At 44.6% G+C, this 48274-nt stretch carries 38 protein-coding genes and 1 other annotated feature; of the genes, 31 read left to right on the plus strand and 7 right to left on the minus strand.

The window, feature by feature from the left end; translation table 11 throughout:
• The coding region (locus AB4Z45_RS30385) for a hypothetical protein (protein WP_441913131.1) at nt 1-194 on the plus strand (194 nt) is incomplete at its 5' end.
• Here the strand turns inward: AB4Z45_RS30385 and dnaN are convergent.
• Complete coding sequence (gene dnaN / locus AB4Z45_RS30390) at nt 160-1290, minus strand: DNA polymerase III subunit beta (RefSeq protein ID WP_441913133.1); 1131 nt, start codon at nt 1288-1290, stop codon at nt 160-162. The genes AB4Z45_RS30385 and dnaN overlap by 35 nt on opposite strands.
• 15 nt (nt 1291-1305) lie before the next feature.
• Nucleotides 1306-1557 (minus strand): CopG family transcriptional regulator, encoded by a 252-nt coding sequence (locus AB4Z45_RS30395; protein WP_441913135.1) that lies wholly within the window; start codon nt 1555-1557, stop codon nt 1306-1308.
• Nucleotides 1558-1864: 307 nt separating this feature from the next.
• Between AB4Z45_RS30395 and miaB the strand changes: the two genes are divergently transcribed.
• The 3 genes from miaB to AB4Z45_RS30410 all read left to right on the plus strand — a co-directional run bounded on the left by miaB (nt 1865) and on the right by AB4Z45_RS30410 (nt 4629).
• Nucleotides 1865-3457, plus strand: coding sequence for a tRNA (N6-isopentenyl adenosine(37)-C2)-methylthiotransferase MiaB (gene miaB / locus AB4Z45_RS30400; RefSeq protein WP_430054880.1), 1593 nt, complete (start codon nt 1865-1867; stop codon nt 3455-3457).
• Nucleotides 3458-3480: 23 nt separating this feature from the next.
• A complete protein-coding gene (locus tag AB4Z45_RS30405) occupies nt 3481-3975 on the plus strand; it encodes a RicAFT regulatory complex protein RicA family protein (protein WP_441913137.1) in 495 nt (164 codons plus the stop codon).
• Nucleotides 3976-4110: 135 nt separating this feature from the next.
• Entirely contained in the window at nt 4111-4629 is a 519-nt protein-coding gene (locus AB4Z45_RS30410) for a hypothetical protein (RefSeq protein WP_441913139.1), read from the plus strand.
• Nucleotides 4630-4734: 105 nt separating this feature from the next.
• Here AB4Z45_RS30410 and AB4Z45_RS30415 read toward each other — a convergent pair whose 3' ends face one another.
• The gene (locus AB4Z45_RS30415) at nt 4735-5349 is read right to left on the minus strand and encodes a biotin transporter BioY (protein WP_441913141.1); all 615 of its coding nucleotides are present in this window, start codon (nt 5347-5349) and stop codon (nt 4735-4737) included.
• A 122-nt stretch (nt 5350-5471) separates the two neighbouring features.
• On the opposite strand from AB4Z45_RS30415, the gene AB4Z45_RS30420 reads away from it, so the two are divergent.
• Together AB4Z45_RS30420 and AB4Z45_RS30425 are read left to right on the plus strand one after the other, a co-directional pair.
• Nucleotides 5472-6323 carry an ATP-binding cassette domain-containing protein gene (locus AB4Z45_RS30420; protein ID WP_441913143.1) on the plus strand — a complete coding sequence of 284 codons (852 nt, stop codon included), beginning with the start codon at nt 5472-5474 and terminating at the stop codon, nt 6321-6323.
• The gene (locus AB4Z45_RS30425; protein ID WP_441913145.1) at nt 6313-8112 is read left to right on the plus strand and encodes an ATP-binding cassette domain-containing protein; all 1800 of its coding nucleotides are present in this window, start codon (nt 6313-6315) and stop codon (nt 8110-8112) included. The genes AB4Z45_RS30420 and AB4Z45_RS30425 overlap by 11 nt, the downstream gene beginning before the upstream one ends.
• Here AB4Z45_RS30425 and AB4Z45_RS30430 read toward each other — a convergent pair.
• Together AB4Z45_RS30430 and AB4Z45_RS30435 are read right to left on the minus strand one after the other, a co-directional pair.
• Nucleotides 8086-8685, minus strand: coding sequence for an HAD family hydrolase (locus AB4Z45_RS30430; protein WP_441913147.1), 600 nt, complete (start codon nt 8683-8685; stop codon nt 8086-8088). The two genes, AB4Z45_RS30425 and AB4Z45_RS30430, sit on opposite strands and share 27 nt — an antisense overlap.
• Nucleotides 8682-9893 carry an MFS transporter gene (locus AB4Z45_RS30435; RefSeq protein ID WP_441913149.1) on the minus strand — a complete coding sequence of 404 codons (1212 nt, stop codon included), beginning with the start codon at nt 9891-9893 and terminating at the stop codon, nt 8682-8684. The genes AB4Z45_RS30430 and AB4Z45_RS30435 overlap by 4 nt, the downstream gene beginning before the upstream one ends.
• Before the next feature lie 165 nt (nt 9894-10058).
• Here AB4Z45_RS30435 and lepB point away from each other — a divergent pair, with 165 nt between their 5' ends.
• From lepB to AB4Z45_RS30475, 8 genes are all read left to right on the plus strand, one after another.
• Entirely contained in the window at nt 10059-10601 is a 543-nt protein-coding gene (lepB, locus tag AB4Z45_RS30440) for a signal peptidase I (RefSeq protein ID WP_339209012.1), read from the plus strand.
• A gap of 173 nt (nt 10602-10774) precedes the next feature.
• Complete coding sequence (locus tag AB4Z45_RS30445; RefSeq protein WP_441913151.1) at nt 10775-12253, plus strand: sensor histidine kinase; 1479 nt, start codon at nt 10775-10777, stop codon at nt 12251-12253.
• Nucleotides 12231-12920 (plus strand): response regulator transcription factor, encoded by a 690-nt coding sequence (locus tag AB4Z45_RS30450; RefSeq protein ID WP_076269246.1) that lies wholly within the window; start codon nt 12231-12233, stop codon nt 12918-12920. The genes AB4Z45_RS30445 and AB4Z45_RS30450 overlap by 23 nt, the downstream gene beginning before the upstream one ends.
• A gap of 24 nt (nt 12921-12944) precedes the next feature.
• A complete protein-coding gene (locus AB4Z45_RS30455; RefSeq protein ID WP_441913153.1) occupies nt 12945-15974 on the plus strand; it encodes an efflux RND transporter permease subunit in 3030 nt (1009 codons plus the stop codon).
• A gap of 244 nt (nt 15975-16218) precedes the next feature.
• Nucleotides 16219-16473 (plus strand): hypothetical protein, encoded by a 255-nt coding sequence (locus AB4Z45_RS30460; protein WP_076269248.1) that lies wholly within the window; start codon nt 16219-16221, stop codon nt 16471-16473.
• Between the two features lie 171 nt (nt 16474-16644).
• Nucleotides 16645-18582: a putative thiazole-containing bacteriocin maturation protein gene (locus AB4Z45_RS30465; RefSeq protein ID WP_441913155.1), complete on the plus strand. Its 1938-nt coding sequence runs from the start codon at nt 16645-16647 to the stop codon at nt 18580-18582.
• The gene (locus tag AB4Z45_RS30470) at nt 18579-20519 is read left to right on the plus strand and encodes a TOMM precursor leader peptide-binding protein (protein ID WP_441913157.1); all 1941 of its coding nucleotides are present in this window, start codon (nt 18579-18581) and stop codon (nt 20517-20519) included. Before AB4Z45_RS30465 ends, AB4Z45_RS30470 begins: the two co-directional genes overlap by 4 nt.
• A gap of 56 nt (nt 20520-20575) precedes the next feature.
• Nucleotides 20576-22156: a SagB family peptide dehydrogenase gene (locus AB4Z45_RS30475; protein ID WP_441913159.1), complete on the plus strand. Its 1581-nt coding sequence runs from the start codon at nt 20576-20578 to the stop codon at nt 22154-22156.
• A gap of 71 nt (nt 22157-22227) precedes the next feature.
• Here AB4Z45_RS30475 and AB4Z45_RS30480 read toward each other — a convergent pair whose 3' ends face one another.
• Nucleotides 22228-22731: a hypothetical protein gene (locus AB4Z45_RS30480; protein ID WP_441913161.1), complete on the minus strand. Its 504-nt coding sequence runs from the start codon at nt 22729-22731 to the stop codon at nt 22228-22230.
• Nucleotides 22732-22889: 158 nt separating this feature from the next.
• Here AB4Z45_RS30480 and AB4Z45_RS30485 point away from each other — a divergent pair, with 158 nt between their 5' ends.
• The 16 genes from AB4Z45_RS30485 to AB4Z45_RS30560 all read left to right on the plus strand — a co-directional run bounded on the left by AB4Z45_RS30485 (nt 22890) and on the right by AB4Z45_RS30560 (nt 46206).
• Nucleotides 22890-23231 carry a DUF3889 domain-containing protein gene (locus AB4Z45_RS30485; protein WP_441913163.1) on the plus strand — a complete coding sequence of 114 codons (342 nt, stop codon included), beginning with the start codon at nt 22890-22892 and terminating at the stop codon, nt 23229-23231.
• A gap of 83 nt (nt 23232-23314) precedes the next feature.
• On the plus strand, nt 23315-23626 hold the full coding sequence (locus tag AB4Z45_RS30490) for a YbjQ family protein (protein WP_076269253.1): 312 nt from the start codon (nt 23315-23317) through the stop codon (nt 23624-23626).
• Between the two features lie 187 nt (nt 23627-23813).
• Nucleotides 23814-26177, plus strand: coding sequence for a hypothetical protein (locus tag AB4Z45_RS30495; RefSeq protein ID WP_441913165.1), 2364 nt, complete (start codon nt 23814-23816; stop codon nt 26175-26177).
• An 89-nt stretch (nt 26178-26266) separates the two neighbouring features.
• A complete protein-coding gene (locus AB4Z45_RS30500) occupies nt 26267-27199 on the plus strand; it encodes an ATP-binding cassette domain-containing protein (RefSeq protein WP_441913191.1) in 933 nt (310 codons plus the stop codon).
• Nucleotides 27196-28101, plus strand: a complete 906-nt coding sequence (locus AB4Z45_RS30505; protein WP_441913167.1) for an ABC transporter permease — start codon at nt 27196-27198, stop codon at nt 28099-28101. Before AB4Z45_RS30500 ends, AB4Z45_RS30505 begins: the two co-directional genes overlap by 4 nt.
• A 165-nt stretch (nt 28102-28266) precedes the next feature.
• Nucleotides 28267-30021 (plus strand): hypothetical protein, encoded by a 1755-nt coding sequence (locus AB4Z45_RS30510; RefSeq protein ID WP_441913169.1) that lies wholly within the window; start codon nt 28267-28269, stop codon nt 30019-30021.
• 15 nt (nt 30022-30036) lie between these two features.
• Nucleotides 30037-31026, plus strand: coding sequence for an AAA family ATPase (locus tag AB4Z45_RS30515; protein ID WP_441913171.1), 990 nt, complete (start codon nt 30037-30039; stop codon nt 31024-31026).
• Nucleotides 31023-32030 carry a DUF58 domain-containing protein gene (locus AB4Z45_RS30520; protein ID WP_441913173.1) on the plus strand — a complete coding sequence of 336 codons (1008 nt, stop codon included), beginning with the start codon at nt 31023-31025 and terminating at the stop codon, nt 32028-32030. The genes AB4Z45_RS30515 and AB4Z45_RS30520 overlap by 4 nt, the downstream gene beginning before the upstream one ends.
• 88 nt (nt 32031-32118) lie before the next feature.
• Entirely contained in the window at nt 32119-34107 is a 1989-nt protein-coding gene (locus AB4Z45_RS30525; protein ID WP_441913175.1) for a vWA domain-containing protein, read from the plus strand.
• A complete protein-coding gene (locus AB4Z45_RS30530) occupies nt 34091-37054 on the plus strand; it encodes a VWA domain-containing protein (protein WP_441913177.1) in 2964 nt (987 codons plus the stop codon). Before AB4Z45_RS30525 ends, AB4Z45_RS30530 begins: the two co-directional genes overlap by 17 nt.
• Nucleotides 37055-37086: 32 nt before the next feature.
• Nucleotides 37087-38163: a CHAP domain-containing protein gene (locus AB4Z45_RS30535; RefSeq protein WP_441913178.1), complete on the plus strand. Its 1077-nt coding sequence runs from the start codon at nt 37087-37089 to the stop codon at nt 38161-38163.
• A 106-nt stretch (nt 38164-38269) separates the two neighbouring features.
• On the plus strand, nt 38270-38581 hold the full coding sequence (locus AB4Z45_RS30540; protein WP_441913180.1) for a rhodanese-like domain-containing protein: 312 nt from the start codon (nt 38270-38272) through the stop codon (nt 38579-38581).
• A 164-nt stretch (nt 38582-38745) separates the two neighbouring features.
• Nucleotides 38746-39672 carry an aminoglycoside phosphotransferase family protein gene (locus AB4Z45_RS30545; protein ID WP_441913182.1) on the plus strand — a complete coding sequence of 309 codons (927 nt, stop codon included), beginning with the start codon at nt 38746-38748 and terminating at the stop codon, nt 39670-39672.
• 196 nt (nt 39673-39868) lie between these two features.
• Entirely contained in the window at nt 39869-40615 is a 747-nt protein-coding gene (gene map, locus AB4Z45_RS30550; RefSeq protein WP_441913184.1) for a type I methionyl aminopeptidase, read from the plus strand.
• A 451-nt stretch (nt 40616-41066) separates the two neighbouring features.
• Entirely contained in the window at nt 41067-41471 is a 405-nt protein-coding gene (locus tag AB4Z45_RS30555; RefSeq protein ID WP_076269263.1) for a hypothetical protein, read from the plus strand.
• Between the two features lie 301 nt (nt 41472-41772).
• Nucleotides 41773-46206 (plus strand): endo-1,4-beta-xylanase, encoded by a 4434-nt coding sequence (locus AB4Z45_RS30560; protein WP_441913186.1) that lies wholly within the window; start codon nt 41773-41775, stop codon nt 46204-46206.
• Between the two features lie 119 nt (nt 46207-46325).
• Here the strand turns inward: AB4Z45_RS30560 and AB4Z45_RS30565 are convergent, their stop codons facing one another.
• Nucleotides 46326-46691 carry a VOC family protein gene (locus tag AB4Z45_RS30565; protein WP_441913188.1) on the minus strand — a complete coding sequence of 122 codons (366 nt, stop codon included), beginning with the start codon at nt 46689-46691 and terminating at the stop codon, nt 46326-46328.
• Between the two features lie 120 nt (nt 46692-46811).
• On the opposite strand from AB4Z45_RS30565, the gene AB4Z45_RS30570 reads away from it, so the two are divergent.
• Complete coding sequence (locus AB4Z45_RS30570; protein WP_441913190.1) at nt 46812-47348, plus strand: hypothetical protein; 537 nt, start codon at nt 46812-46814, stop codon at nt 47346-47348.
• A gap of 76 nt (nt 47349-47424) precedes the next feature.
• Nucleotides 47425-47661 (plus strand) — a binding site (T-box leader).
• The last annotated feature ends 613 nt before the right edge of the window (nt 47662-48274 follow it).

The raw sequence follows: 48274 nt of genomic DNA on the forward strand, positions 1-48274 counted from the left end.
TATTGAATGTACATAGAAACCTTCCTTTCGAAGATGGTTGGGTGGTACCTCCATTTTACCAAAGGTTGGTTTCTTTGTTTTTTACAGATTTCAAAACTTTGAAGAGGGTGCCTCTAAAGCCTATGGCTTTTGGGACACCCTCTTTTATTTGTCTTGAAATTATAGCTGATGCGCAGTCAGCACTGGAGAAATAATGTATAGTGTATCCTCGTTGTTGGTCGGCCTGACTAATATCGGTTTATTTTTTCCTGTAAATCGCAACAACACTTGTGTGCTGTCAATAGCTTGCAAAATATCTCTCATATATTTTCCATTGAAAAAAACAACAATCGGCTCACCAAAAATATGGTTAATGGCGAACTTTTCCGAGACATCACCTATCTCAGCTGCTGCTGCAAATAATTCGACTTCACAAGATGAAATACGCATCCCGATGGCATGTGTATCACTAACGAGCAAGCTGACGCGTTGGACGGCCCGAAGAAAAGGAGCGGTGTTCATCGTTATTTCTGTTGAAAAGGTTTGTGGCACCAATCTTTCAACTACAGGAAATGTTCCTTGAATAAGCAGCGATTGCATACTGAAATTTAATGTGTTGAAGGAAATGACCTGGTCTGAAATCGTAATTTGTGTTTTGCTAGATCCATCTGACAACATTTTGGAATAATCGGACAAATGTTTTGCTGGAATAACAAACGGAACTGAATCTGAGCTGTTTTCACTTAGATTTGAGGTGCTTGTAGCAAGCCGAACGCCATCGGTAGCAGAAAGCCTCAGCTTTCCATTAATGGTTTGACAAGAAATGCCTGTCAATATCGGTTTCGCTTCAGATGTGGAAGCTGCAAACGAAACTTGCTTCACAATCTTTTTAAACGCTATATTATCGATTTGAAATTTAGCTTTATTCTCCAAGCTGCGCATATCTGGAAATTGTGAAACATCCATTGTAGCCAGACTGTATATAGAATGATCTGATTCAATATGTATAAAATTATGTTTTAACTCTGCGAGCTTTACTTTGCTTTCAGTTGAAAAACTGCGGACAATATCGAGCAAAAGACGAGCGGGGATAACTGTACTTCCTTCTTTATCAATTTTAAGCTGGTCACAATGACAAGGGATAATATATTGAAGAGCCATAGATGCATTGCAGGCTGTGAGAGAAAGACCATGGGCTCCGGCTTGAATTTTAATGCCTGAAAGAATAGGGGAAACTGCTCTTAATGCCAAACCAGCAGCAATATGCTGAAGTCCAATATGCAACGATTGCTGTCTCACTTCAACAAGCATGATTGTCACCCGTCTTTACAATAATTTGTCGTGTGTATTTAATGATGACTCTATTATTCCGCGAATTACTTCAGATCGGGAGAGACCAGATGTTTTGCACTGATTTTCGAGCTCGCTCCAGACCTCATTGGTGAGCGTTAAAGAAATTTTTTTAGTCTCCCCAAATCCCTTTCTTCCGGCTCCAGCACGAGGTCCTCCACGGGAAAACATGATGGAAACCTGTCCTTCTTCGTCGGGCACAGCAATTTTTATTTTTTTTCCTGGCATAAAACTACTCCTTTTTCGTTTGAATAAGGTAACTTTAATCAATAATCAATATATTAACTTTAGCATGTAAATTATGACATTGCAATGTGGGTTCTAAAACATTAATCAATGTCCATTGTATGGCTGCCATTTGACGATAGATATCAATAAAAATGATAGTAAAAGAAAGAAACCATTTCTATAAGCTTTTTTTTGATTTGCTTGCGATGGATTAGGCGGGGGCGTTATGATATAATTTCTAATTGATATGTTCAAATGAATAAATATAATTGATTATGGAAATTGCAGATAAAGGAAGTGAATCCCCATGACGAAGGAGACCAAAAGCACACCAGACTTAAAATCTGGCACGGGTGTTAAGGACTACTCCAAGTATTTCGATTTTTCGGATGCAAAGATTTTACGAGAAGAAGATGGCATGACTACCGTTCGAATTAAAGGTCGGAATATACAAATCAACTCTGCTCCCAATCACAAGGATGAGAAGAAGCGGGGCAAAGAGGATATCGAGGTGCATTATGACTTTGCGATTCCTGCTGAGCTTCGATCGATGGGTATAGGCAAGTTTTATTTAATTCAAACGTATGGCTGCCAAATGAACGAGCATGACACCGAAGTCATGAAGGGCATGTTCGAAGAAATGGGATATACAGCTACAGAGGATCGAAATCTTGCGGATGTGATCTTACTTAATACATGTGCCATTCGTGAGAATGCTGAAGATAAAGTGTTTGGCGAGCTTGGCCATTTGAAAGCGCTGAAGACGGAGAAGCCGGATTTGCTGTTAGGTGTTTGCGGCTGTATGTCACAGGAAGAATCGGTTGTAGGACGTATTTTGCAAAAGCATTCTTTTGTAGATATGATCTTTGGTACGCATAACATTCATAGACTTCCGTACTTGCTGCAAAATGCTTATTTCAGTAAAGAGCTGGTCGTTGAGGTATGGTCCAAGGAAGGCGATATTATCGAAAATATGCCTAAGAAACGCGAAGGAATGCGTGCTTGGGTTAATATTATGTACGGATGCGATAAGTTTTGTACGTATTGCATCGTGCCCTATACACGCGGGAAAGAGCGCAGCAGACGTCCAGAAGATGTTATCGCTGAAGTGCGCGACTTAGCTAGACGTGGATTTAAAGAAATTACATTGCTTGGGCAAAATGTTAATGCTTACGGCAAGGACTTTGAGGACATCAACTATCGCTTTGGCGATCTGATGCATGATATGTCCAAAATTGACATTCCGCGTATTCGCTTTATGACGAGCCATCCGCGTGATTTTGACGATCATTTGATTGAGGTGCTTGGAACCGGCGGCAATTTGGTTGAGCATATTCATTTGCCTGTACAGTCCGGCAGCACCGAAATATTGAAACGAATGAGCCGCAAGTATTCTCGCGAGATGTATCTAGAGCTGGTTGCTAAAATTAAAAAGGCAATACCGGGTGCGATGCTCACTTCAGATATAATCGTCGGTTTCCCTGGTGAAACAGACGAGCAGTTTGAGGATACGATGACGCTGGTGAAAGAAGTTGGCTTTGATTCGGCTTATACTTTCCTTTACTCTCCGCGTGAGGGTACACCTGCCGCTAGTATGGAAGATAACGTTCCGCTAGAGGTGAAAAAAGCTCGTTTACAGCGTCTCAATGCGCAGCTTGCTGCAAATGCGAGAGAAAAAAATGAGCAGCTTCGCGGCGAAATTGTCGAGGTTCTCATTGAAGGCGAAAGCAAAAACAACGCTAATGTCCTTTCCGGACGGACGCGTACGAATAAATTAGTGCATTTGGAAGGTCCAAAGGAATGGGTTGGCCAGTTTATTATGGCTAAGGTTACCGAGGCGCAAACTTGGTATATCAAAGCCGAAAGTATAGAACAGGATGCACAAGAAGCCGTTAGCTAACGGTAAAACAGGAGAGATGACAAATGGCAGAGCAGCATACAGCAGAAAATCAAGCAGAGCAATGTGACCATGATCATGAGCATGGCGAAGGCTGTGGAATTCCGAGTTTCCATACTCGCGATCTCATCGTTCGAGAGGATATTTCGAAAAAAGCGAAAGAATTAGCAAATCTCATCTTTACTTCAGAGGAAGTACAGCACTACCGCCGTGCAGAGCTGCAAATTAACGGCAATGAGCGCGTGCAGCAGTTGATTACAAAAATTAAGAAAAAACAAAAGGAAGTTGTTGCTTTCGAGACCACTTTCAAAAATGCAGACATGGTTAAAAAGATCGAAGGCGAAATGGAAGAGCTGCAGGACGAGCTTGATGGCATTCCTATCGTATCCGAGTTCCAACAAAGTCAAAGCGACATCAATTATTTGCTTCAGCTCGTTATTTCGATCATCCGTGATACAGTGTCAGAGAAAATCAACGTTGAGGATGCGTCAGAGCCAGCTCCTGAAGAGTGCAGCGACTAAAATAAGCTAGACCAGAGTTATAAGCCGTATGTTTTGCAGCTCCTTTTTTGGGATGCAGACATGCGGCTTTCATTTTTACATATGAAATGTAACTTTTTTTCAAATTAATATAACTGGCGGAAGGGATTAAGTCATATGAAATATAGACAAATAAACCAAAACACTGAAGAAGATTTTCAAGATTTAGAATTCGATATCGTTGAAAGTCATGTGATAAATCATCAAAATTATTTTCTTGTTCATGGTCAATATGGAAATGAAATTGTTGGCTTTGAAGTGCTAATAAACAAGGATATGATTCCTGGATGGAATCAGGGAGAAATCAATCAAGAGGCATTTTATTTTGAGGGAATAACTCTTAAATCAATTGGTAAAGAATCAGATGCGTTCATTAAGGCTTTGTTGGAGCTTTATGGCTATGAGGGAGAGCTAAAGTGTGATGATGAAATCTCATTTACATGTTTTGCACTAGAGGGTGACCCTAGAAATATTGCAAATGAAGATATTAAGTTTAAGGTCTTTTTCGATGATAATAATGAGCTTGATTTGTATTGCGAAATATATATGAATATATCGGTACAGAATAAGGTTTTTGAATTGAAAGAAAAGGATACTGAATATCGCGGGAACATTTTAAGAACTTTAGGAAAATAACTCACGAGGCATTTCGAAGTAGATGTCTAAAACAAAAACCGCTATATTCCGATTCAAGATTTCTAATCGGATAAAGCGGTTTTTTGCTTTCATAGAACAGCGGTTTTAAACATTAAAAGTTGTTTTCTCTTCGCTATTTCTTACGGTTGACGAGCGAATGTGGACAATGTAAGGTGTTAAAGAGGTTGCTAAAATAGCACCTGCCAATGATTTTAGTGCATCACCGATAATGAACGGATAGAATCCGACCGTCATCGCTTTCTGGAACGAAAGGTCCAGAGAATTCATAAGCCATGGAATGCCTGGAATGTATGAGGTGATGGAGCTGAATAGCTCGAAAATGATGAAAAAAACAATAAAAGCTAAGGCTTTATTTCCCTTTGACATTTTACTGCGTAGAAATCCGCCAATCGCTAGGCTAACCAATAGCGAACAGAATGGGAAGGCGAATATAAAGCCGCCAGTAGGTCCTGTTAGATGAGGGATACCGCCTTGCCCACTAAATAGGGGCAGGCCGATAGCAGCAAGCAAAATGACGATAAATATGCTGAGGAAAGCGTTGCGCGGCGTCAGAAAGAGACCGGCTAATCCAACAGCCAAGGTTTGAAGAGTAATCGGGACAAATGAGCCGCCGAACTTAATTGTCAAAGAGCTCATGACGATAAACAAAGCTGCGAACAAAGAAATAAAGACGAGTGAACGAATGTTGCTGGTTTGCATAATGATGTTAGTCTCCTTTATGTACTTGCGATATTATTGTTAACCATTTATATTTAAAACAGGTTAACAAATCGAATTGTAGCATAGCCTATCGTTTTCGGGAAGAGGTTGGGTGAAATTTTTTGAATCAGAGCAATCAGGTACAATTGAAGCAGGTTACCGTTACGCCTCCGGCAATAGGTGAAGGACAAAAACGGAAACCAATAATAAAAGATATTTCGCTTGTTATAAAAGAGGGAGAATGGATTACTCTGCTTGGCTGCAATGGAAGCGGGAAAAGCACAGTTGCGAAAGTAGCTGCTGGTTTTCGGGTAGCAGGCGTCAGCGGTCAAGTATTAAGGAACATTCATACTGCTGCAAAGGGGAAGCCGATTCCAATTGTTATGCAGCAGCCTGAGGCAGCGATGATCGGAGCAACGCCGCTCGAGGATATTATTGTCATGCTGGAGCAGAATGAGCAGGAAGCGGCTAGTATTCGATCTGAAGCCGAGCACGCGCTGCAAAGAGTAGGCATGGGTGAGAGAATGCATCAACCGATTGAAACCTTATCCGGAGGGCAGAAGCAGCTGGTTGCGATTGCGGGATGTTTGGCATTAAAAGCGCCCATGCTTGTGCTTGATGAGGTAACAGCGATGCTGGACCCAGAAGCAGCAATCTCTGTGCTGGAGCAAACAAGAAGTTTGCAGCAAGCCGGAATTACGGTCATTTGGATTACGCAGAAGCTGGAGGAACTGCAGGCGGGAGATCGAATCGTTGCGATGAATGCCGGTACGATTATGTACGATGGCGGGGTAGAAGCCTGGTTTGCTAGATCGGCTGCGGGAGCAAGGGATAGTTTTTGTGAGCAGCTTGGTTTGGAGCCTCCTTATTGTGCTCAGGTGGCATGGGAGTTAGAGGAGCATGGTGTGAAGCTTTCGCCTTTTCCGTTCACAGCAACTATGCTGGCAGAGGCGGTGAAGCAATATGGGCGCTGACTGGCAGTTAAACGGCGTTAGCGTGGACGCGGAGAATGACAAAGAAAAACAGCTGCTAAAAGAAGTACATACGTCCTTTAAAGCAGGTGAAATCACACTTTTAATCGGGCGAAATGGTGCTGGGAAGTCAACGCTGCTTGAGACATTGGCGGGCATACGATCGATTCAAAGCGGTAATATTGAGCTGGGCACCGATCAGCTATGGATGGAGAATGGCCGCCGCAGCCGTCTAAATCCAGAAGTGGTGCTTAAGCTTGGCATATCGATGCAAAATGCGGAGTCACAGTGGTTTGCGTCATCTGTACGAGAAGAAATGGTTTATTCTCTTAAGCCCTATAAGCTCGATTCATCCATAATCGAGGAGAGAATCGCGGAAGCTCTTGCGAGAGTAGGGCTTCCAGTGGAGGTGTTAGAGCGTGATCCATGGACGCTCAGCGGCGGTCAGCAGCGACGGCTGTCACTCGCCTGCTTATTGGCGTGTGAGCCGGATTGGCTGCTGCTGGATGAGCCGACGGCGGGGTTAGACGCCGTCGGTATTCGCCGCTTGTGCGCGGTGCTGGAAGCGCACAGGGCGGCGGGGCGCGGAGCGGTCGTGGCAACGCACGACCTCGACGCGCTGCTGCCGCTGGCGGACGCGGTCGCCGTTGTTGACGGCGGCACGGTCCGCGCAGCGGCTAAGGCGGCGGCGATCGCGCATGCCGCCTCTGCGCCGCAGGCGCTTCGCGCGCTGGACACGCTGCGCGAGGAAGCGGCTATGCCGCTGGAGCAGTTCATCCAGCGCGCAGACGCGGATGAGGCGCCTTGGCCGGCGCCGCAAGAGCTTGCTGCGGCGATTTCAATTGCACTCGCGAGTCGAGACAGCCAGAAATCAGAAGCAGCAGCCGTAGTTGTAACAAATGGTATAGCAAGCAACGTAAATACTGAGCACAACAAGCCAAACACATTTTCAAAAGAAGAACCAAAAGAAGAACCAAAAGAAGAACCAAAAGGTAAGCTCGCTGAAAAAACGATAACAGAGGGTTCACAATTGGGAGCCGCTAAACCATCGGTTTTGCTGCGTTCAGATTATTTTGATCCTCGTGCGCTTATACTCGTTTATTTATTTCTATCTGCGAGCATTTTTGCGCAAAAAACAGCATTGGAGCTAACGGTCGCAGCTGTTTCAACGATATTGCTTTTAATTCCGTTTCGTACACTCATTTGGCCTTGGAGACGAGTCATTCGCGCGTATGCCATTATGATTATTATTTTTTGCGTAATAGCAGGCATTGGCATTCGTCCGCTTTCCTTTGATTTGGACAAGGTTTGGCCAATAGTTAGCCGATTAGGCAAGCTTTTGTTGATTATGCTTTTAGGCCTGCCTATGCTAAAGCTGATGACGCCTTTACGGCTTCAGCGCTCGCTTGAGCAAACCTTTGGTATCCTAGAGAGGCTGAAGGTGCCCATTCATTCCTTTGCAATCATCGTCACACTTATTTTTCGGTTTATTCCTTTACTAACAGGAGAGTGGGAGCGATTTGCGAAGCTGGCTCATGCGAGAGGAAAGGCGGTTACGCCTCTTAAGACGGTACCGATGAAAAGGCTTCTACCGATTCTTATTCCCTACGTACGTTCAATATTGCGTCTTGCGGAGCAAATGGCGGATGCGCTTGAAGCACGCGGCTTTGGTTATGCGAAGCGAAAGCCGACTTATAGCTTTCGGCTTCGCTTTAGGCGAGCAGATGCTCGTCTAATGAGTATTGCAGCAGCAGCAGGCTCATTGCTATTTCTTATTGCTGTATTGTTTTAAAAGAGGGAGAACCTGCGAAATCCAACGTCCATCTTCATCGGCAAGCAGCGTATGCCATCCGTGCAGCGCTGCTTGCTTTGTGTTTTTAGGATGATCATCAACAAATAAAACAAAGCTCTCAGGCGGCAGCTGTTCATTTACTTTGTCAAAAATAGCTGGATGAGGTTTTTGGAGTGCTGCTTCACTTGAGATCGTAATACTTTTCAAATAAGGCTTGATAGGTGTGATGATGGGTTCAACCCATGCAGGTAAATGATTACTTAACACATGAATATCAGCAACAGCATTCCAATTGCCGATTTCTGCAAGGGCAGGGAGCGGCAGTAGGCATCTATCGATAAAACTTCTGGTTTGCGCACTAGTTAAGTTTGGCGTATATTCAGCAATCCAGCGCCAAAATTGTTTCTCTGTTATTTGGCCTGTCCATAGCCGCTCGCTAATTTGCTGCTTATATTCGGAGTAAAGTTGTTCTTCAGAAACGATCGCTTCCGCAGCCAGCAGCTGCCAGAAGAGCGGCGACAGGTTTGTCGCCAGCACGCCTCCAATATCGAGCACGAGCTGCGGCTTAATCATCCGCTTACCTCCTCTGCATGATTCGTGAGTGCGGCAAACTTAGCTTTGCGATCTGACATCGCCCACTTGATTACAAGTGCAAATGCGACAGCTCCAAGCAGCGAGCCAAATAGGAAACCTCCGTTCAATCCCCAGCTTTCATTGAGCCAACCAGCAAGGAATGGTCCAGAGAACATTCCAATGGCATATAGCGCTTGATATAAGCCCATTGCTGTTGCACGGCCAGGAAGCTCGACATCTCGAATCGCCAGTCCCAGCAGAAGCGGCATATGTAAGCCTTGCGCAAAACCATTAATCGCTTGCGTTGCGACAAGTACACCAAAAGAATCCGCAAACACCATTGCTCCTGTGCAAATGGTACTCAATATAAAGCCAGCGCCAATCGTACCCCAATAGCCGAATTTAGGCGTAAACCACCTCGCTGTAACGAGTGAGGCAAAAGCATGGGGGAGCATAAAAGAAAATACGAGCAAAGTGAGCTTCAGACCGTCTGCACCCATTTCTTGAGCTTTGAGAGGTGTAAATCCGAACATCGTTATAAAAAGAATGCCATGAGCAAGGATGGACAACAAAGAAACCTGCAGCAATGTTTTAGTTTTTACCACATTTTTGATCATGGCAAACGACATTCCTGGCTGTTCTTTCAGCTCCGAGCGAGGCTCTTTCAGCATGAAAGCGAGCACTAGACCAAGGACAGCAATGACAGCGCCTACAATAAATGGAGCACTTGAGCTAAAACCATCCGTTAACCATCCGCTAAAGAGCATGCCGATCATTTGTCCGGATACCGTCATCACGCTAATATTGCCCATTGCACGACCTGTCTGCCCGGCTCCAAAATAGCTGGCATAAAGCACGGTGAACGCGACCCAAGTAGATGCGCAAACGCCTGCCATCAATCTGCCAGCAAGCGGCCATACCCATGAATCAGGGATGAGGAACAGCAAGCAGCTTATCGCAGCGGTTAACATTCCTAATAGGATGAAAGGCTTGCGCTTTCCAAAACGATCTGACAAAATGCCGAGCGGAAATCTTACGAACATTTGAACAAAACCATAGCTTCCAAGCACGATGCCGATAAAAGGCAAGGACAATCCCCGATCACTAAGGTAAGGTGAAAGCGTAGGGACATATACATACATGGAAGTCCAATATAAAATGGTTATAGCAGTAAAAAGCAATCTTTGTGCTCCAGAGATTTGATTCATCGTTGTGGAAGCCCCCTTCGCTTTCACTTTATCGCAAGTCTGGTTCGGTTGTCACTTCCTATTTTGGGCGCTATAATGAAAACTTTGTACAGCAAAGAACGTATTAGGTAGACAATTATTATTATTTTTACAAGAAAAAAACACTAACTGATGAGGAGAATGTTCATGCAAACAGAAAAACGCAAAACAAAAAGCTGGATGAAAGAAGTAAGAGAATGGGTCGTCTCGCTTGGTATTGCCGTCGTTGTAGCGCTGCTGTTCCAAAACTATGTCTATGCTCAATCGGAAGTACATAATGTATCTATGCAAAATACGCTGGTCGCTGGACAACGATTAATCGAAGACAAATGGTCTTACCGGCTTCATGAACCTCGTCACGGCGACATTGTTATTATTAGCGGACCAGAGAGCGATTTGCGTTTAATTAAACGTGTCGTAGGCTTGCCTGGAGACGTGGTTGATATCCAAAACGGGGAAGTATATTTGAATGGAGAAAAAATCGAAGAGCAATATGTTAAGGGTCAGACAGTAGCTGGCAGTGTTTCAGTGCCTTTTACAGTTAAAGAAGGACAACTGTTTGTTATGGGTGACAATCGTGAGCATAGTATGGATAGCCGTGAACTTGGTCCAATTGCTAGATCCAGCATCGAAGGCAAAGCCGTATTCCGGATATGGCCGCTGCCTAAGTTCGGTACACTAAGCGAATAATTATTTTATCGCATTAAATAAAAACGTCGTTAATTAAATAAACAAAATCATCAAACGTAATACTTTTGTAAGAAATGGTTACAAATTCGTTTAGAAATAGCCGTTATGATTAACCATAGAAACAACGACAGAAACACACTTAACAAAAAAGCAGCAGCGAGGCGTGAACAAGATTGTCCATTCGAGTAAAGCTGTATATGTCATACTTGGCGATGATTTTTGTACCGATCATATTAATGAGTGCTTTTATGATATTTATCTTTTATGCTCGCGGAGTTGAGGATGTTCGTCATTATTATGAAAATGAGAACAGAGAGCCTTATCTTCAAGCCTTGGTGTATGGCGAATTATCCTATGTGCTTCGCAATGATTCCGGCGAGCTCGAGAAGAAGGAATACGTAGCCGAAATTCAAGAGCGGTTAGGCAAGCTGTGGGCAGGACTTCTTATTTCCAGGGATGGGAAGATTACTTCTGTAGCGCCTTTCTTGGAGCAGACAGCTGTTCATGCTGATTGGCAGCAATTATTGGACGAGCCGCCTTCGAAGGTTGCATTTAATTCATTTCGATTCGAAACGAGTACCGTCGATTTTATTTATCCTGATGGGGGAGAGGGTCGTGCTGTTCTGTTTCGGAGAAATGATACGGTTCCTATCTATTGGAGACCGGTCGGCACAGCTTTCAGTTTAGCTTTTATTGGATTAACGAGCTTGCTGCTTACTTACTTTGTATCAAGAAGCATCATTCGTCCCATTAAGAAACTAGAAGCCGCAGCTCTACAAATTAAGGATGGCGATTTGTCGCACAAGGTTGAGGCCACGACGAAAGGTGAAATCGGACAGCTTAGCATCGCGTTTGAGGATATGAGGGTAAGATTGAAGCAGTCGATTGATCAAAGCCTTCAGTATGAAGAAAACCGTAAAATGCTGCTGTCTCATATCTCGCATGATTTGAAAACGCCAATATCTGCGATTAAAGGATATGTCGAAGGGATCATGGACGGCATCGCGAACACGGATGAAAAGCGGAAGCGCTACATGGAGACAATCTATCGTAAAGCTACAGATATGGATCAATTAATTGATGAGCTGTTCCTATTCTCGAAGCTTGATCTTCAAACGGTTGCCTTTGATTTTAAAGTGATGGACATTAAACGCTACTTGGAATATTTTTTGGATGAGCAGCGGTTTGATCTGGAAAAATCAGGGGTAGGATTGCATTATATCGAGCATGGTTCTGATCCGCTGATGATCGCAGCCGATCCTGACAAGCTAAGCCGTGTTTTAACTAATATACTTAACAATTGTGTCAAGTATATGGGACAATCTTCTAGTCTCGAGAAACATAACATCGTTGTTCGAGTTACAGAACTGGAGGAGCACGCTCTAATTGAAATTGAGGATTCAGGTCCCGGCATTGAGAAGGATGATTTGCCTTATATCTTCGATCGTTTCTATCGCGCGGAGCAATCACGCAATTTAGAGACTGGTGGAAGTGGTCTCGGTCTTGCAATCGTCAAACAAATTATTGAAGGGCACGGCGGAACGGTCTGGGCGGAAAATGCAGAGCATGGAGGTGCGTTGTTCTGTCTGAAATTGCCTAAGTCAGTATCCGTCAAAACGGTGGGTGGTCATGAAGAGCATACTAATTATTGAAGATGAGAAAGCCATTGCCGAGCTGGAACGAGATTATTTGGAAAGTTACGGTTTTAACGTTCAAATTGAAGGGAGAGGTGATATAGGACTTGAGAAAGCGCTAGAAGGAAAGTTTGATCTTATCATTTTAGATGTAATGCTTCCTAAAATCGACGGCTTTGAAATTTGTCGACAAATTAGACAAACGATCAATATTCCAGTGCTGATGGTAACCGCGAAAAAAGAGGATATTGATAAAATACGAGGATTAGGACTTGGCGCTGACGATTATATGACCAAGCCCTTCAGTCCAAGTGAGCTGGTAGCACGCGTGAAAGCTCATTTGGCTCGTTACGAGCGTTTGACAGCTGACAAAGGGGAGCGAGGCGAGCATATTCGCATACGCGGATTGTTTATCGATAAGCCTTCACGAAGAGTCATGATTCATGAGCAGGAAGCGATGCTTACTTCAAAGGAATATGAGCTTCTGCTGCTTTTAGCTTCACACCCTAATCGCGTGTTTGAGAAAGAAGAGTTGTTTGAACGTATTTGGGGGCTTGATTCAAATGGAGACGCAGCTACGGTTACGGTTCATATTCGGAGGCTGCGTGAGAAAATTGAGCATGACCCATCCAAACCTCAATATATAGAAACAATTTGGGGAGTGGGCTACCGTTTTAAAGTATAGATAGAAGATGAGGAGTGGGAGAGATTGAAGAGCATCATCCGATTTTCGCTTAATAACAAATTTGCTTTGTGGATTTTGACGCTGCTTGTGTTATTTGCTGGACTTTATTCAGGAATGAATATGAAAATGGAAACATTGCCCGATATTACGGTTCCAATCGTAAGCGTCACAACTGTATTGCCGGGTGCTGCACCTGAAGAGGTAATGGAGAAAATTACGAAGCCGATTGAGCAGCGGACTCGCAATCTTAAAGGTGTTAAAGTCATTAGCTCAACATCCTATGAGAATGCTTCATCTGTCGTTATTGAGTACTCCTATGAGACAGATATGGAAAAGGCGGAAGCGGAAGTTAAAAATATCCTCTCCGAGATTAAGCTTCCAGCAGGAACGCAAACCCCATCCGTTTCACGTATCAGCTTGAATGCATTCCCTGTCCTTGCAATGAGTATCTCCAATGAAAAGATGAATTTGGAGCAGCTTACGAAGGAAATAGAAGAAAATGTATTGCCGCGCTTTCAAGGTATTGAAGGTGTAGCGAGCATTCAAGTTTCTGGACAAAATGTTAAGGAAGGTGAACTATCCTTCAAAACGGATAAGCTAAAGCAAATCGGCTTAACCGAAGAGATGGTGAAAGGCATCATCCAAGCGTCAGCTATTTCTGTACCGCTAGGTATTTATGAATTTGGCGAGACAGAGAAGGCGCTGGTCGTTGATGGAAACATAACGACTGAGAGTGATTTGAAAAACTTAGTCATCGTGCCAGGTGTTAAGCTTAGCGATGTTGCTGATTTAAGCATCGTAGGCAAAGCAGAGTCTATTTCTCGTACGAATGGCAAAGACTCCATTGGGTTTAACGTCGTCAAAGCGGCTGATTCCAATACGGTTGACGTTGTTAATAATGTAAAAGCAGAAATAAAAGAGCTTGAAGGCAATAATGATGGTTTGTCTATTGTAACGACACTTGATCAAGGCAAGCCGATCGAGGATTCCGTTCACACGATGTTAAGCAAGGCGGTAATCGGCGCATTGTTCGCTGTCATTATCATTATGATTTTCTTGCGCGATATTCGTTCCACGATTATTGCTGTCGTTTCGATTCCACTTTCCATCCTGATCGCTCTTCTGATTTTGAGTCGGATGGATATTACACTGAACATTATGACACTTGGTGCGATGACCGTCGCGATTGGGCGGGTAATCGATGACTCGATTGTCGTTATCGAGAATGTATATCGACGAATGGCGCTCCCTACAGAGAAGATGAAAGGCAAGGAATTAATTCTTGATGCGACGAAGGAAATGTTCGTACCGATTTTGGCTTCCACAATCGTAACGATTGCCGTATTCCTGCCTCTTGGACTTGTTTCGGGCATGATTGGTGAAATGTTCCTGCCGTTTGCATTAACGATTGTATTTGCTCTACTAGCATCATTGCTTGTTGCCATTACGGTCGTTCCAATGCTGGCGCATATGATGTTCCGCAAAGGGATGAAAGCTGGCAAGGCGCATCACGATAAGCCAGGCCGCTTAGCGGAATGGTACAAAGGTGCACTTCGCTGGTCGCTTGATCATAAATTGGTTACTTTTGGTTTAGCAACACTACTACTTATCGGAAGTCTGTTCCTGCTTCCAGTGATTGGAACGAGCTTCATTCCTGGCGACGAACAGAAAATGATGATTGTTTCCTATAATCCAGCACCTGGAGAAACGCTTGAACAGGTAGAGAAAATGGCTCTTGAAGCTGAGAAGAAATTGCTCGATCGTGAAGGTGTTACCGTCGTGCAATATGCAGTTGGCAGCCAAAATCCATTTAGCCCAGGAGCTTCTAAACAAGCGTTGTTTAACTTGAGCTATGATGAGGATTATGCTGGTTTTACAGCTGAGAAAGAAAAAATTGTACCTATGCTGCAAGAGCTAGGCGGCAAAGGCGAATGGAAACAGCAGGACTTCGGAGGCGGAGGTCTTGGCGGATCGGGCATATCGATGCTTGTGTATGGTCCGGATATGAACACTGTTCAACCTATCGTGGATGACCTTATGAAGAAGCTTGCAGATCATAAGGATTTGAAAAATATTGATTCCAGCTTATCGGAAACGTATGAGCAGTATCGCCTTGTAGCTAACCAAGAGAAGCTTAGTCAAAACGGATTAACAGCAGGCCAGATTGCAATGGCACTTAGTCCTGTTCGCGAGCGTCCCGTTCTGACGACAGTTGAAGTGGATGGCGAGGAATTTAATGTTTTTGTGAAGGTTGATACAAAAACCTATACGAATAAATCAGATCTAGAGAATGTGAAATTGACTACTCAGTTAGGTACTGAAGTGGCTTTGAAAGATGTCGTGACTATCGAAGAAGGTGAGTCGCCGAATACGATAACAAGACGTGATGGTCGTATGTATGCTGAGGTTTCAGCAGATGCAATTTCATCTGATGTCGGTAAGGTTTCGGCAGATTTGCAGAAGATGATTGATGAGACTGATCTTCCTGCTGGCGTCGATATCGAAATGGGCGGAGTAACGGAGCAGATCAATGAGTCATTTATGCAGCTAGGCTTAGCGATGCTTGCAGCGATTGCTGTCGTTTATCTCGTACTTGTCATTACATTTGGTGGTGGACTTACACCATTCGCAATTCTGTTCTCCCTTCCGTTTACGATTATCGGTGCGCTAGTAGCACTGTTAATTGCAGGAGAAACACTGAGCGTTACCGCAATGATTGGTGCCCTGATGCTCATTGGTATCGTGGTCACGAATGCAATCGTCCTTGTTGACCGAGTTATTCAAAAAGAGAAAGAAGGACTTTCCGTCCGCGAATCACTTATTGAAGCAGCGGGTACACGTCTTCGTCCGATTCTAATGACGGCAATTGCAACCGTAGGTGCGTTGCTTCCGCTCGCATTTGGATTCGAATCAGGCGGTTTGATTTCTAAAGGTATGGCGGTTACCGTAATTGGCGGCTTGACGAGCTCAACACTGCTCACGCTCATTATCGTACCTATCGTTTATGAGTTCTTGAACCGTAAACGCAAACCACGCACTGCAGAAGAAGCATAACAATTCGAGATAGCAGAGAGGCTGTCACAAGGTCATTGATCTTGTTGACAGCCTCTTTTTTTAGTTGTTGCTTTTCAAATTGGGCGATTAGGTAAATGGATTAGTAACACTAGCGGAGCTTTTTTCATACGTATATGTCATGAACGATTATCGGCATATGACCAGTTTGGGTTGTTCTCATTTTCATTTCCTATTTTGTGAATGCCGATGATAATCACATGAACATATAACGGAGGCTACTAAGATGAATGAATTTAAGAACGATCTTCAAAATTTGAACACGGATGCATTTAAATCGAGTGGAATGACGCCGAATGCGGGTCAAGGCCAAATGGATCCCAATAATGCTCGGTTGTGTATTGGCTTTTGTATTGGTTTTTGTATCGGCTTTTGTTCATGCGGCGGCTGTGGCGGCTGCGGAGGTTGTGCAAGATGCGGTGGCTGTGCTCGCTGCGGAGGCGGCTGTGCCCGCTGTGCTGGCTGTGCCCGTTGCCGTTAGTCAACTATTGAGATGTAAATAGAAGGTTCAAGACACCCCTGCAAACGCTTTTCGGGATGCTGGGGTGTCTTTCTATGCGAGTGCAGGTATGACGGACAAATAGCCATACATATCTTTATAGAGGAACTCTTGTTACGAAAAGCCAGATTTCAAAATAAGGAGGAATGAATTTTGGATCCTTCTATGCGCCTTAAAGTGAGAGGAGATACTTTTTTTCTCCCGAGCTCGGACGGAAGTGTCTATTTCCGCAATAATATCGGTTCATTTCGGATGGAAGGCAGTACAATTGATCAATGGATAGAAAAATTAATTCCGGTGTTTAATGGTGAGCATTCATTGCATGAAATAACGGATGGATTGACAGATCAATACCGTGATCATGTTTATGAGATTGCAAAAGTATTGTATGCGAATGGCTATGTCCAAGATGTGAGTCAGGATAGGCCGCATCAGCTTCCGAGCCATATTGTTAAGCAATATGAGGCTCAGATTGAATTTTTGGACAGCTTTGATGGGTCTGGGGCATACCGTTTTGAGCTGTTTCGAAAGTCCAGCGTGCTTGTTGTCGGGAACGGGAATTTTTTGGTGTCAGTAGTGAAATCATTACTTGAATCCGGCCTTCCTCAATTTCACTTCATCAATATGAACGCGGAAACGACGGGACCTAGACGAATTACGGAGCTGGTGCACCATTACAGACCATTCGATTCAGAGATCAAGGTGGACGAGATCAGCTTGCCGAAGGATGGGGGAGTGGAATGGTCATTAGTAATACAGCCATACGATGCAATATTTTATGTGTCAGATCCAGAAGGGGAAGCTGAGCTTCAATCTCTTAATCAAGTATGTAGACAAAATAATAAAGTGCTGCTGCCGGCTGTAATTCTAGGGCAAGCAGGTCTAGCGGCTCCGCTCGCCTATTCAAATTCGGAGGGTGACTGGGAATCAGCAAGACGCAGAGTCCATTATGCTTCTATTTATAAGGAAACAAATGATTATGCTGTTTCATCTGTTGCGGAATCGCTGCTCGCTAACGTGATCGTTTTTGAATGGCTAAAAACAGCTGCAGGTGTAACGAAATTACAAAATAATAAACTGTTTCTGCTGAACCTAGAGACGCTGGAAGGCAAGTGGCATCCGTTTCTTCCTCATCCGTTAGTCAATCAAAAACAAATGGCGAAGAAGGTTGAAGATTATGAGCTTCTGTCGGAAGAGAGCACAGGAAAACGTGATTCAAGCGGATTGCTCCCTTTCTTCAGTCAATTAACATCCATGGAGACGGGCATCTTTCATATTTGGGAGGAAGGAGAGCTGCGTCAGCTGCCGTTGTCGCAATGCCGGGTTCAGTCCGTTGATCCGCTGTCAGAAGGCCCAGCGCTGCTGCTCTCGGAAGTTGTATGCAACGGTATTAGACATGAGGAGGCACGCAGAGAAGCGGGGCTTGCTGGAATTGAAGCCTATGTGTCTCGTATGGCAAATATATTCATCAACCAGACTCCTGAAATTGGCTCTGCATTAGAGCCTGTGCTTATGAGCGTAGGAGCAGGGGAGACGATCGAGGAGGCCGTCTGCCGCGCTTTGCAAAAGTATTTATCCGAAGAATGGATAAGGCTATACGAAGCAGAACCTCCTTCAATCACGCCGATGAAGCTTAGTCAAGTTGAGGATGAACGATGTCGTTACTATATAAATGCGCTAACCACGATGCAAGGATCACCTTCCTTTGGCATCAGTGAGACTGTAATTGGTTTTACAGTTGTATGGCTGAGAACAAACGATTGCTGGTATCACGCAGTTGATTTAAATGAAACGAGGGCACTTCGCAGAGTTCTATTGGGTGCATTGCTGGACATTCAGAATAAAGATTCTCTCTTTAAAGGGAAAATAAATCAATTGGCTTCTGTAAATGTGAAGGAAGACGAAGTGGTGAACCTCTCCATAACCGAGTGTGATCCATTTGAGCATCGAGAGGTTCTGAAGAATGCTTTGATGCATCTACAAAATAACCAAAAGCGTCTTCTTGTGTATAACTTAACTTCGGAAGCTTTTTTCAATGAGGAGCTGGCGGGAGTATTCGGCATCTCGCTCCGAGAGGAGACAGAAGAGTGAGCGCTAAAATGGCAATTGTAGGCGAAGGGCTGCTTGCAGATTACGTAACCGATCTATTATCTGAATTTTGTCAGGTTGAACGAGTGAGTGATCTGTCGTTTGGTGTTCCAGAAACGGCAGAGCTTGCGCTCGTACTGAGCGATGGCTATGATTCAGCTTCTCATCTGATGGCAGAGGAAATGTTTAAGCAATCGGGGACACCATGGCTGCGCGGCTTTGTATCCTTTGGTGAGGGCGTAATTGGTCCGCTTGTCATTCCCGGGACAGCAGGCTGCTCGCAGTGCGCTGATCTGCGGCGTTTGATGGCTGGAAATGATCGGAAAGAAATGTGGGAGCTGCAGCATCTTTTTATGCACGGTGAAGTTTATCCGGATATTTGGTCTTCTCGAAGCGGGCTTCTGCATGTGGCTCATCATATTGCTGTTGAAGCTGAACATTTCCTCCTTAACAACAAGGCTCATCTTGAAAATCGTGTGAAGCTGGTACATTTGCAAACGCTCAACAGCTCGGTTCATTTTTATTTGCCTGATCCGCTTTGTACGATTTGTGGAGAAATACCTGATGATTCGGCTATAGGTTCGCGTATTAAGTTGCATCCAAGCCCAAAAATTAGCGAAAATAGCTATCGAACTCGTTCGATGAGTGAGCTGAAAGCTGTATTAGCCAATGATTATCTGGACAATCGCACAGGGTTTTTGAACGGAAAAATGATTGATCTGATGTCGCCATTTGCGGATTCGAGCATTATTCTACCGATGTTTTCGGGAGATGAAGGCTGCGCTGGCCGTACAAATTCTTTTGCAGACAGTGAAATGACAGCAATACTAGAGGGTTTAGAACGTTATTGCGGTATATCGCCTAGAGGAAAGAGGACGGCGGTTCATGACAGCTATGAGCATTTGAGTGAGATTGCCCTTGATCCCGTTCGGGTAGGCGTGCACGAGAAGGAACAGTATGAGCGTCCCGATTTTCCGTTTCAACCATTCGACCCGAGCAGAAAAATCGATTGGGTGTGGGGCTATTCGTTTTTGCAGGAGAAGCCTATTCTCGTGCCGGAACTGCTCTCTTATTACAGCTCTGGCTGCGGCCATGGATTTGTATACGAAACCTCAAATGGCTGTGCGTTAGGAGGCAGCTTGGAGGAAGCTGTTTTTTACGGAATACTGGAAGTAGTAGAACGGGATTCATTTCTCATGACCTGGTATGCACAGCTTCCGCTTGTTCCTATAGATCCTTATTCCTCCGGAGATCTGGAATTAACCTTAATGGTGGAGCGTTTACGTGATGTCACCCAATATGATGTCCATTTATTCGATTCGACGATGGAGCATGGCATTCCAAGTGTATGGGTGCTTGCCAAAAACAGAACGGAAAATGGCGTTAATATGATTTGTGCTGCTGGGGCGCATCCCGATCCAGTGCGGGCAGCAAAAGGAGCCATCCATGAGATCGCTGGCATGCTGCTCGCGTTTAATGAGAGGTTAGAAGAAAACCGTGAGCAGTATGAACGCATGCTTCATGATCCTTTTCTAGTTCGGCAAATGGATGATCATTCGATGCTGTACAGCTTGAAGGAAGCTGAGGAACGGTTGAACTTCCTTCTTCAAAATGAGAGGCCGCTCCGTAGATTCGAAGAGGTATTTAAACCGAGGCCAAAGCATGCAGATTTGACAGATGAATTAAACGTATTCCTCAAAGTTTTCCGTGAATTAAATTTAGAAGTTATCGTTGTTGATCAAACGACGCAGGAAACGCTGAGAAATGGGCTCCATTGTGTAAAGGTGCTCATTCCAGGTATGCTCCCGATGACGTTTGGTCAACATCTTGTCCGCTTGAGAGGACTTGAGAGGGTGCTGCGAATACCAGCTGAGCTGGGTTACGTCAAGGAGAGGTTGACGCATGAGCTGCTTAATCCTTATCCGCATCCGTTTCCATAAGCACTGTCTGCTGTCATGCAGTGGATCTCGGCGAGTTGGCACTTAGGAGGGGAGATATGAGTCTGAAGGCTTTTTTGCGCCAATTGCAATATGAACCAGACAAAACCAAACCTCAAGATGTGGAAATTGATTGGGATAACGCTCCTCTACCGTACAAATTATATCGTCATGTACCGGCATTTCCTCTCGCTTCGGATGTTCCGCTTACTTTGACGGGCAAACGGGAACATACGATGCCAACGCTACGGGATATAGGTCATTTTCTTTGGTATACGTTCGGGCTGACACAGCTTAGCCAGTCTGTTCTTGAACAACATGCAGGGGAGGAATGGGAGGACTCCTTGCAGCTTTGTAGACGTTTTGTTCCATCAGGCGGAGGGCTGTATCCAAGCGAAGTATATCTTTATTTGAAGCTGGATGAATTACCTAACGGAATTTATCATTATGATGTGGCGCATCATCGTTTGATGCTGCTGCGTGAAGGCCAATTTGATCGGTATTTGAGCAATGCGTTAGGTGATCGGTGCGACATAACAAACGGCTTCGGAGCCGTATTTGTGTCCACTTTTTTTTGGAAAAACTTTTATAAATACAATAACTTCTCCTATCGATTGCAAGGATTAGATGCTGGCTTGCTCGTTGGTCAACTGCTTGAAGTGGCTAAACGTTATGACTTTGAGGCGGGTGTTTATTTTCAGTTTCTAGATGGTGCAATCAATCATATGCTTGGTCTACCTGATACGGAAGAAAGTGTATACGCTGCGATTCCTCTTGCGATAGATGCAAATATGGAATGGTTCCACCATGGTGATAGCACCGAAAAAAATATTTCTTCAGATGAATTATGCAGTATGCTTCCGTTAATTAGACATGAGCACTACATGCGATCAAAAAAGGTATTGGAATATCCGCTGCTGATTAAGCTAAATGAAGCCTCCATCATGGAATCCGCACGCGCGATTAAACAGCTGGAGGGGCAGCAAATACTAGCTAGCAGTAGCGACGTTTTTGCTTTACCGAGCGTAAATCGGATGATGTATGATTTAGCATCGGTATGCAGGCAGCGCTACTCGCCAGAAAGTGAATTTGTATTGGAAACCGTGAGCATAACCGATTTGGCAGCACTATTGCAGGAGATCATGATTTCTTATAAGTATCGTAATGATTTGGATGGTTTAGTGCGAAGTCCATCGTCGCGCGTCCATTTATATGGCTGTTTTTATGGTGTTGATGGGATTCAAGATGGAGCGTATTACTATGATGCTGCGGCTCACGCGCTGCAGCTTGTCCGTGCGGGTGACCAAAGGCCATGGCTTCAGTATGGCATGTCTTTGGATAACGTAAATTTATTCCAGGTGCCGCTTACTTTTCATGTGGCAGGTGATCTGGAGCATTTTCATAAGGAGCTTGGCTTTCGCGGCTATCGTATTCAACAAATGGAAGCGGGAATGCTCGTTCAACGTTTGCTGATTGCTGCTTCCGCATTGAGGATGGAAGGACGACCGCTGCTAGGCTTTGATGTTAGCTCCATGAATGAGCTTTATGGATTAACGCCAAATGGACTAACGAGTCTTATTCAAATTCCTATTGGCCCATGTCGACCTCGCTCGCGACTCGAAGGCAGTTTGTCGCAATAGTTGATGAGGAGACAAAAGGGCAGATTGAATGATGGCAATCATTCAATCTGCCCTTTTTATGTTTTTCTTTTTTAACCGTTAGGCTGCTCGGCTGCTGCCTTCTTCTGAAGCTCCCCGGCTGGCTGGCATGTAACTGGGAAGCAAACATGGTGCGGATGGTGATGCATCATAGGGTGGAACCAAGCATGATGATAATCTAAAGTCGAGAGCTCCCATCCATCATGAGGATGATGGTGATCGTAGTGCATATGCTCATCCCACATCTCATGCATCATGGGATGATAATCATCCATCATGTGATGAAAGTGATGCATATGGTGGAAATCCTCCATCATCGGATGAAAATCCTCCATCATCGGATGGAAGTGATGCATGTGGTGAAAGTCATGAAATTCGTGCATGTAAGGATAATGATGCATTAGACTTAAATCAACACAGCAATGAGCTGGGGCGGGAGCCGTCTGTGCATTCACAGTTTCCGGTCCCAAATTGGCTTGGGCAGGGTTTGTTTGCATTTGTTCATAGTACTCAGGCATAACAGCCGATTGTGGCATATAAGATTGATTGCGTATCATGGTGTGCCTCCTTTTTATCATACTCTACAATATGCTTTGAATGAAAAAAGGGCACTTATCCCTATAAATTGGGCTGCAGCCTTTAGAAGTGAAGAATAGGACGGAGCGAAGAGGGTGACGCTAATACCATTACAATCCATGAAATAGGTGGTTGCAAAATGATAATTAATATTGTAATTAAGGCTGTGTTCGCACTGCTTAGCTTTACGCATACGGAAGTGTTTGCGACAGAAGCGGCTCATTTGCATGCGGAGCCGTCCTACGCAAAGTGGGGAAAGCTGGCCATGCAAGAAACGTCAAAAGCATACGAGGATGCTTCAATTGTCAATTACAAATACGAAGGAAGAAAAAAGCTTGCTAATGGAGAGTCAGAGGAATGTTTTGTTCTACTGTTAAATAAAGATGCCAAACAATTCGCTATTCGCGTTACGATAAGAATTAACACGATTACGGACAGACTCATAGATGTGGAATTGAAAGAGCTAATGAATGGAACTTAATTGAAACAAAACAGCTGCCAGCTTCGTAATATAAGCAAATGTTTTAAATACACGCTTCTTTATGAAGCGAGAGGAGCATAATGATGCTAATTTCAACAACACCAACAATAGAAGGCCGTCCTATTCAAGATTATATAGGAATCGTAACAGGAGAAGCGATTATGGGTGCAAATGTCGTTCGTGACTTTTTTGCATCAATTACAGACATCGTTGGAGGACGCTCCGGTGCGTATGAGAGCAAGCTGAAGGAAGCACGTGATGTAGCCATTGATGAGATGAAAAATCAAGCCGCTAAGATTGGAGCAAATGCAATCGTTGCGATCGACATTGATTATGAGGTTGTGCGTGAAGGAATGTTAATGGTAGCTGTCAGCGGAACAGCAGTACGCCTGTAAAATAATTTACCATAAAATTGGAAAACGATAAAACTATGATCATCTTAAGCACAGCTTATATGATCAAGTTTTGTCGTTTTTTTTTTGCATTTTATGATTATTTAGAAAAAGAAGCAACAATTCAATTGTAAAATCCGTTAAAATAAGGATATGTATAAATGGAAGATCAAGTAAAGAGAGGGGTCAAATGGTGAACCGTTTTATTCATTTAAGAAATCGAACTATCGCTTATGCGGTCATGATTAGTTTGATAGCAGCTTTCTTAGCGGGAACTGGCAGTGCACAGGCAGCAGCAACGGAGAAGGGAATTTCATTGGAAACGAGTGTCGGATTTCAGGGCTATATGAAACAATCCGAATGGTATCCTGTACGGCTTACACTGACAAACCAGACAGCTGAGGATTTGAAAGGTGAAGTTGTTATATCTATAGTAGGGTCTAATGACTTGATCATACCTACAGAGCTGCCTCTAGGCACAGCCATACAATTAACAGCATCTATTCAAGGCGAGCTTCTTAATCGGAGCAACAGTAAAATACGTTTTTTTAAGGACTCCTACAAATCAGGCAAACCTATTCCGATTTTCGGCAACGATTACATAAACGCAAGAACAGCCAACAGCTACACCATTGGTGTCATATCTCGTGACCCGGATACTTTGAATTTTATGCCATCGTTAAATCAACGAGGCTATGAAATAACGGTCATTCCGATTGCGCAGAAGGAACTGCCCAGCGATCCCATTTTACTCAAAACACTCAATACGATCGTTATCAATGATATGCCAACCACGGTCTGGGATGAAGCACAGGTTAAAGCGATAAAGGATTGGGTACAGCAAGGCGGCACACTTGTGTTAACTGGAGGAGTCGGCTATGGCAAAACGGCAGATGCCTTTAAACAGATTGCACCGCTAGAGTCGTCAGGCACATCGACCATATCCAGCGCGGACTCACTTGCCAGCTTCGGGGGTACCGCACTTGCACTTGAAAAACCTTTGGTCGTCTCGACAGGTCATATAATAGATGGCAAAACGGAGCTTGCTGAGAATGGCCTGCCGCTTGTCGTATCCCGTGAACATGGATTTGGCAGCGTTATTTATTTCGCTTATGATCCATCGCTTGAGCCTATGTCTACATGGACTGGCAGCGCGATGCTATGGGCGAAGGTGCTTAAAAAAAATTTGACGCCGCTTCAGCCTGGCATGGTGAACATCAATAATAATATGAAATGGAATATTGAAAGTATTATAGATGAGTTCCCGTCGATTAAACCGCCCAACTTTATGCTGCTTATGTGGATGTTTATCGGCTATATGATCATCGTAGCGCCAGTACTGTATATAATTTTAGCTAAGGCTGATCGAAGAGAGTGGTCTTGGTGGCTTATCCCTGCTTTTTCTGTTATTACCGGTTTCGCAATCTTTTTCTTCGGTGCAGAAGATAAGCGTAATTTATCAGCCCATACGATTGAGATCATTGAGTTGACTGGACAAGGAGACGCTGTACGATCAGGTGCAACTGCGGTGTTCATTCCAACTGGGGGAACAGTGACTGCAAAATTTGATAAAAGAGTAAATTTATCTTTTTACGCCAATTACAACCAAAATGGAAATCAGAATATGGATGATAAAACGCAATTGATTTCCGAAAATGATTCGACTACAGCACTATGGCGCTCCGTTCCCTATTGGTCGACACGGAAACTATGGATAGAAAAGCAGACGATGAGCAGTGATACGGGACAGCTAACCCTTTCTTATAAGCAGGCTAGACATGCGATTGAGGTAACTGCTACCAACAATACGACAACTAATCTTACGAATGTTTCCATGCTAATCAATGGGCAAGCTCAGCTCTTTGGCGATTTGAAGGTCGGCGAGAGCGGGCAAACGACAATTACAACGAGTACGGTTAATCAATCAGGCTATTTCCCTTATGGTCAAATGATGTTTCCTAATCCATCTAGCCGAGGCAATGACGGGTATAATCGAGAGCGACAGCTTGTAGACAGCTTTGGGAATCGAAACAATGGCGGCATTGTCCCGCCGGAGCCCATAGTAGTTGGCTTTAGCACTGATCATGAGCAGAATTACAAGGTAAACGGCGAAACGATAAAGACGGATAATTTGAAGCTGTGGGTTCAGAAGGTCGATACCTCTTTTATTGATGGGAATCGTGTCATCGTACCAGCAGGTCTTATTAATCCCATTATTACGGAGAATGCCACGAGTCAATTGCAGCACTACGGGAACGGTTCTTATTTTGTAGGCGATGGCGAGCTTATATTTGAATATATTTTGCCAAATGATCATGATGCTGTATACGATCATCTCGAAATCCTATACAACAACAGTACAAATGCTTCAAATCTCACATTGACTGTCTGGAACGAGAAAGAAGGAAATTGGACAGATTCAAGCAAAGCTGAAGCAGCGCCAAAAGAGTATTTGATTAACAATCAAATTGTTCGAATGAAGTTTTCTGTCATTGGTTCTGTGGACATGACTTTACCGCAGATTGCTTTAGAAGGAGAGATACAGAAAAAATGAGCAAAAATCACGAAATAGAGATCATTAATGTGGAAGTGCCTAAAACGGAACCTGCGGAACAACTATCAAATGATGCGCCTCTGGTTCCGATGATTGAAATCAAACAGCTTTCCAAAACATTCGGAACGTTTCAAGCGCTTAAATCGATAGATCTAACGATTCCAAAAGGAACGGTATTTGGTTTTGTTGGCCCCAATGGGGCAGGAAAATCAACGACGATGTCAATTCTTGCGACATTAATGATACCCACCTCAGGCATCGCAAAAGTAGACGGATTTGACGTGACCAAACACCCGCATGAGGTGCGTAAGCGAATTGGATATATGCCGGATTTTTTTGGCGTGTATGACCAATTCAAAACGTTGGAATATTTGCATTTCTATGGCGCCAGCTATGGTATACCGAAGGCGGAGCGGGAACAGTTGATTCCGCAATTGCTGGAGCTGGTCAATTTGAGCGATAAAAAAGATGCTTACGTTGACTCGCTCTCTCGGGGAATGAAGCAGCGGCTTTGCTTGGCACGCTGCCTCGTTCATGATCCAGAGCTCCTTATTTTGGATGAGCCTGCTTCCGGCCTTGATCCTCGAGCTCGGATTGAGATGAGAGAAATATTGCGAGAGCTGAAGTCAATGGGGAAAACGATCATCATTTCTTCACATATATTGCCTGAGCTCGCCGAAATGGTAGATGAAATCGGCGTCATTGAGCATGGTGAAATGATTGCGATCGGAAATGTCGCAGATATTCAAAATAGATTGCGTGTCAAACGTTTCCTGCATGTGAGATTAGTTGATCGGGAGTCAGAAGCGGAGCTGTTTTTGCGTGATCGCCCTTATGTTAACCGAATTTTCCGAGATGATCGTGGAATACAAATTCACTTTGGCGGACAGGATGCCGAGCAATCGCAGCTGCTTCATGAGCTGGTTGCAGCAGGTTTTCAGCTGATCTCCTTCAGTGAAGCGCAGACGAATCTTGAGGATGTGTTTTTGGAAATTACGAAAGGGGGAGACGGACTCGAATGAAGGAGCAATCGGCGGCAAGAGATGGCCGAACGAGCTGGCGCCACCAGCTTATCAATCCCGTACTCAATAAAGAGTTCAAGCTTAGAATGAGGACGCCTCGCGCGATGTGGACGCTGTTTTTTTATTTATTTGCAATCGGCTTAATGGCTTTAAGCGCTATTTATTTAACTGAAGTAACCTCTGGACGAGGACAGTCCTATAATCCTGAGCAAAGCAAAATTTTGTTTTATTTTATGAGCATGGCACAGCTTGGGTTGATTGCTTTCATGGCACCGGGCCTCACTTCTGGTGTTATTAGCGGCGAACGCGAGAAGCAGACTCTTAATTTGCTGCTCACGACGCAGCAGAGTTCAGCCACGATTGTGCTTAGCAAGCTGGCATCGTCATTAAGCTTTATGGTATTGATTGTGATCAGTACGATTCCTGTATACAGCATGATCTTTTTGTATGGCGGCATCTCGCCAGAACAGCTCTTTCTTGTTTTCTTGTTTTATTTATTTATTATGTTTGTACTTGGTTCCTTTGGCATATTATTCTCGACATTGTTCAAGCGAACAATGATTTCTGTCATCGTAACGTATGGCGTTACGTTGTTTATGTTTGCCGGAACAGCATTATTATTTGTTGTACTCGTAGGCGTGATGGAACAAATGCCGCAAACGACTACAAATGCTTACAGCTGGATCGGTCATATTATTGCCTTGAATCCTGCGGCTGCTTTGTACAGCATTTTAGATCCGCTCGTCTCAAATCAAGCCTTTTCTGTAAATTCGATTGGACAGAAAGGGTATAACGCGCCGATTGCATTGTGGCAGGAGTTCATTATTATCTATACGATTCTCTCCATCCTTGCTTTATGGCTGGGTATTCTTAGACTTCGTCCTCGTTTGAGACGGAAATAATGCTTGAAAAATAATTTATGGTTACCAAAGAGAGAGTTGTGAAGCAAATCATGCTGTATAGGAAGGTTTTGCTTTGCAAATGATGCTTACGAAGTAAAGTTTTGCTTTGCAAGTGATGCTTACGAAGTAAAGTTTTGCTTTGCAAAACTTATAGGAGGGCCAGTTATGCAAAAGAAGTCGTTGGTTGAACTGCTCCAGCCTGTTAGACGCAGGTTGACAATGTTTACAGTGAGCCGTTATGCGCTGATAGGTTTACTTGGAAGCAGTGCTGCTGGCCTTTTGCTGCTTGGTGCAAGCAGGCTGTGGCCTATTATGCATGTTCGACTGCTTGTGTTCATCATTGCTAGTTTAGGTTTCGTTGTTGGTGCGGGCATTGGATTATGGAAGCGTGCTTCCTTAAGGGAAGCAGCTAGAATGATGGATAAACAAGTAACCGAGGATGCGATATCAACTGCTCTTGATGGGTTAATGCGTGAAGAAAATCAGGCTCATCCGATCGTTATCATGCAGCGAGAAGTGGCAACAGAGGCTGCTGATAAATATGTTAGCGGATTACATGCTTCGCTGCCGTGGCCAGACTGGCGAAGCTGGCGTTTACTCATCTATAGCGCAGCTGCTGTATGGATCGTTTTGGCGATACTGCTTTTCCTGCCTAATTCTCTTGACGAACGAGCGGAAGCGCTCGCAGCGGCAAAGGAAAGGCTTGTGGCGCTGGGGCAAGAAACGGAGAAGCTTACTGATCTCGCGGAGGCAGCAGAGCTGCCAGAGGATCAGAAGCAGGAGCTGCTTAAACCACTGAAGGAGCTTCGCAGCAAGCTCGATTCGCTGGGCAGCGATGGAATTGAGGCGCTAGAGCAGCTGGAGGCTGCGATTAACAAGCTGGAATTAGCAGCTGAAGCGGCACAAAAAACGGCGAAGCGGTTGGAAGCTGCGGCGAATGCGATGAGCAATGAACCAAGCCTGCGGCAGCTCGGTCAAGCTTTGATGGACCGAGACGCCGCAGGCATGCAGCAAGCGATCGACGCTATGCGATCGCAGCTGCACCAACTGTCGCCAGCGCAGCGTGAAGCGCTGGCGAGTGCACTTGAGCGGCTGGCAGCAGAGCAGCCGCAAGAGCAAGGCGCCGCACAGCTTGCTGCGGCGCTTGAACAGGCGGCGCAGCAGGCGCGCGCCGCAGGTGATGCCGGGGCGGACGGCGGATCCGCCCCGGATAGCGAGAGCGCCGGCGATGCACTCGCGGCGCTCGAGAAAGCGCTCGCCCGCGAATTATCGCAGGGCGAGCTGGAGCAGTTGGCCCGAGGTATGGCGGGCCAGCTCGGGCAAAGCGGGCAGCAGCTGGCACAGCAGCTTGCTGCGGAAGGCGCCGCGGGCGCAACGCCCGGCACTGGCTCTAGCCCTAATGCTGCATCCAGCACTGCTCCGCAATCTAACTCTAGTTCCAGCTCTGGCACTGGCTCTGCCTTAGGCACTGGCTCCGGGTCTGGCACTGGCTCTAGCCTAAGCTCTGGCTCCAGCACTGGCACTGGCTCTAGCTCAGGCACTGGCACTGGCTCTGGATCTAGCTCTGGCACTGGATCTGGCTCTGGATCTGGCACTGGCACTGGCACTGGTTCTGGTTCTGGTTCTGGCTCCGGCTCTGGACCAGGAGCTGGCACAGGAGCCGGCGGCAGAAATTTGATCACAACGCCTCGTACGATGCAAGGCTCCGGTAATGTGCAACAGGATGGTGGTCCTTCATCAGGGGGGCAGACCGTTAATGGCGGTCAATCCCCGATGATTGATGGAACGACACGTCCTTATGAGGATGTCTATAACGAATATGCAGCAGAAGCGAAGCAATCGCTAGGACGCTCTCAGCTGCCTGATAGTATGCAGGAGAAGGTTAAGCAATATTTTGATCAAATTCAACCGAACCGATAATGGAGATGATCCGATATGATTGAATCCAAAGCACAGTTAGATGAGGCTGCCGCGCGGATTGCTGCATTGAAAGAAGAGATTGGCCGTGTCATCGTCGGTCAGCAAGCCGTTGTGGAGCAGCTGCTCTGGTGTTTGCTTGCCGGGGGTCATGCCCTACTCGAAGGAATACCAGGCCTTGGCAAAACGATGCTGATCCGGACTGTTGCGGATTGCATCTCTTTGCAGTTTTCTCGTATCCAATTTACGCCTGATTTAATGCCTTCGGATATTACGGGTACAACACTGATAGATTTTGGTACCCTAGGCGCAGCCGCACATCGGTTTCAAGCAGGGCCGATTTTCGGAAATTTAGTGCTCGCTGATGAAATCAATCGGGCAACGCCCAAAACACAAAGCGCATTGCTGGAAGCTATGCAAGAGGGTACGGTAACAGCAGGCGGGGAGACACATCAGCTGCCAAAACCTTTTTTTGTGCTGGCTACCCAAAATCCGATAGAACAAGAGGGAACTTATCCGCTGCCTGAAGCGCAGCTTGATCGTTTTTTGCTCAAAATTGGAGTGGATTATCCAAGCCGCGAGGAGCTTAAACAAATCGTGCTTCGCACAACTTCAATTACTCAGCCCAAAGTATCGGTTGTCCTTTCCGCGGCTGAATTAATGGATCTGCAAATGTCCGCTAAACAGATTTTAGTCGCCGATGAGGTGCTTGATTTAGCGGTTAAGGTTGTTATGATGTCGCATGCTGGCGAGCCTGACGCACCTGAAGAGGTTAAACGATACGTTCGATTCGGAGCGGGGCCGCGTGCTGTTCAAGCCATTATCGCTGTAAGTAAAGTTAGAGCATTGTCAGCTGGAAGGCTTCATATTTCTTGGAATGACATTCGGCAAACGGCTTTGCCGGTGCTTCGGCATCGACTCGTGCTTAGCTATGAGGCGCAAGCGATGGGCATATCGAGCGACCAGATGTCCGAAGCCATTTTAACGGCCGTAGAGGCCGCGCGATGAGCGTGAGCAAAGAATCAGCAGACGCATCACAGAATGCCCATTCTCCATCAGCCGGACTTTCGAATCAGGAAGCTTTGAAGCTATTATTTCCTAATCTGTCTTTTCTTACGGAGCTTGAACGAATACGTATTCGTGCAGGCAACCGCATCAAAGGTTTGCTGGCAGGCAAAAGGCGCTCCAGCTCGCTTGGCGGATCGCAAGAATTTGCTGATTATCGGCCTTATTCATCCGGTGATGATATCCGCCGAATAGATTGGAATGTTTACGGCCGAACAGGCAAAGCGTTTATTCGGCAATATTGGGATGAACAAGAGCTGCAGGTTAGCCTCTACATCGATGTATCACAATCCATGGCTTTTGGACATTTAGATACAAACAAGCTTCAATATGCATTAAGACTAGCTGCATGTTTAGGGCATATCGCGCTTTGCGGAGATGATCGAATTTCGGTGCGTTTGTTTCGTGATACGATCATTAAGGAGCTGCAGCCGCTGCATGGGCGTGTTTCTTCATCAAAGCTTTTTCATTTTTTAGCAGATGCCATGCAGCAGCTGGAGAGGGATAGCGATTCTTCTTCCCCTGCCGCAACAAAATTCGTTAACATGACAGCACCATTCCAGACGGCAGCTGCATTGCCGAGACGTTCTGGTTCCGCGTGGGTACTTACAGATGCAATGTTTGAACAGGGAATCGAAGAGACTCTCATTTCGTTAACAGCAGCAGGTCAACAGGTCGTGCTGGTACATCTATTGTCGCCTGAAGAGTTAAGCCCCGATTTGAGCGGAGAACTCAAGCTAATTGACAGCGAGCTGGGGACGGGAAAGGAAGTAGCGATAGGTCAAAAGCTGCTTCAGGAATACCGCAGTGCAGTTGCAGGCTTTCAAAATGAACTGAAGAGCATATGCGCAGCACGCGGCGCCTCCTATATTTTCGTGAATACAGGTGTTTCATTAGAGGAAACGGTTAGACACACTTTTTTATCCTCGGATGTACTTAACAGCTAGTACCAAATTTATCGCTTTATAAGGTTTTTGCATATGTACTTTCCTAGATCTCTTTAACGCATGATTAGAATTGATTGGAGGGTATTGGATGCAGTTTTTGTCCGTGGCATCGGCTTGGTTTGCATTTGCGTTGCCAGCTATCGCTGCCATGTATATCCTAAAGAGAACCTATAAGAACCAGCATATCGCTAGTCACCTGCTATGGAGACGGGTATTGCAGGAGCAGGAAGCGAATCGGCCATGGCAAAAGCTCCGCAGCCGCTGGCTTCTCATTTTGCAGCTGCTCGTTGCGCTAATACTCGTTATCGCTTTAATGGAGCCAATAGTCATGAGGCAGGCACCACCAGATGGTCATGCTGTCCTCCTCATTGATCGTTCTGCAAGCATGTCGGCAAAAACAGGAGATATCAATTTTAATGCGAAGACACGACTTGAATCAGCAACAGAAGCAGCAGAGATCTGGCTTGACAAACAATCAAATGCTCGATTGATTACGATTGTTGCCACAGGCGCGCAGCCTGAAGTGTTGACGAATCGCGAAAGAAACAAAGAGCAGATGAAACGACAACTGCAAGCGATAACTCCTTTTTATGGAAAAACAGATCATACCGCAGCCCTTTCGTTAGCAGATTCTTTGTTGCAAGAGGATTCAAATGGAGAGGTCGTAATTTTTTCAGATGGCCAGTGGTCAGATGCTGCAGAAGCCAACAAGCTCAACCTGCATGCAAAAGTTGAGCGTGTAATCGTAGGACAAGCGAGCTCTGACAGCAATGTATCGCTTTTATATTTTGGCATCAAAGCAGATTCTAACGATAGCGGTAAAAGTGTGGGTATGATCACGATACAAAATGACAGCAAGCGGGAGCAGACGGTAAACCTTGATGTATTCGCTGCAAATAATGAGAGTGACGTAAAAAAGCAGATTCTAGCTGCAAACCGAACCGTTATTGTTCCAGCAGGCGCGTGGGAGAGCGTGGAGATCGCCGATCTTCCTCCAGCCCTTTATTACAAGGCCAGAATTGAACAACGCATGGATGCTGTTGTCATTGATAACACGGCATTTCAATTTCCGACAATTCCAAGTGCTAGGCAAGCACTTCTCATTTCGGAAGGAAATTTGTTTCTGGAGAAAGCACTTCAGCTGGCAGGCGTCCAAACGGTAAAAATAAGTCCAGACAGCGTCGTTCCAACAGGTGAGCAGGTTAATAAGCTGGATTGGATTATTTTAGATGGGATGAATGAACGGCTGTTGGCCGACACTGAATGGTCCCTGCTGCTTAAATCAAAGCCGCTATGGATGATCGATCATCCCGATCAATCGGATGAAACAGCAAGCATTCCAACGAACACGAGAGTAGAGAAGAAGGAGCATCCCCTTACGACTTATATCACATTTGCTGATACGCATATTGGTCGATTGGAGAAGCCTGATGCATCTGAACTTTTATGGGGAGAGCCGGTACTTAGCTATGGCGGAATACCGGCAATTTATGCAGGCAAGGAGAATGGCAAGGCGAAGCTTCGCTTTACTTTTAATTTTCAAGATACTGATTTGCCGCTCCGGCCAGAGTTTCTAATTCTTATCCTTCAAGCTGCACAGTGGATGAGCGGCGGTTCTCATCTTGAGCTTGGTTCTGTCATTTCTGAGCAGTTAATGGAAATTTCTCTACATACGAATACGGTTAAAGCGGTTTGGGAGGCGGTTGAGCTTACAGGAGGAGACTCCCGAGCTGAGCGTGCGCTGCTTCGTCAGTCAGCAGAGCTTGATTTGGATTCAGCTGGATTATATATCGCACCCTCCATTCCAGGGTTATACCGCCTAGTAGAAAGCGACAAAGAACAAATGGCTGTAAGCAGTCGGTTGCTCGCTGTCACAGTTGATCATGAGGAGCTTCAGAATAATGGAGCCGATGCAGGGGTATTTTTGCCGAACGCAACCTCTGGGCTCGCTCCAGCTCCTGGCATAGATCGTTCAACAGAAGAACAGCAGATATCATTGCAATTGTATGTTGCGATTTTGTTGCTCTTCATAATGGCAGCTGAATGGGAGGTGTATCGCCGTGGGCTTTCAGGCTGAGTTCCCGCTCGCGTTTCTATTGCTGCTTCCTTGGCTTTTATATATCGTTTGGATGTTCAAAATGACCCTTCGACTTCGCGGCCGCAGAAAAATAATGTCTATTGTCACACGATCGATTATACTGTTACTCCTGATTGCAATTGCGGCTCAAGTCCAGCCGTTTATTGAGCGGGAGCAGCGCAGCCTCGTATTTGTCGCTGACAGGTCAGAGAGCATGCGAGCCGATAAGCGTATAGGCAAGTGGATAAATGAGGCGTGGACTGCTAAAGAAGAAGCTGATCGGGGAGGAATCATTTCTTCTGGGTTAAATGCGGCAGTTGAACGGACGGTTACGAATAAGGACTTAGCAGTGGATAACGAGTTTAATTTCCAAGCGAATGTCAATCGGAACTATACTGATTTGTCACAAGGGCTTCAGTTAGCAGGAGCTATGCTGCAAAAAGAAGGCGGAGGACGTATTGTACTGCTCTCTGATGGTGCAGAAAATACAGGTGATGTGCTTCGACAAGCACGTATGCTCAAAAATGCAGGTATTTCAGTTGATGTTGTCCATATCAACACTTCGGTTGTAACGGATACCTCGATTGAAGAACTGAATGTACCGGCAGCTCTTAAGCAAGGGGAGACCTTTACCTTTGAGATTGCCATTAACAGTACAATTGCGGGTCAGGCGCAGCTTCGACTATATGCAGATGATACTGAGCTCTCTGTATCGGATATTCAACTTGAAAGAGGCGAAAATCGCTATTCGCTGCAAAGCGTTGCGCTGGACCCGGGCTTTCACCGTTTTAGAGCTGAAATATTTACGGCAGGCGATGAACAGCCGGCAAATAATACAGCACATGCCTTTAGCCGGGTAAGTGGTCCACCAAACGTATTAATTGTGGAAGGCGTCCCTGACTCCTCAGCTAACATAGAAGCTGCGCTGCAAGCTTCCGTCATCCGTTACGAGACGATTTTGCCAGAGCAATTGTCGGTCGAGCTAGCACAATATGCAGCATATGACAGCATTATTTTGAATAATGTTTCTGCTGCGCGTATAGCCGAGAAGCCGATGGAATGGATTGCAAAAGCCGTTAGCGATTATGGGGTAGGCTTGATGATGGTCGGAGGTGACGAGACCTTTGGGCTTGGCGGTTATTTCAAAACGCCAGTTGAGCGTGCGTTGCCCGTATATATGGACCTGCAAGGAAGAAAACAAATTCCATCGCTAGGACTTGTACTCGTTATCGATCGATCTGGAAGTATGTCGGACGGGAAGCTTGAGCTAGCGAAAGAAGCTGCCATGCGAACGATTGAGCTGCTGCGAGATACCGATACAGTAGGAGTAGTCGCATTCGATTCTTCGCCATGGTGGGTTGTAAAACCGACGAAGCTTACAGATCGCCAAGCTGTCCTTGATCAAATCCAAAGCATTCAGCCTGAAGGAGGCACCGAAATATTTTCAGCGCTGAATGAAGGTTATGAAGGTTTAAATAAGCTTGACGCACAGCGAAAGCACATGATTTTGCTGACGGATGGTCAATCTTCAACGAATGCCAACTACAATACGATTACAGATGCAATGAATGAGAAAAATATGACGCTATCGACAGTTGCTGTAGGAGAAGACGCCGATCAAAAACTGCTTGAGCAGCTGGCGAAAAAAGCCAAAGGGCGGTATTACTTTACGAAAGACGAAAGCACGCTTCCCGCTATTTTTAGCCGAGAGACCGTGATGATGTCTAGAACGTACGTCGTGGAGCAAACCTTCACACCAAGTATCGGTCAAGCAGGAGAGTGGTCTTCCCTTTGGCGCAATGGATTGCCTGCAATCCATGCCTATATAGCAACTACGCCGAAAGAAACAGCTGAGATTGCATTATGGACACCCGAAGGCGATCCACTCCTCGCACGCTGGTCTTATGGTTCTGGAAGGACGGTTGCATGGACTAGTGATTTAAGCGGAAAATGGTCAAGCCAATGGGTGCAATGGGCTGAGCTTCCTAAAGTTTTCGTTGATTGGGTAAAATGGACGTTCCCACAGTTTGAGCATGCTCCTTATACCATTTCTGCACAAGTTGATGGTAATGAAGCAAAGCTAACCGTTCATTCACAGGCGGAGGGAGCAGGGGTTGACAGCAAGCTTTCCGCAGGCATCCTGAATCAAGAGGGAGAAAGCGAACGGAAGCGGTTAATGCCAGTGGCGCCAGGTAAGTTTGAAACAAAGCTAACGGTTACTGAACCCGGTGTTTATTTAGCGCAGATTGGTCATGGGGAGAGTCACTCGTCTATTCAAAATGGGAATACGGCAGGATTTGTGATCCCTTATTCGCCAGAATATCGAATCGCAAATCAGGATGGTTTAAAGCTGCTTGAGCAGGTGGCCGCCACAACTAGTGGAAGGATTTTAGATCCAACAGACCCAAAGCAAGCCTTCCGATTCGAACCTGATCGTACACGGCAAGTTTATAACTGGACACATAGCCTTCTCGTGGCAGCACTGCTGCTATGGCTGCTCGATATCGCCATTCGCAGATTGTCTATTTCATGGAAACGTGGGTTTCAGCCGATTATCCAAACATTTCGTACAAAAACGAAGTTATCAAACCAGCGAGATAACGAAAGAGCTTTAAGTGGCCATTCGTCAAGCTCTGTGAGTCGCTTAAAGGAAAGAAAGTCAGAAGCAGTCCGTTTTTATAGCGGAGATAACCATCCACGATATCGTGAAGAAAAAGGCCAATCGGGAGATGCTTCGGACAAACGAGACGATGAGAAAAAAGTGAGCGTTTCTATGGCGAGGAACAAGGGCGTACAAGTGCCAACCAGAGAGGTGGAGCGCGCGCAAGAAAATGATCCCAGTTCTGCAAGAGAACTAGATTCGAGTCGAGTAAATATGCAAGGCAAAGTAGAGAACGGAGCCACGATCAATCGTCTGCTTGCAGCGAAAAACAGAAAGAAGCGTTAGTATACTGCTATCCATGCGGAGGAGGTGCTCATTTGAACACGATAAAAAAAGAACATCGAATGGAAAGCATTCGTTTTTTTGTACAAGAATTGATTTCATCGATCAATAATGAGGCGAAAAAACAAGAAGCGTCTATTCATTTATTCGGCGTTGCTAGCTTGGCCTCCATGTTGGCAATGAAAAGAGGACAGGATGACGAGCTCGCTTCAATCGCAGCATTGCTTCACCGATATTATGATTACAAAACCGGTATTAGTGAGTTTTCTGGTCTTAACAGCGCAGAATCCGTACGACCTTTTATTCGGGATTTGGATCTGTTTACGAAGGAAGAGCAAAATACAATTCTTAGAGCAATCTTTTATTATGAAGACAGAAGCAGAAGCCAAGGGCCGTATGAAGAAATTTTAAAGGACGCCTATTTATTGCAATTGTATCTTCACCAGCCAAATCATTGTTTTGATCAAGATGGGAAAAGAAGACTTGAAATGGTTTTAAAAGAACTTATGATTTCCGCTAAGTTTGTAGGAGCGTTAATAAACTGTGATACTGGCGGGACGGATGAGCGTTCAACTACGCGCGAGCTGCTTGCTGACATCGCAGAGTCGCTTGCGGCTAAAGATATTATTGGCGTTCCTGGCGATGAACAGTATAGAGAGATATGCCGATATTGGCCGGACTCTGATATCCATAAGGTGTTGAAAAATAGCTGGTGCGCTGCATTTGTTTATTATTGCTGCAAATTAGCCGGCTTTCGTCTCCCCATTCGTTACCCGAATGGTGTTTGTCGTTTTGCGGGTGTAGCTGCTTGGCTGGAATGGGCACAACTGCCTGAAACCGGATTTTTTTATAAGGATGGGCAGGATGGATTTAAACCTCAGCGAGGCGATATTGTCATTTACGATAAGTTGCTCTCTGATGAGCCTCATGATCATATTGGCATTATTTTGAGTTGCGAGGATACTCAGATACTCGTAGCTGAGGGTAATCGAGACAATCAGAACTACTCAGATGTTTTTTACAGGGAAAGACAACGCTTTATACTGGGATACATACGGATAAGCAATGACTACCAATATGAATGGTGCGGCGAGTACGTTCCAATTACTTAATGCTATTAATGATTAAGTAGGTTAATCAAGATAGACATGAGCTGGCCATAGCGTTACAATGCTTGTAAATGAAAATATAAATGCAGCGCTTGAAGGGATGGGTAACATGTACTCAGAGATTACGACAGCCGAGTTAGAGAGCCAGTTGAAGGAAGGTAAAACCTTAAATCTAGTTGATGTTCGTGAAACAGAGGAGTGGCAAGAAGGCCATATTAAAGAAGCACGCAGCATCCCGCTTTCGTCGCTCCAAGAGCGGATTGATGAGTTTCAGCAAGGGGAAGAAGAGATCATTATTATTTGCCGCAGCGGCGGCCGCAGTGGGAAAGCTTGTGATTACCTCGAATCTCAAGGTTATAAAGTTGTAAACGTAGCTGGCGGCATGCTTCAATGGCAAGGCGAAGTAGCTACTGGAGAATAATAGGTTTCTAAAAAAGCCCAATGCGGGCTTTTTTTTATTTGCATATTCGAATGCAGGAATAGATCACCTAAGGTAAAAGTATCAAATGAATATATCTATTGTTTCTCTTGCTGCGATTAACGAAATCAAGCTATATTTAATCCAAATTATAGGGGGGCTTGATTATGTCGCACACGAAACCGAGCTTATCGATTCAAGAAGTGAATACGGTGCTGCAGCGTCACTTTGGAAGCGAAGTAAGCCATATTACGGCTAATGAGGGCGGTAACTTCAGCAGCGTTTTTTTCTTCGAATGGGCTAATGAACCATATGTGATACGCTTCAATTCATCCAAGGAATCATTTCTGCAGGAAGAGACGATTTCAAATCTGCTTTCTTCACAACAGCTGCCTTATCCGAAAGTTTGCGGTATCGGTGAAGAGCGGCATTTCTCCTATTGTATTTCAGAGCGAAAGCTTGGAATCGTACTGGCGGATTTGCAGGCTGAGCAAAAAATGGCCGTTGTCCCGGATTTGGTTCATGTCATTTCCAAGATGAATCAGGTTCAATTAGGACAAACAACAGGATATGGCCCGGTCATAGACGGGAAAAATGGTCAATATGCGGATTGGGAGTCATTTGTAGCAGCGTTTTTTGCAGAGAATCAGGAGGGAACCTTTTGGGAAAACTGGCATGAGCTGTACCAGACGACCTGTTTAGAGCGTGATGTTTTTGAAGAGATATATTCGAGGCTGATGGCATTTTGCAGCTATAACACAGCGCATAGACATTTTGTTCATAATGATTGTCATGAGTGGAATATTATTTCTGATGGCAGCAGCATTACCGGAATTATAGATGCAGGGTTCATCTATGGCGACTTTTTGATCGATATAGCGACGATAGAAGAAGCTGTACCTGGTATAGATTTGGGTGAAGCATTCCGTTTTCACTATGAGCTTTTAGGCAAACCAATTGAAAACTTTAAAGAACGGCTTATTGGCGCTCGATACTTTAAAGGTCTGGACGGTCTTCGCTTTTTTGCGAAAATGGGCTGGGATCATGCATATATCGAGCTTCGCGATAAGCTGCTATCTCTCCCTAAAGGGTAAATCATTAGAATGCCTCTCTACACACGCAGAGACATTTGCACATATAATGAGAACACGCAACTGACAAAATGCTGACGGTTTTTGTGCAGTTTGGATATATTTTTATGACCATTTGAGGTATCCTTAGAATCACACTGTTTTTTAGAAAAATACTTCAGGCATCATTGTCCATGAAGTAAAGGATTGGGTGATTGAAATGATTGTTATCAAAACGAGTGAAGAAATAGCAAAGATGAAAAAAGCTGGTGAAATTTTAGCTGCTTGCCACCGAGAGCTGCGTACATTTATTCAAGCAGGCAAAACGACGTTAGAGATTGATAAATTTGTCGAAGCTTTTTTGCAAAAGAATGGAGCAACTCCCGAACAAAAAGGATATCACGGCTACCCTTTTGCAACATGCGCCTCGGTTAATGATGTAATATGCCACGGTTTTCCAAGTGAGCGGGCATTAGTCGGTGGTGATATCGTAACCATTGATATGGTGGTCAACTTAGACGGTTGGTTAGCAGATTCCGCTTGGTCTTATGCAGTCGGCAATATATCGGAAACATCGCAAAAGCTGCTTGATGTGACAAAGGAATCCATGTATAAAGGGATAGAGCAGGCTGTAGTGGGAAACAGAATCGGAGACATATCTCACGCGATTCAAGCTTTTGCTGAAGCACAAGGCTTCTCGGTTGTAAGAGATTTTATAGGTCACGGAATTGGTCAGAAAATGCATGAGGAGCCTCAAGTGCCTCATTATGGCCCGCCGAATCGTGGTACACGTCTAAAAGCCGGGATGGTTTTGACAATTGAGCCTATGCTTAATACTGGGAAGTACCACAGCAAAATCGATGAAGACGGATGGACGGCTAGAACGATCGATGGTGGTTTATCTGCGCAATACGAGCACACGCTTGCTATTACAGAAAATGGTCCGATTATTTTAACCGAGCAATAGATTTTATAAATGAACAGACTATAGCAAATTAATATGGCCTAATGGCCACTACTATAAATTTCATTGTACTTGGCCTGCGTGCCTGTTTGTTTCTAGTGGAACAACGGGTTACAGGCTTTTTTATTTTGTAGATCAAAATTTTGAGTTTAGAAGCTGTCCCTAAAAGGGCGTGAGTGAGTGGACTTTTATCGATGTAGAAAGAACCTTCCAAATCACTGTGAAAGTGGAAACGAAGGTTCTTTTCTCGAAAATGAATAGATGTAAAGCTTGGGTATGGATTCCGAAGTTAACTTTTTGGAACACCCTTCTTTTGAAACGTTTTTTAATGACATGTTACTTTTTTAATAGGAAGAGTGTCTTATTACATATCAGGCAGAAGTGAGGTTCATGCATATTTCGGATAAACAAATCGATAATCAGATCAACACCTTGAAGAGAGGGAGGAGCCATAATGAGCAAAAAAATGGGATATATGTTATTGGGCGTTTTCTCTTTGCTACTTGTCATTTTTTTATTCAACTGGCTTAGAACAAATACTGACAATTTCGGAATGCTGCAGAGCTTCTCTGTGACGATTAATAATCAATCGGATTATGATATCGTTTCGGTTGAAACTGGAATTATTTCAAGCCTTGAAAAGCATAGCTATGCAAAAATAATTAAAGCAGGCGACACGGTTCGAATAAAACCGCAATTGAAATTAACAGGTGAAGGTGCTGTATACTTGAAATATACGGATGACAGGGGAATGACGAAGGAGACTGTTGCTTGCGGCTATACCGAATCCCTTTCTGGGAGCACGAAGTTAACCATTGATAATAATGGAGTTGCAGAAAATGAACAAAAGTGCATGTAAAGCTTGTTGAACTCTCAAATGTGCAGGTTCCGTTTTTACAATTTTTAATTAAACGTAATGATAATAATGGTTAAACCCTTTTCTCATTTGTGAGATAAGGGTCTTTTTTGTGCGGATAATTGTAGACTGCGCTGGGTGGAACTCATCCCTTGTAAACTGTAAATCTCTAGTTAAAGTAATAAATATAACTAATATTTTTTAGAGTACAATCTATATTTCTTCAGGTATTTTATTCCTTTCTGCTTTGATAAGATTTTTGTGTAAGCGTTATCAATTTATATTTAAGACAAGGGGGATGGAAATGCGAAGGAAGTTAAGTATGCTATTGGCGTTCATTTTGCTCTTCGGTATGTTGACGCCGATAGGAAGATTAGGGAACACAGCTCAAGCCGCATCAACAACGGTGCTTCAAAATGGGTTTGAAGATGGAAATGCTGGCAGCTGGCAGCCGTTTAATTGCAGCGGAGGCACTGCGCAGGCAGCCGTTTCTTCAGAGCAGGCCGCAACGGGATCAAAAGCGTTGAAGTTATCTGGGCGGGGGAGTGTTAGCTGCAGCCCAAGCATTGAGCTCAATGCTTTGCTTCAAGAGGGACATAGTTACGATATTTCGTTTAAAGTAAAGCTTGGAGCGGGTACTGATCAAGCACATGTTACGATGAGAATGACTGATCAAACGAATAACTTTGATTGGATCGTGGGCAACCAAAACATTGATGATCAAAGCTGGACAACCTTCTCCAAAACATCGTATACGAGACCTGCTGGCTCAAAAGCAATGACGATGTATTTGGAGACAGTTTCGTCGACTGCTGATGTGTTTATTGATGATCTCTTGATCGTAGATCATACACCAACTGATAATCCCGGCAGTGGTGGAGGAACTCCGATTGGGCCATTGGAATTCGGCTATAACTTCGATGATGGTACAGCCGAAGGCTGGAAACCAAGGGGAGATGGCGTAGCCGTATCGGTATCGCAAGAACAGCAAAAGTCAGGCCAATACAGCTTGAAAACGACAGGCCGTACGTTGGACTGGAACGGGCCGACCGTTAGTGTAGTCGATAAAATGACGAAAAATGCAAAATATGAGGTTACAGCTTTCGTCAAGCTTACTGAAGTGCCTTCGGCTTCCAGAACGATAAAGTTATCGGCTGAACTGGATGCGAGTGGATCCAAGAGCTGGGTAAGCATTGCTTCAGCAGCAGTAGCTTCGACAGATTGGGTACAGCTCAAGGGGACTTTTAGTTTCAATTCAAATTTAACAGATTTAAGCTTCTATGTTGAAAGTTCGGGTGTAAAAGACGCTTATTATATCGACGATATTAAGGTCTTAATGACGGAACTGCCGCCTAAGACATCCCTACCTGTTCAGACAGATCTTGCGAAGCTGAAGGATGTTTATCAAAAGTATTTCAAAGTAGGGGCAGCGCTAGAGCCGATTCAGCTTGAAGGGAAAAGCAGAGAACTTCTAGATATGCATTTCAGTTCAGTCGTTGCTGAGAATGCAATGAAGCCTGGTTCAATTAATTCAACAAAGGGAACTTACAATTTCGAGAGTGCAGATAGACTTGCCAAATACGCAAGAGACAACAAAGTGAACATGCGATTCCACACGCTTGTGTGGCATGAACAAGCAGCAAACTGGATGTTTAACGATGATAATGGCACCGTATTGATTCCAACTCCAGAAAACAAAGAGCTTGTTCTCAGTCGGCTAAAAGATTTTTTAAGCGTTGTGGTACCAAGATATGCAGACGTCGCCACGGATTGGGATGTCGTGAATGAGGTCATTGATGAAGGCAGACCGAATGGTATGCGTAATAGTTTATGGTATCAATTAACAGGCGAAGATTTCATTAAAGTTGCCTTTACTGAAACGCGTAAATTGCTCGATGAGTTGTATGTGCAAGACCCGATAAAATATGCAAAGGCTAAAAATTCCAAGCTAGTTATTAATGATTACGGAACAAACAATCCGCAAAAAGCAAACTTTTTATTAAACCTTGCAAAGAGATTAAAAGCAGAAGGTGTGCCTATTGATTCGGTTGGCCACCAAACTCATATTAACATTAGCGGACCGTCAATTCAGCAAATTTCTAATTCAATTAAGATGTTCGGTGAGGCCGGCTTCGACAACCAATTAACTGAATTTGATGTCTCGGTTTATTCGAACAACACGGATGCCTACCAAGAAGTGCCTCAAGATTTGCTTGCCAAACAAGGCTACCGTTTTAAAGAGCTATTCGAAGAATTGAAGAAATTGGACGATATGGGCAGGACAGCTGAAAATCCGGAAGGCTGGATAAGCAATGTTACCTTCTGGGGAATCGCTGACGACCATACATGGCTCCACAATCGTCCGGTCACTCGTCAAGACGCGCCATTTGCTTTCGATAAAAACTTCCAAGCGAAACCTGCTTATTGGGGAATGGTTGATCCAACGAAGCTGGTAGCGGTGAAGAAAACTACAAATGCTGCAAAAGGAAGTCCAAACCCAAGCAACATCAATGATATTTTCTGGAGTACAATTCCAGCTATTTCATTGGAGAAGAGCGGCGTATTAGAAGCTGCTATGAAGGTGCTGTGGGACGAAAATAATATCTATGTAAAGGCAATCGTGACTGATCCATCGAAATTTGCTGGTGATAAGGTCGATTTGTTCGTGAAGAGCGGAAATGAAATTAAAAAGGTACAGGTTGAAAGAGGGGCAGCTAACGCTGTAGAAACGAATAAAGGTTATACAATTACTGCTGCTATTCCGTTAAGCGGAAGCACAGTGGACAGCAAAGTATCTTTTGATATTCGCGTCACAGATTCTGGTTCAGATGACGGTACTGAGCATGGCAAGAATGGCAGTATCATTTCGTGGAGCGATCTTGGAAACAATCAAGATCAGAATAGCAGCGGTTATGGCGAGTTGACGCTTATCTCAGGAACAAAAGTATCAACTGCAAAATACGGCACGCCTATTCTCGACGGTGAAATGGATGCAATGTGGGCGAGCGCCAGCAAGCTTGCTACCCAAGTTAAAGTAGAAGGCGGCGAAGGATCTAAAGCTGAATTTTATACGATGTGGGACGATAAACATCTTTATGTTTATGCTTTGGTAACCGACAAAAAATTGTCGGATGCGAGTCCAAACCCATGGGAACATGATTCCATTGAAATTTTCGTAGATCAAAACAATGGAAAAACTAGTGCTTATGAGGGTGATGATGGCCAGTATCGAATTAATTACAAAAATCTGCATACGGTTGGCGGTCATGCCTCTCATGACAACTACACTTCGGTGACGAAGACAGTTTATGGGGCTGATAATATTGCTACCGGTTACATTGTAGAGGCTGCAATCAACTTGGATTTGATCACCCCAATCAACGAGACGATCATTGGTTTTGATCTTCAGGTCAACAATGATGATAACGGTACGGGTAAAAGAGATAGCGTATGGATGTGGAACGATCCTACAGGAAAGTCTTATGAGAACACCTCACGATTCGGAGTGCTTGTATTAGCTGGCAAGCCTATTGGCGGAGGAGACCCAGGTCCTGGCGGCAACGGCAACACAGGCAGCATTCCTGCTAATAAGCCAGGAGAAATTAATGCTATTATTGATGCGAACGGCAATGCTAAGGCATCTATCAGTGCTGCCGATGTGAAAGCTGCTATTGCAGATGCTAAAGCTGGTTTGCTGAAATTCCAGGCTAAAGCTTTGGATAAGGCGAAGCAAGTTGCATTCAATATTTCTGTTGAGCAAGTTCAAGCTGCGAAAACGGCAGGTATTAAAGACATCGAATTCAACGCTGGTCTTGCTACTGTTCAATTGCCGATTTCATTATTCGAAGCCACTGAATCGACAGGAAATATTGAACTCATTGTTAATAAAATCGCAGCTGAGACAATGTCTAGCGAGGTTCGTGAACAGATTGGAACGAATGCGGTTTATGATTTCAGCTTAATCATTGGCGGCAAGATGATAAGCCAGTTTGGTAATGGTCTGTCTGTAGGTGTATCTGTGCCTTACGAGTTGAAGAATGGCGAAAATGCAAATCAAATCGTCATATTGTATATTTCTGAGGATGGAAAGCTTGAAGTGCTTGCGAATAGCAGATACGATGCTGTTACAGGTTTAGCCAAGTTTACTACGACTCATTTTAGTAAATATGCTGCTGTTTCAATCGATGTAAGCTTTAAAGATATAACTTCCGTTACATGGGCGAAAGACAGTATTATCGGGCTTGCAGCTCGTGGCATCGTTACAGGTGCATCTTCACAAGCTTTTGAGCCTAATCGTTCAGTGACGAGAGCAGAGTTTATCCATATGCTTATTCAAACGCTAAACCTGAAGCAAGCAGGAGCGATCAGCACATTCCATGATGTGAAGGAAGGCGCCTGGTATTATAATTCAGTTGCTTCAGCTCAGCAATTAGGCATTGTTACAGGGTTTTCAGATGGGACATTCGGCATTAATGATAAAATTAGCCGGCAGGATATGGCAGCAATGGCATACAGAGCGTTGCAGAAAGCGGGAAAAACGTTAGAGCAAGTGAACGATAAAGCCCAGTTCAACGATGCAGCAGCAATCGCTGAATATGCCAAAGAGGCTGTAGCCATGCTGCAAGCAGCGGGTACAATTAATGGCATGGGCAACGGCAGCTTCGCACCAAATCAAACGGCAAGCCGTGCACAAGCAGCTGTCATTTTATATCAGTTGCTGCAAAAATCTGCGAAATAACTGCAATGATTTTTAAATCGTAATGTGTTAAAAAGAGCCGATAAGATGTTTGTTGGAGTATGAGTGCTGAACCCATTCGGGGGCTCGCCCATATACAACTCTTCTTAACGGCTCTTGGTTTATTTTCCAACTAGTACAAATACGTTGCCATCAGGAGCTTCGAATACAGCGACATGTCCAGACTCCGTAGCAAAGGGTGCTCTAATCCATTGAATTTCTTCATTTTTGCTTAACTCGTTGTGTGCTTCACGGACATCTTCAACCAGAATTTCAACTTCAGTAAATTTGTTGTCAGGATGATTGCTAAGAACAAGTTCAGAGCTGTCCTTCATTGGAAATTTTAGACCGATGATTTTCCAAACAAACCCATCCTCTAATACTCGTTCTATTTTCCAGCTTTCAGTTAGACCCATCGCAGTGTAAAAGGCAAGAGATTTCTCAATTTCGATCGTGTGAATGCAAACGCACTCTAGTTTCTTAAACATAAGGTCCAACTCCTTTGTTATTAATGAGAACATACGTTCTATAAAGGATTCTACTATTTTCCATATTGAAAAGCAACCATAAGCAGTATTATACTTTTTATGGATTGGGGGAATATAGGCATGCTTGAATTCTTGTATCACTACTATGATGAATCGACTGGTCCATTCCGCAATTTATCAGACTTAAATCCAGAGGAAGCAGATCGTGTTTTAAACGAAATTATTGTTCAAAATAAAGGCTTCGCCAGCAAACGGTCCGCGGATTACCTGAAAATTCGACGGAGTCTCGAATTAAAAGCAAGAGATTTATTTATAGATAAAGGCGGCATACCCATTCGGAAGTTTCCCCATTATATGACTCTCGGGGAATGTCCATGGCTCTTAGAATGGTATCCAGCAGGTAAAGTACTGCAAGTTCCAATGTCGAATTTCGAGTCAAATACGATTAGTTTTACTTATGGAGATTTGTTTCCGACGATGAGGTTCCAAGACGGAAAGCCTTATCGAGGTCAGGTCTATACTATGAAAGAGATCTTTGAAGTAGTAAGAGAATTTGGATTGCCACAAGAATGGAATGCCAAAGGAGAGAGAGGACCAGAAAGATACATCGAAGTGCAAGTGTGGGATGATGAACCGTTGAACAAATGGAAGTTATAGTTCGAAAAATGCAGCGAGACTTGACACCGAGATACACTTCCTGTATAAATACTTCTAAGCATATGAGTTAGAAATAACAACATTAGCGATTGGGACAGTAGTCTAGGACCGATAGTTGCAGCGAGCCGGGTTAGTGGAAGCCGGTACGGATGTCTTAGATGAAGCGGGCCCATGAAATGGTTTGCCGAAACGAACGAAGTTACTTAGTAGGCAAATCCGGTCATTGACCGTTAAGAAAATGAGGGGTCAAGCTGCTTATTAGGCTTGGCACTTAGAGTGGTACCACGGGATCTTTATGGCTCTCGTCTCTTATTTTAGAGACGGGGGCCTTTTTTATTTTGGCGTGCCCAGAGGCACGCATCTTCTAACCGGTGAAAGTCCGGTCGTGGGAAGAGCCAAGACCTCGCGTAGCTAGGATATTTGCGTATGGCGAAAACTGTGCGTAAGAGCGTATCGACGAAAGTACCTGTCAGAGACAGGTCGAGCGACATGCCAGGCCGTAACATAAAGTGAATCCTGCCGCGTCGTTAAAAAGCCCTTGCAAGAGGAAGAAGAGGAAGTCGAGTCCCGCATAATTGGACGAAGACCAAGGAAACTGTCTAGAACTTGGAGCGACAGCGAAGGATCCTCCGGCGTATGGGGATCGGCATGGTATGAAAGAAGATGCAGTGAACTGGGAGACCCTCCCCTGCACGGAAAGTTTTTTTTTTCGTAACGAGATGATCTATAAGCCAAAGGCGAAGTGAGCCATCTGCAGGAAGGGAGTCCGAGGGGCATATAGTACCGAGGAACGCAGGACAACACAACCTGCGGGAGGGAAGGCGCCCTGCTTTGTTCAAGCTTTTTAAGGAGGTACGAGTGAGTGAATGCCAAATGGCTAACGACACCTAAGGAAAAAGTTCAACAACTCCAAGAGAAGCTAGGTC

The organism is Paenibacillus sp. MCAF9, from assembly GCF_052114265.1.
GTDB lineage: Bacteria > Bacillota > Bacilli > Paenibacillales > Paenibacillaceae > Pristimantibacillus.

Excerpts from the sequence above, each read along its gene's own strand:
- dnaN (WP_441913133.1), bottom strand. The coding sequence starts at position 1,290 with ATGCTTGTTGAAGTGAGACAGCAATCGTTGCATATTGGACTTCAGCAT.
- AB4Z45_RS30395 (WP_441913135.1), bottom strand. The coding sequence starts at position 1,557 with ATGCCAGGAAAAAAAATAAAAATTGCTGTGCCCGACGAAGAAGGACAG.
- miaB (WP_430054880.1), top strand. The coding sequence starts at position 1,865 with ATGACGAAGGAGACCAAAAGCACACCAGACTTAAAATCTGGCACGGGT.
- AB4Z45_RS30405 (WP_441913137.1), top strand. The coding sequence starts at position 3,481 with ATGGCAGAGCAGCATACAGCAGAAAATCAAGCAGAGCAATGTGACCAT.
- AB4Z45_RS30410 (WP_441913139.1), top strand. The coding sequence starts at position 4,111 with ATGAAATATAGACAAATAAACCAAAACACTGAAGAAGATTTTCAAGAT.
- AB4Z45_RS30415 (WP_441913141.1), bottom strand. The coding sequence starts at position 5,349 with ATGCAAACCAGCAACATTCGTTCACTCGTCTTTATTTCTTTGTTCGCA.
- AB4Z45_RS30425 (WP_441913145.1), top strand. The coding sequence starts at position 6,313 with ATGGGCGCTGACTGGCAGTTAAACGGCGTTAGCGTGGACGCGGAGAAT.
- AB4Z45_RS30430 (WP_441913147.1), bottom strand. The coding sequence starts at position 8,685 with ATGATTAAGCCGCAGCTCGTGCTCGATATTGGAGGCGTGCTGGCGACA.
- AB4Z45_RS30435 (WP_441913149.1), bottom strand. The coding sequence starts at position 9,893 with ATGAATCAAATCTCTGGAGCACAAAGATTGCTTTTTACTGCTATAACC.
- lepB (WP_339209012.1), top strand. The coding sequence starts at position 10,059 with ATGCAAACAGAAAAACGCAAAACAAAAAGCTGGATGAAAGAAGTAAGA.
- AB4Z45_RS30450 (WP_076269246.1), top strand. The coding sequence starts at position 12,231 with ATGAAGAGCATACTAATTATTGAAGATGAGAAAGCCATTGCCGAGCTG.
- AB4Z45_RS30460 (WP_076269248.1), top strand. The coding sequence starts at position 16,219 with ATGAATGAATTTAAGAACGATCTTCAAAATTTGAACACGGATGCATTT.
- AB4Z45_RS30475 (WP_441913159.1), top strand. The coding sequence starts at position 20,576 with ATGAGTCTGAAGGCTTTTTTGCGCCAATTGCAATATGAACCAGACAAA.
- AB4Z45_RS30480 (WP_441913161.1), bottom strand. The coding sequence starts at position 22,731 with ATGATACGCAATCAATCTTATATGCCACAATCGGCTGTTATGCCTGAG.
- AB4Z45_RS30485 (WP_441913163.1), top strand. The coding sequence starts at position 22,890 with ATGATAATTAATATTGTAATTAAGGCTGTGTTCGCACTGCTTAGCTTT.
- AB4Z45_RS30490 (WP_076269253.1), top strand. The coding sequence starts at position 23,315 with ATGCTAATTTCAACAACACCAACAATAGAAGGCCGTCCTATTCAAGAT.
- AB4Z45_RS30495 (WP_441913165.1), top strand. The coding sequence starts at position 23,814 with ATGGTGAACCGTTTTATTCATTTAAGAAATCGAACTATCGCTTATGCG.
- AB4Z45_RS30500 (WP_441913191.1), top strand. The coding sequence starts at position 26,267 with ATGATTGAAATCAAACAGCTTTCCAAAACATTCGGAACGTTTCAAGCG.
- AB4Z45_RS30505 (WP_441913167.1), top strand. The coding sequence starts at position 27,196 with ATGAAGGAGCAATCGGCGGCAAGAGATGGCCGAACGAGCTGGCGCCAC.
- AB4Z45_RS30510 (WP_441913169.1), top strand. The coding sequence starts at position 28,267 with ATGCAAAAGAAGTCGTTGGTTGAACTGCTCCAGCCTGTTAGACGCAGG.
- AB4Z45_RS30515 (WP_441913171.1), top strand. The coding sequence starts at position 30,037 with ATGATTGAATCCAAAGCACAGTTAGATGAGGCTGCCGCGCGGATTGCT.
- AB4Z45_RS30520 (WP_441913173.1), top strand. The coding sequence starts at position 31,023 with ATGAGCGTGAGCAAAGAATCAGCAGACGCATCACAGAATGCCCATTCT.
- AB4Z45_RS30525 (WP_441913175.1), top strand. The coding sequence starts at position 32,119 with ATGCAGTTTTTGTCCGTGGCATCGGCTTGGTTTGCATTTGCGTTGCCA.
- AB4Z45_RS30540 (WP_441913180.1), top strand. The coding sequence starts at position 38,270 with ATGTACTCAGAGATTACGACAGCCGAGTTAGAGAGCCAGTTGAAGGAA.
- AB4Z45_RS30545 (WP_441913182.1), top strand. The coding sequence starts at position 38,746 with ATGTCGCACACGAAACCGAGCTTATCGATTCAAGAAGTGAATACGGTG.
- map (WP_441913184.1), top strand. The coding sequence starts at position 39,869 with ATGATTGTTATCAAAACGAGTGAAGAAATAGCAAAGATGAAAAAAGCT.
- AB4Z45_RS30555 (WP_076269263.1), top strand. The coding sequence starts at position 41,067 with ATGAGCAAAAAAATGGGATATATGTTATTGGGCGTTTTCTCTTTGCTA.
- AB4Z45_RS30560 (WP_441913186.1), top strand. The coding sequence starts at position 41,773 with ATGCGAAGGAAGTTAAGTATGCTATTGGCGTTCATTTTGCTCTTCGGT.
- AB4Z45_RS30565 (WP_441913188.1), bottom strand. The coding sequence starts at position 46,691 with ATGTTTAAGAAACTAGAGTGCGTTTGCATTCACACGATCGAAATTGAG.
- AB4Z45_RS30570 (WP_441913190.1), top strand. The coding sequence starts at position 46,812 with ATGCTTGAATTCTTGTATCACTACTATGATGAATCGACTGGTCCATTC.